The 57,671-nt window shown below is 31.8% G+C and carries 65 protein-coding genes and 1 tRNA gene (2 of these 66 only partly in view); 36 read left to right on the forward strand and 30 right to left on the reverse strand.

Translation table 11 applies throughout. The features are described 5' to 3' along the window. The 3 genes in view from HA151_RS06400 to HA151_RS06410 are tightly spaced (at most 17 nt apart) and all read right to left on the reverse strand, a layout consistent with a single transcriptional unit that may run on beyond the window. Positions 1-576, reverse strand: the 5' portion of a protein-coding gene (locus tag HA151_RS06400; RefSeq protein ID WP_209106658.1) for an HlyD family secretion protein. It extends 405 nt beyond the left edge of the window; 576 of the gene's 981 nt are visible here — the first part of the coding sequence; it begins with the start codon at positions 574-576; the stop codon falls past the left edge of the window. Between the two features lie 17 nt (positions 577-593). Then, the gene (locus HA151_RS06405; RefSeq protein ID WP_209106659.1) at positions 594-3,512 is read right to left on the reverse strand and encodes an ABC transporter transmembrane domain-containing protein; all 2,919 of its coding nucleotides are present in this window, start codon (positions 3,510-3,512) and stop codon (positions 594-596) included. A 9-nt stretch (positions 3,513-3,521) separates the two neighbouring features. Beyond that, positions 3,522-5,414 (reverse strand): TolC family protein, encoded by a 1,893-nt coding sequence (locus tag HA151_RS06410; protein ID WP_209106660.1) that lies wholly within the window; start codon positions 5,412-5,414, stop codon positions 3,522-3,524. 134 nt (positions 5,415-5,548) lie between these two features. Between HA151_RS06410 and HA151_RS06415 the strand changes: the two genes are divergently transcribed. After that, on the forward strand, positions 5,549-6,256 hold the full coding sequence (locus HA151_RS06415) for a hypothetical protein (protein ID WP_209106661.1): 708 nt from the start codon (positions 5,549-5,551) through the stop codon (positions 6,254-6,256). 85 nt (positions 6,257-6,341) lie between these two features. On the opposite strand, the gene ychF is transcribed toward HA151_RS06415, so the two are convergent. Continuing rightward, entirely contained in the window at positions 6,342-7,433 is a 1,092-nt protein-coding gene (gene ychF, locus HA151_RS06420) for a redox-regulated ATPase YchF (protein WP_209106662.1), read from the reverse strand. Between the two features lie 144 nt (positions 7,434-7,577). Here ychF and HA151_RS06425 point away from each other — a divergent pair, with 144 nt between their 5' ends. The 5 genes from HA151_RS06425 to HA151_RS06445 all read left to right on the forward strand — a co-directional run bounded on the left by HA151_RS06425 (position 7,578) and on the right by HA151_RS06445 (position 14,719). Next, entirely contained in the window at positions 7,578-8,639 is a 1,062-nt protein-coding gene (locus HA151_RS06425; protein ID WP_209106663.1) for an efflux RND transporter periplasmic adaptor subunit, read from the forward strand. Then, the gene (gene polA / locus HA151_RS06430; protein ID WP_209107143.1) at positions 8,636-11,566 is read left to right on the forward strand and encodes a DNA polymerase I; all 2,931 of its coding nucleotides are present in this window, start codon (positions 8,636-8,638) and stop codon (positions 11,564-11,566) included. The genes HA151_RS06425 and polA overlap by 4 nt, the downstream gene beginning before the upstream one ends. 24 nt (positions 11,567-11,590) lie before the next feature. Next, positions 11,591-13,060 (forward strand): cysteine--tRNA ligase, encoded by a 1,470-nt coding sequence (cysS, locus tag HA151_RS06435; protein WP_209106664.1) that lies wholly within the window; start codon positions 11,591-11,593, stop codon positions 13,058-13,060. Positions 13,061-13,142: 82 nt separating this feature from the next. After that, positions 13,143-14,372, forward strand: coding sequence for a 1-deoxy-D-xylulose-5-phosphate reductoisomerase (locus HA151_RS06440; protein ID WP_209106665.1), 1,230 nt, complete (start codon positions 13,143-13,145; stop codon positions 14,370-14,372). Between the two features lie 2 nt (positions 14,373-14,374). Further along, complete coding sequence (locus tag HA151_RS06445; protein ID WP_209106666.1) at positions 14,375-14,719, forward strand: (2Fe-2S) ferredoxin domain-containing protein; 345 nt, start codon at positions 14,375-14,377, stop codon at positions 14,717-14,719. Here HA151_RS06445 and HA151_RS06450 read toward each other — a convergent pair. From HA151_RS06450 to HA151_RS06465, 4 genes are read right to left on the reverse strand one after another with little or no spacing between them, the layout of a single operon-like run. Next, a complete protein-coding gene (locus HA151_RS06450; protein ID WP_209106667.1) occupies positions 14,706-15,791 on the reverse strand; it encodes an alpha/beta fold hydrolase in 1,086 nt (361 codons plus the stop codon). The genes HA151_RS06445 and HA151_RS06450 overlap by 14 nt on opposite strands. Beyond that, the gene (locus HA151_RS06455) at positions 15,772-17,211 is read right to left on the reverse strand and encodes an NAD(P)(+) transhydrogenase (Re/Si-specific) subunit beta (protein WP_209106668.1); all 1,440 of its coding nucleotides are present in this window, start codon (positions 17,209-17,211) and stop codon (positions 15,772-15,774) included. Before HA151_RS06455 ends, HA151_RS06450 begins: the two co-directional genes overlap by 20 nt. A gap of 8 nt (positions 17,212-17,219) precedes the next feature. Continuing rightward, positions 17,220-17,513, reverse strand: a complete 294-nt coding sequence (locus HA151_RS06460) for an NAD(P) transhydrogenase subunit alpha (RefSeq protein WP_209106669.1) — start codon at positions 17,511-17,513, stop codon at positions 17,220-17,222. 12 nt (positions 17,514-17,525) lie between these two features. Further along, the gene (locus HA151_RS06465; protein WP_209106670.1) at positions 17,526-18,656 is read right to left on the reverse strand and encodes a Re/Si-specific NAD(P)(+) transhydrogenase subunit alpha; all 1,131 of its coding nucleotides are present in this window, start codon (positions 18,654-18,656) and stop codon (positions 17,526-17,528) included. Between the two features lie 127 nt (positions 18,657-18,783). Between HA151_RS06465 and HA151_RS06470 the strand changes: the two genes are divergently transcribed. The 3 genes from HA151_RS06470 (at position 18,784) to trxB (ending at position 21,197) form a co-directional block, all read left to right on the forward strand. Next, entirely contained in the window at positions 18,784-19,362 is a 579-nt protein-coding gene (locus HA151_RS06470) for an EF-1 guanine nucleotide exchange domain-containing protein (RefSeq protein WP_209106671.1), read from the forward strand. 154 nt (positions 19,363-19,516) lie between these two features. Further along, positions 19,517-19,741, forward strand: a complete 225-nt coding sequence (locus tag HA151_RS06475; protein WP_209106672.1) for a hypothetical protein — start codon at positions 19,517-19,519, stop codon at positions 19,739-19,741. A gap of 79 nt (positions 19,742-19,820) precedes the next feature. Further along, positions 19,821-21,197 carry a thioredoxin-disulfide reductase gene (trxB, locus tag HA151_RS06480; RefSeq protein ID WP_209106673.1) on the forward strand — a complete coding sequence of 459 codons (1,377 nt, stop codon included), beginning with the start codon at positions 19,821-19,823 and terminating at the stop codon, positions 21,195-21,197. A gap of 9 nt (positions 21,198-21,206) precedes the next feature. Here the strand turns inward: trxB and infA are convergent, their stop codons facing one another. The 4 genes from infA to petM all read right to left on the reverse strand — a co-directional run bounded on the left by infA (position 21,207) and on the right by petM (position 22,953). Beyond that, positions 21,207-21,473 carry a translation initiation factor IF-1 gene (gene infA, locus HA151_RS06485; protein ID WP_025928595.1) on the reverse strand — a complete coding sequence of 89 codons (267 nt, stop codon included), beginning with the start codon at positions 21,471-21,473 and terminating at the stop codon, positions 21,207-21,209. A gap of 92 nt (positions 21,474-21,565) precedes the next feature. Then, positions 21,566-21,778: a hypothetical protein gene (locus HA151_RS06490; protein WP_209106674.1), complete on the reverse strand. Its 213-nt coding sequence runs from the start codon at positions 21,776-21,778 to the stop codon at positions 21,566-21,568. 56 nt (positions 21,779-21,834) lie between these two features. After that, positions 21,835-22,797, reverse strand: a complete 963-nt coding sequence (locus HA151_RS06495; RefSeq protein WP_209106675.1) for an NAD(P)H-binding protein — start codon at positions 22,795-22,797, stop codon at positions 21,835-21,837. Between the two features lie 57 nt (positions 22,798-22,854). Further along, positions 22,855-22,953, reverse strand: a complete 99-nt coding sequence (gene petM, locus HA151_RS06500; protein ID WP_011132786.1) for a cytochrome b6-f complex subunit PetM — start codon at positions 22,951-22,953, stop codon at positions 22,855-22,857. Between the two features lie 93 nt (positions 22,954-23,046). On the opposite strand from petM, the gene HA151_RS06505 reads away from it, so the two are divergent. Next, complete coding sequence (locus HA151_RS06505; protein WP_209106676.1) at positions 23,047-23,994, forward strand: alpha/beta fold hydrolase; 948 nt, start codon at positions 23,047-23,049, stop codon at positions 23,992-23,994. A gap of 3 nt (positions 23,995-23,997) precedes the next feature. Further along, positions 23,998-24,522, forward strand: a complete 525-nt coding sequence (ilvN, locus tag HA151_RS06510) for an acetolactate synthase small subunit (RefSeq protein ID WP_209106677.1) — start codon at positions 23,998-24,000, stop codon at positions 24,520-24,522. Here the strand turns inward: ilvN and HA151_RS06515 are convergent. Beyond that, positions 24,519-25,025, reverse strand: a complete 507-nt coding sequence (locus HA151_RS06515; RefSeq protein ID WP_348535622.1) for a peptidylprolyl isomerase — start codon at positions 25,023-25,025, stop codon at positions 24,519-24,521. The genes ilvN and HA151_RS06515 overlap by 4 nt on opposite strands. A gap of 140 nt (positions 25,026-25,165) precedes the next feature. Then, positions 25,166-25,723, reverse strand: a complete 558-nt coding sequence (locus HA151_RS06520) for a photosystem I assembly protein Ycf4 (RefSeq protein ID WP_209106678.1) — start codon at positions 25,721-25,723, stop codon at positions 25,166-25,168. A gap of 182 nt (positions 25,724-25,905) precedes the next feature. Here HA151_RS06520 and psbD point away from each other — a divergent pair, with 182 nt between their 5' ends. Both psbD and psbC read left to right on the forward strand, forming a co-directional pair. Further along, a complete protein-coding gene (gene psbD / locus HA151_RS06525) occupies positions 25,906-26,982 on the forward strand; it encodes a photosystem II D2 protein (photosystem q(a) protein) (RefSeq protein WP_002807316.1) in 1,077 nt (358 codons plus the stop codon). Continuing rightward, complete coding sequence (psbC, locus tag HA151_RS06530) at positions 26,966-28,348, forward strand: photosystem II reaction center protein CP43 (protein ID WP_209106679.1); 1,383 nt, start codon at positions 26,966-26,968, stop codon at positions 28,346-28,348. Before psbD ends, psbC begins: the two co-directional genes overlap by 17 nt. 48 nt (positions 28,349-28,396) lie before the next feature. Here psbC and HA151_RS06535 read toward each other — a convergent pair whose 3' ends face one another. Next, complete coding sequence (locus HA151_RS06535) at positions 28,397-29,017, reverse strand: nucleoside triphosphate pyrophosphatase (protein WP_209106680.1); 621 nt, start codon at positions 29,015-29,017, stop codon at positions 28,397-28,399. A 66-nt stretch (positions 29,018-29,083) separates the two neighbouring features. Between HA151_RS06535 and HA151_RS06540 the strand changes: the two genes are divergently transcribed. Together HA151_RS06540 and HA151_RS06545 are read left to right on the forward strand one after the other, a co-directional pair. Continuing rightward, the gene (locus HA151_RS06540; RefSeq protein WP_209106681.1) at positions 29,084-30,613 is read left to right on the forward strand and encodes a cobyric acid synthase; all 1,530 of its coding nucleotides are present in this window, start codon (positions 29,084-29,086) and stop codon (positions 30,611-30,613) included. Between the two features lie 4 nt (positions 30,614-30,617). Then, positions 30,618-30,860: a 2Fe-2S iron-sulfur cluster-binding protein gene (locus HA151_RS06545; RefSeq protein ID WP_209106682.1), complete on the forward strand. Its 243-nt coding sequence runs from the start codon at positions 30,618-30,620 to the stop codon at positions 30,858-30,860. A 582-nt stretch (positions 30,861-31,442) separates the two neighbouring features. Here HA151_RS06545 and HA151_RS06550 read toward each other — a convergent pair. The 4 genes from HA151_RS06550 to HA151_RS06565 form a co-directional block, all read right to left on the reverse strand. Continuing rightward, positions 31,443-32,168, reverse strand: coding sequence for a hypothetical protein (locus tag HA151_RS06550; protein ID WP_209106683.1), 726 nt, complete (start codon positions 32,166-32,168; stop codon positions 31,443-31,445). A gap of 262 nt (positions 32,169-32,430) precedes the next feature. Next, positions 32,431-32,748 carry a hypothetical protein gene (locus HA151_RS06555; protein WP_209106684.1) on the reverse strand — a complete coding sequence of 106 codons (318 nt, stop codon included), beginning with the start codon at positions 32,746-32,748 and terminating at the stop codon, positions 32,431-32,433. Between the two features lie 25 nt (positions 32,749-32,773). Then, a tRNA-Ser gene (locus HA151_RS06560) sits at positions 32,774-32,858 on the reverse strand. 60 nt (positions 32,859-32,918) lie between these two features. Next, on the reverse strand, positions 32,919-33,938 hold the full coding sequence (locus HA151_RS06565; protein ID WP_209106685.1) for an extracellular solute-binding protein: 1,020 nt from the start codon (positions 33,936-33,938) through the stop codon (positions 32,919-32,921). A gap of 102 nt (positions 33,939-34,040) precedes the next feature. Here HA151_RS06565 and HA151_RS06570 point away from each other — a divergent pair, with 102 nt between their 5' ends. Together HA151_RS06570 and HA151_RS06575 are read left to right on the forward strand one after the other, a co-directional pair. After that, positions 34,041-34,706 (forward strand): Fe2+-dependent dioxygenase, encoded by a 666-nt coding sequence (locus tag HA151_RS06570; protein WP_209106686.1) that lies wholly within the window; start codon positions 34,041-34,043, stop codon positions 34,704-34,706. A 79-nt stretch (positions 34,707-34,785) separates the two neighbouring features. Then, a complete protein-coding gene (locus HA151_RS06575) occupies positions 34,786-35,025 on the forward strand; it encodes a hypothetical protein (RefSeq protein ID WP_209106687.1) in 240 nt (79 codons plus the stop codon). Between the two features lie 77 nt (positions 35,026-35,102). Here the strand turns inward: HA151_RS06575 and HA151_RS06580 are convergent, their stop codons facing one another. The 5 genes from HA151_RS06580 to HA151_RS06600 form a co-directional block, all read right to left on the reverse strand. Then, complete coding sequence (locus HA151_RS06580; protein WP_209106688.1) at positions 35,103-36,389, reverse strand: porin; 1,287 nt, start codon at positions 36,387-36,389, stop codon at positions 35,103-35,105. 161 nt (positions 36,390-36,550) lie between these two features. Next, a complete protein-coding gene (glyQ, locus tag HA151_RS06585) occupies positions 36,551-37,420 on the reverse strand; it encodes a glycine--tRNA ligase subunit alpha (protein ID WP_209106689.1) in 870 nt (289 codons plus the stop codon). A 161-nt stretch (positions 37,421-37,581) separates the two neighbouring features. Beyond that, a complete protein-coding gene (locus tag HA151_RS06590; RefSeq protein WP_209106690.1) occupies positions 37,582-37,968 on the reverse strand; it encodes a DUF1824 family protein in 387 nt (128 codons plus the stop codon). A 22-nt stretch (positions 37,969-37,990) separates the two neighbouring features. Next, complete coding sequence (locus HA151_RS06595; protein ID WP_209106691.1) at positions 37,991-38,323, reverse strand: phenylpyruvate tautomerase MIF-related protein; 333 nt, start codon at positions 38,321-38,323, stop codon at positions 37,991-37,993. A gap of 2 nt (positions 38,324-38,325) precedes the next feature. Continuing rightward, positions 38,326-38,496 carry a hypothetical protein gene (locus HA151_RS06600; protein WP_209106692.1) on the reverse strand — a complete coding sequence of 57 codons (171 nt, stop codon included), beginning with the start codon at positions 38,494-38,496 and terminating at the stop codon, positions 38,326-38,328. 150 nt (positions 38,497-38,646) lie between these two features. On the opposite strand from HA151_RS06600, the gene HA151_RS06605 reads away from it, so the two are divergent. Further along, on the forward strand, positions 38,647-39,285 hold the full coding sequence (locus tag HA151_RS06605; protein ID WP_209106693.1) for a methyltransferase domain-containing protein: 639 nt from the start codon (positions 38,647-38,649) through the stop codon (positions 39,283-39,285). A 101-nt stretch (positions 39,286-39,386) separates the two neighbouring features. Then, entirely contained in the window at positions 39,387-39,632 is a 246-nt protein-coding gene (locus tag HA151_RS06610) for a hypothetical protein (protein ID WP_209106694.1), read from the forward strand. 6 nt (positions 39,633-39,638) lie between these two features. On the opposite strand, the gene HA151_RS06615 is transcribed toward HA151_RS06610, so the two are convergent. The 3 genes from HA151_RS06615 to fldA all read right to left on the reverse strand — a co-directional run bounded on the left by HA151_RS06615 (position 39,639) and on the right by fldA (position 42,094). Continuing rightward, the gene (locus tag HA151_RS06615) at positions 39,639-40,292 is read right to left on the reverse strand and encodes a DUF3386 domain-containing protein (RefSeq protein WP_209106695.1); all 654 of its coding nucleotides are present in this window, start codon (positions 40,290-40,292) and stop codon (positions 39,639-39,641) included. A gap of 76 nt (positions 40,293-40,368) precedes the next feature. Then, on the reverse strand, positions 40,369-41,427 hold the full coding sequence (locus HA151_RS06620; RefSeq protein ID WP_025956826.1) for a chlorophyll a/b binding light-harvesting protein: 1,059 nt from the start codon (positions 41,425-41,427) through the stop codon (positions 40,369-40,371). A gap of 142 nt (positions 41,428-41,569) precedes the next feature. After that, complete coding sequence (gene fldA / locus HA151_RS06625; RefSeq protein WP_209106696.1) at positions 41,570-42,094, reverse strand: flavodoxin FldA; 525 nt, start codon at positions 42,092-42,094, stop codon at positions 41,570-41,572. A 132-nt stretch (positions 42,095-42,226) separates the two neighbouring features. On the opposite strand from fldA, the gene HA151_RS06630 reads away from it, so the two are divergent. From HA151_RS06630 to HA151_RS06650, 5 genes are all read left to right on the forward strand, one after another. Then, positions 42,227-42,961: an AhpC/TSA family protein gene (locus HA151_RS06630; RefSeq protein WP_209106697.1), complete on the forward strand. Its 735-nt coding sequence runs from the start codon at positions 42,227-42,229 to the stop codon at positions 42,959-42,961. Between the two features lie 14 nt (positions 42,962-42,975). After that, positions 42,976-43,242, forward strand: coding sequence for a SemiSWEET family sugar transporter (locus HA151_RS06635; protein WP_209106698.1), 267 nt, complete (start codon positions 42,976-42,978; stop codon positions 43,240-43,242). 77 nt (positions 43,243-43,319) lie between these two features. After that, positions 43,320-43,544, forward strand: coding sequence for a hypothetical protein (locus HA151_RS06640; RefSeq protein WP_209106699.1), 225 nt, complete (start codon positions 43,320-43,322; stop codon positions 43,542-43,544). A 199-nt stretch (positions 43,545-43,743) separates the two neighbouring features. Further along, complete coding sequence (locus HA151_RS06645) at positions 43,744-44,529, forward strand: AEC family transporter (RefSeq protein WP_209106700.1); 786 nt, start codon at positions 43,744-43,746, stop codon at positions 44,527-44,529. Positions 44,530-44,612: 83 nt separating this feature from the next. Beyond that, positions 44,613-44,864 carry a CopG family transcriptional regulator gene (locus tag HA151_RS06650; protein WP_209106701.1) on the forward strand — a complete coding sequence of 84 codons (252 nt, stop codon included), beginning with the start codon at positions 44,613-44,615 and terminating at the stop codon, positions 44,862-44,864. On the opposite strand, the gene HA151_RS06655 is transcribed toward HA151_RS06650, so the two are convergent. From HA151_RS06655 to HA151_RS06665, 3 genes are read right to left on the reverse strand one after another with little or no spacing between them, the layout of a single operon-like run. Then, entirely contained in the window at positions 44,861-46,666 is a 1,806-nt protein-coding gene (locus tag HA151_RS06655; protein ID WP_209106702.1) for an ArnT family glycosyltransferase, read from the reverse strand. The two genes, HA151_RS06650 and HA151_RS06655, sit on opposite strands and share 4 nt — an antisense overlap. Before the next feature lie 18 nt (positions 46,667-46,684). Then, entirely contained in the window at positions 46,685-47,758 is a 1,074-nt protein-coding gene (locus HA151_RS06660; protein ID WP_209106703.1) for a glycosyltransferase family 4 protein, read from the reverse strand. Positions 47,759-47,786: 28 nt separating this feature from the next. Further along, a complete protein-coding gene (locus tag HA151_RS06665) occupies positions 47,787-48,728 on the reverse strand; it encodes a DMT family transporter (RefSeq protein WP_209106704.1) in 942 nt (313 codons plus the stop codon). Positions 48,729-48,780: 52 nt separating this feature from the next. Between HA151_RS06665 and sppA the strand changes: the two genes are divergently transcribed. From sppA to HA151_RS06725, 12 genes are all read left to right on the forward strand, one after another. Further along, the gene (gene sppA / locus HA151_RS06670; RefSeq protein WP_209106705.1) at positions 48,781-49,590 is read left to right on the forward strand and encodes a signal peptide peptidase SppA; all 810 of its coding nucleotides are present in this window, start codon (positions 48,781-48,783) and stop codon (positions 49,588-49,590) included. Positions 49,591-49,607: 17 nt separating this feature from the next. Beyond that, positions 49,608-49,979: a chorismate mutase gene (gene aroH / locus HA151_RS06675; protein WP_209106706.1), complete on the forward strand. Its 372-nt coding sequence runs from the start codon at positions 49,608-49,610 to the stop codon at positions 49,977-49,979. 69 nt (positions 49,980-50,048) lie between these two features. Beyond that, on the forward strand, positions 50,049-50,630 hold the full coding sequence (locus HA151_RS06680; RefSeq protein WP_209106707.1) for a DUF2808 domain-containing protein: 582 nt from the start codon (positions 50,049-50,051) through the stop codon (positions 50,628-50,630). Positions 50,631-50,661: 31 nt separating this feature from the next. Further along, a complete protein-coding gene (rpmH, locus tag HA151_RS06685; protein WP_002808184.1) occupies positions 50,662-50,799 on the forward strand; it encodes a 50S ribosomal protein L34 in 138 nt (45 codons plus the stop codon). A 12-nt stretch (positions 50,800-50,811) separates the two neighbouring features. Continuing rightward, positions 50,812-51,198: a ribonuclease P protein component gene (gene rnpA, locus HA151_RS06690; protein WP_209106708.1), complete on the forward strand. Its 387-nt coding sequence runs from the start codon at positions 50,812-50,814 to the stop codon at positions 51,196-51,198. Next, positions 51,195-51,608 (forward strand): PH domain-containing protein, encoded by a 414-nt coding sequence (locus HA151_RS06695; protein WP_209106709.1) that lies wholly within the window; start codon positions 51,195-51,197, stop codon positions 51,606-51,608. The genes rnpA and HA151_RS06695 overlap by 4 nt, the downstream gene beginning before the upstream one ends. A gap of 72 nt (positions 51,609-51,680) precedes the next feature. Continuing rightward, positions 51,681-52,823 carry a membrane protein insertase YidC gene (yidC, locus tag HA151_RS06700; protein ID WP_209106710.1) on the forward strand — a complete coding sequence of 381 codons (1,143 nt, stop codon included), beginning with the start codon at positions 51,681-51,683 and terminating at the stop codon, positions 52,821-52,823. Positions 52,824-52,838: 15 nt separating this feature from the next. After that, positions 52,839-54,305 carry an AAA family ATPase gene (locus HA151_RS06705; protein ID WP_209106711.1) on the forward strand — a complete coding sequence of 489 codons (1,467 nt, stop codon included), beginning with the start codon at positions 52,839-52,841 and terminating at the stop codon, positions 54,303-54,305. Between the two features lie 118 nt (positions 54,306-54,423). After that, a complete protein-coding gene (serS, locus tag HA151_RS06710) occupies positions 54,424-55,701 on the forward strand; it encodes a serine--tRNA ligase (protein ID WP_209106712.1) in 1,278 nt (425 codons plus the stop codon). A 9-nt stretch (positions 55,702-55,710) separates the two neighbouring features. Further along, a complete protein-coding gene (gene rseP, locus HA151_RS06715; RefSeq protein WP_209106713.1) occupies positions 55,711-56,790 on the forward strand; it encodes an RIP metalloprotease RseP in 1,080 nt (359 codons plus the stop codon). Between the two features lie 61 nt (positions 56,791-56,851). Further along, entirely contained in the window at positions 56,852-57,154 is a 303-nt protein-coding gene (gene rpsN / locus HA151_RS06720; protein WP_209106714.1) for a 30S ribosomal protein S14, read from the forward strand. 173 nt (positions 57,155-57,327) lie between these two features. After that, positions 57,328-57,671, forward strand: the beginning of a protein-coding gene (locus HA151_RS06725; RefSeq protein WP_209106715.1) for a polyribonucleotide nucleotidyltransferase. Its footprint extends 1,822 nt past the window's final position; 344 of the gene's 2,166 nt are visible here — the first part of the coding sequence; its start codon is at positions 57,328-57,330; its stop codon lies off the right edge, out of view.

The following is a 57,671-nucleotide window of genomic DNA, read 5'->3' on the forward strand; positions in this document are numbered from 1 at the left end:
AATACTTTGAGGGATTAAATTAAAAACTTTACCTTTAACTGGCGATAAAATTATAGTCTTTTTTTTATCAAAATTTATCTCTTTAATTTTTGCCTGAATTTGTTTAACCTCAAAATTTACTTGGTTAACTTTTTTTTCCTGTTGTAAATATTGAATCATCTGAATTCCACCTATTTCAGCTAAAGTTGAAACTTCTTTAAGAATATCTTCTTCTAACTTCTTAGAGATTATTAATTCTTCAAGTTTTGCCTTCAAGCTCTCCTCTCTCGCAAACAAAACGTTTGAGTCAAATTCAATAAGTTTATCCCCAGCATTTACACTTTTCCCTTCACTTACATAAATTTTGCTAATAATTCCTGAAATTGGAGATTTAATTGGTCTTTCTGCACCAATTGCTTGCAGTTCTCCTCTAGCAATGACAACCTCATCAATTCTTGAAATGCATGAAAAAACGAGCCCAAAGCCAAAACTACTTGCTATTGACCAAATTAGAGCTTTTGTCCATTTTGGAGGTTGTTTGTAAACTAAATCTTGTCCAGTAGAATTTAAAAAATAATCATCAGAATTAACATTCATATTTTCGGTCATATTATCTAATTTTCTCTTTCATGAAAAAGTGCTTTATAACGGCCCGCTAAAGACATAAGTTCATTATGTGAACCGTTTTCGACTATGGTTCCATTATATAGATAAAAGATTTGATCGGCTTCAATAAAGTTATTTAATCTATGACTAATAAAAATTACCGTTTTTTTATCTGATATATTTAATAAATTTTGTAGAATTTTTTTCTCTGATTTTACATCTAGAGAGCTTGTAGCTTCGTCTAATAGTAATAATTTTGGACTTTGCAAAAACATTCTTGCCATTGCAATTCTCTGACGCTGTCCACCAGATAAATTTGCACCTCTTTCTCCTACTTCAGTACTATAACCAGAAGATAATTTCTGAATAAAGTCATGAGCGTCGGCCAACTTTGCAGCTTTAGATATCTCATCAAAATTAGCTTCTGGCTTTGCTAAAGCTATGTTTTGTTGTACGGTACCTTTAAACAAAATACTATCTTGAGGGACAACTCCAATCTGCGATCTATATGAGTATAAGTTTACTTTTGAGATATCAAAATCATCAATTCTAATAATTCCATTTGTTGGAATTAGAATCTGATTTATAAGCTTGAGTAAAGTACTCTTTCCTGAACCGCTCTCACCAACAACACCAATAAAACTTCCAGATGGAATCTGGAAATTAATATTTTTTAAAATCAATTTGCTTGTATCAGAAAATTTAAAATTTACATTTTCAAATTCAATCTTTCCATTTATTGGAGGCATTGGAGGAAGATCTTTGCCAATGATCTCTATCTCCTGAGGGTTATCAATAATATCTGAAATTCTCTCAAGAGATAAAGCTGTCTCTTGAAAGTTTTGTGACATCGTGGTTAATCTCAAAATTGGACCTGTTACATATCCAGATAAAATTCTAAATGCAATTAATTGCCCAATTGTTAATCTTCCTTGTAAAACAAGAATGGCTCCTGCCCAAATAACTAAAAGCCCTGAAAGTTGAGAAAGAAAATTGCTTGCTGATCCAGAAATAGATTTAGTTAAAGTATTTCTGAATCCCGCCTTCATCTGCTTACCATATAGTTGCCCCCATTTCCATTCGCTAGGAACCTCAATACCTTGGCCTTTAATTGTATCCAAGCTTGAAATAGTCTCAACCATATGACTTTGCAAATTAGCATTAGCTATATTTTTTTCTCTGATTTGACGCCTAATGATTGGGGATATAGATAAAGTTAATAATACAAAAAATGGAATAACAGCTAAAGCTATAAAAGTAAGTTGTATTGAATAAATCATCATTACAGCAATGTAAATTATTGAAAAAACAACATCTAAGATAAGAGTCAGAGCTGTACCTGTAAGGAATTCCCTGATTTTTTCAAGTTCACTTATTCTGCTACTGGTTTCTCCTACTGTTCGTTTTGAAAAATAAGCTGAGGGTAGTCTAAGTAAATGATTAATAATTTTCCCCCCAAGGGATAAATCTATCCTATTTGAAGTGTCAGAGAATAAATATGTCCTTAAAGAAGATAACAAAGCTTGAGCTAAAGCCATTGCGATAAGAAGAGTACCTAAAACATTGAGACTTGAAATATTGCCTTGATTTATTACAGCATCAATTATTTGCTGAATTAAAAGAGGATTAAAAAGTGCTAATAGCTGAACAAAAAAGCTCGCTATAACTACTTGTAATAAAGTAACTTTATGTCGCTTTATTGATGGTAAAAACCAGGAGAATCCAAATCTATTTTTAGGAGAACTTGGAGTCTTTTCTAAATAAAGAAACTTTAAGTCATTTTTAACGATAATATTTTCTAATTTATCAACCTCTATCCAGTATGGCTTGACAGATGGATCCCCAACATAAAATTGATTATTTTTAAATTCCCAAAGAATTATAGGTTTATTCTCATATATAAAAACAGAAGGTAATGGAATTCTTTTTATTAAACTTTTAGAATCTGGCTTCAAGGGGGTAGTTCTTAAACCAAGAAAGTTTATTAAAGCTGCTAATTTGGAAATATTTATTTGTTCATTATCAGAAAAATTATTTTGATCATCAATTATTCTTTTTAAAATGTCTTTCCTAAAAGGTAAATCAAAAAATCTTGATAACATTCTCAAACAAGCTATTGTACTTCTACTAACTCCCACCCCACTGAAATGCGGAAAGCCATCTTGATAGTTTATGGAACCAAACATATCAGAAAGAGCTTCTCTTTTGTCATTTAAATTATTCTTATTTGAGAAACCAACTTTCTCCTCTATATCCTCTCCATATGATATTTGTTTCTTATTTGACAATATGGAAAGTTTTGAAGTTTCAATCATTCTCGCAGGTAAATTTCCAATCACTTCGAACTTATCTCCATTACTTACAACATCACCTTCAATATGATTTTTGATATTATTTGAAGTTATTAGAAATTTCTTTAAATTAGATCTAAGAATATGTTTACCAGGCTTAAATAATTTAATTTTGTTTTCTGGATTTTCATTAAAGTTTTTAAGGTTTTCAATAAAGTCAATATTTTTAATTTTTAATTTATTTTCTAATTTAATCAAAATATTCAAAAACTCATATTTAGTAAAATTATCAAAGAAATTAAATTTAGTTTCATATTGTGCCAAAAAACTTAGAAAATAATCTTTTAAAAGATAATTAGCTTCAATTTTACTCGAAGCTCTTAAAGAAGTACCTTTTATTCCGCAAAGTATTTGTTCTAAACCAACAATATCACCAGTTTTATATATTTTTATAGTTGATAGTTCATTACTTTTATCTTTATAAATTAATCTCAATTCTCCTTTCATAATATGCAAAATCCCCTCTGGAATAGAATCAAAATCGCAAAAAACCTGACCTACTGAAAATTCAATTTTCTCCGATTTTTTCTTAAATAATTCTCGAAGTTCTTCTGGTATTTGATCAAATCTTTTCATAAAAAATTTTTATTTTTTGTAGAGATTAAATTTCTTACCATCCCAACAATAAATTTTATTTTGTTCAATAATAAAATTTTTGCAATTAATACCAGATGTTATTTGCTTGATTTGCTCTTCAGAATATATATTCAAATCTTGATTATCTTTTTTGAATTCAGCTTCATCTTCAGCTTTAACTTCTTCTAATTCTTCTTCAACTTCTGCTTTAACTTCTTCTAATTCTTCTTCAACTTCTGCTTTAGCTTCTTCTAATTCTTCTTCAACTTCTGCTTTAGCTTCTTCTAATTCTTCTTCAACTTCTGCTTTAACTTCTTCTAATTCTTCTTCAACTTCTGCTTTAGCTTCAGACTCTTCTAATTTGTTCTCTTCATAATTAATCGAACTCATTTCAAATTTATTAAACTCTTGAAAGTCAATATCACATGGATCATATTGGATATCTGAAACTATGTCTAAATTAGATACGTCTCTTAATTGATCAATATTATTACTACATGGAGTTATTTCTAAATCTCCAGATAATCTTTTAAGAGAAAAAAGATTATTATTATAAAAAGATACCGCATCTATAAAAGAGTTTCTTGCAAAAAGAAGATCCCTTTGATTATTAATAATTTCTCTTTGATTAGTAACTCCTGCTTTAAATCTTTTATCAGATATATCTAATATTTCTTTTTGTTTGATTACTTGAATATAAGAATTTAAGATATTTTTTTTTGCAGAAACTAATTGAGTGAATGAGTTTTCTAAACGTTCTTTTATCCTATTATTCTCTTTATTATATTTTGCCTTAAATTCCTTTTTTCTACTAATGTTCTTTTGTTTTAATTCTTTGGATCTCCCTGCATCAAATATTCTCCATTCTGAAGTTAAGGCTATAGTATTATTCATATTTTTCCTGTAGTCATTATTCTGTATTGGTGGAGATACTTCTTCTTGTCCTAACTTATAAGAACCAGAGAGAGTATTGATGATGCTAAATTTCGGTTTAATGAGGGCATTAGATTTCTTAATTCGCTTATCAGCTAACCTTATTTCCAAATTAAGTTCCTTAAGTTTTTGATTATAAAGAATTGCATTTTTTTTAGTATTTTCTAATGAGTTATTCCAAAGACCTTTAATACTGATTTGATCATTAGTAATTGCTAAAAAATTATCACTTAGACCAAGCGTATTGGAGAGTTTTCTAATTGATTCAGCTTCATCTCTATAAAAATTATTAAGCAAAACTTTATCTCTCAATAATTGGGTTTCTGCTTCAAAAACTTCTAAACGAGGAGCTAACAAGGCTTTATTTTTTGCGATAGTTGCCTCAAGGCTTTTTTTAGAAGAATTAACCATTATTTTAGATGTATTAATTTTTGCCCTTACAGTTTGAAGTTGATAATATTGACTTTGAGCTCTTAAAGTTAAGTCCTCAATTATTGTTTTTAAAGCATTTTTAGCTTTATCTACATTCAATCTTTTAATGGCAATTTCAGGCTTCCTTTCTGGATCAATTATGTCCCATTTTATTACAGTTGAGAGTGATGCTTCTAGTTGATTAGTTTCAAAATCAGTTGATGAATTAAATTCAGGATTCCTATATTCATCTCCTACTAAATAGGATGGTAATCCATTAGACTGAAGATCAATTGTTGGATATCTTAGTTTTAAAGTTGCCTTCAAGTCATATGTTGCTTGATTTAACCTCTGAAGTGCAGCTGAATATTCTTGATTATTTCTAACTAATATATCTCTTAAATTTTCGAAGCTAATTTCCTCTAATTCCTTAGATTTAGACAAATATGGATTTCCATTTATAGCATTCGGTTTAATTAGTGTAGGTTTTTGTTCTGACCTAACATTAATAAAAAAACAACTTAATATTATTAATTTTATAAAAATAAAAAATTTCATTGAATCAATCTAATTAACATTGCTAATTTGAAAATATATTCATTAATTCAAGTTTTATAAATACTATTAAACAATGAAGATTTAACTTTATCAAGTTTATGTTTTAATTTTAAAAAATCAAAAACTTATATAATATGAATTTCGAATTAAACTTTGACAGTAAAGAGTTAGCAAAACTTGGAATTTTAGAAACTTTTTTTAAAAGAAAATTAAAACACTACCTTACAAAAAAGGTACAAAAATCATTAAACACTGAACAACAATTAAAAATAATCAATGATTGGAAAAAGAAGAATTCAATAAAATCAAATTCAGAGCTTGAGGAATGGTTACATCTTTATGAATTAAATATGGACGAATGGATTAATTTAATAAATTCTGATTATCAGTGGTCTTACTGGTGTATGAATAAATACAAAGATGAATTAAGTCAATACTTTATTAAGAGAAAAGATTATCTAGATCTTTATTACTACACAATAATTAAAGTGAAAAACAAAGATTTAGCAGATGAAATTTATATAAGAATTAAAGAGGAAGAATCAACATTTGAGGAAATAGTAAATAACTTTTCAAATGATAATGAAATTTTTTATGCTGAAAAAATAGGTCCTATTTCTTTAAATAATATAGAGGATCCAATAGCTTCTCTAATCAAAATAGGGGATTTAAACCAACTATTCCAACCAAAATCATTAAATGAATTTTGGTTTATCTTAAGAAAGGATAATGTTTTGAAGGCAGAATTTAATAACCAACAAAAAATTAAATTATCTTTAGAGTTAGGGGAAAAATTTCTTCACAATAGATTTATTGAAAATCAAAAACAAAGGAATATATAAAGTTTCTCAAATTCAAAATTTGGTTGATTAAAATAACCTTTTTTTTTTTTATGAGATGAAATAGAAAAATTCTTCATTAAAAGATTTAAACATTAAATAAAAATTCCATAACATCTCCTTCATTAACTATATATTCTTTACCTTCACTTCTAAGTAACCCTTTTGTTTTTGCATTTGCAATCGAACCTGAATCAATTAAGTTTTGATATGAAATAGTTTGGGCCCTAATAAATCCTTTTTCAAAATCAGTATGAATAACGCCTGCCGCTTGTGGAGCAGTCATCCCATCTTTAATCGTCCAAGCCTTCGTCTCCTTTTCTCCAGTAGTGAAATAAGTTTTTAATCCCAATAATTTATATGTTGATCTAATTAAAGAACTTAATCCTCCCTCCTCAACTCCTAAACCCATAAGGTAGTCTTTTTTATCTTCGATTTCCAACTCTATTAATTCTGATTCAACTTGAGCAGATATTTTTATACATTCTGTATTTTCACTACTTGCAAAACTCTGAACTTTGGATGAGAAATGATTACCTTCAGCTAAATCATTTTCATTTAAATTTGTTGCGTAAATAATAGGTTTTGCAGTAAGGAAGCCTAATTGCTTAATTATTAAATTTTCTTCTTCGCTAAGAGATATTGATCTAACTGAAAGGCCTTTCTCTAGCTCTTCTTCAATTTTTTCTAGTAAGATATCTTCTTTTGCTGCCTCTTTACTAGTTCTAACCTGTTTTTTAATTCTTTCTCTTCTTTTATGGAGTTGAGATAAATCAGCTAAATTCAATTCCAGATTAATTATCTCAATGTCATCCAAGGGATCTACCTTTCCAGAGACATGAATTACATCACTATCTTCAAAGCACCTTACAACATGAACTATTGCATCAACCTCCCTAATATTTGATAAAAATTTATTTCCCAAACCTTCGCCTTTACTAGCTCCCTTTACTAGTCCTGCGATATCTACAAATTCAATTTTTGTAGGGATAATATTTTGGCTAGAACTTAAATTACCTAATTCTTGCAACCTTTGATCTGGAACTGAAACTATGCCCTTATTAGGTTCTATAGTGCAAAAAGGAAAATTAGCCGCTTGGGCCTTAGCATTTTCTACAAGTGCATTAAATAGAGTTGATTTTCCAACATTTGGTAATCCAATAATACCTGCTTTTAACATTTGAAAAAACTTATGAAAAAATTATCAAGAAAACATCTTCTAGTAATATAGTATTTACTTAACCAATCTTGGATAAGTTAATTATAATCGTCTTGATTATTTATCTAGTTCCTAAATATTCTCTACTTCTGCTTTTTAAAAGAAATGTTTGATTTAATAAAAAAAAATATAAATCTAAGAAGTGGAATTATATTGCTTTCCCTAGCTATATTTTTCGTTTTTATAACCAATTCCTTCAAGAAAAATAAGTCAAAAGATATTTCTGATTTTGTAGTTCAAGTGGAAAAAGGAATCCTTTCAGATTCAATAAATACTAGTGGTGAAGTAAAAGCAATAAGGACAAGCAATATTGGGCCTCGGAAGCAAGGTCTAATAAAAGAAATCAAAGTAGATGAGGGCGATCTTGTAAAAAAAGATCAGGTTCTAGCTTCTCTTGATGATGAAGACTTTATCTATAAAATTGAAGAACTTGAATTAAATGTAGCAAAACAAAAATCTGAATTTTTAAGAAGGGAATATTTATATCAAGAAGGTGCGGTAAGTAAAGAAGACTATGAAAGTTATAAAAATAAATACAACATTAGTAGTGCCAAACTTAATGATGCAAAAGCTGAAAAAAGTTTCTATCTAATTAAAGCTCCTTATGGAGGAAAGATAACTGCAAAATATGCGGAGATAGGGTCTTATGTCACACCAAGTACAAACTTAAGTTCAGACTCTAAAACCAAAAACTTTATTTTTGAACTATCTCAGGGTCTTGAAATTGTTGCCAAAGTTCCTGAGAGTGACATTGGCAGAATAAAAATAGGTCAAGAAGCTTCTGTAAGAATTGAGGCTTATCCGTCAAAAAAATATAGTGCCATAGTTAAAAAAATAGCTACAAGAGCTGTAAAAGATAATAATGTAATCTCATTTGAAGTAACTCTAAATTTTAAAGATATTTCTGAAGAAATTAAAATTGGAATGACTGCTGATCTTGAATTTAGAGTTGAGGATAATGAAGAAAAAATCCTTGTACCAACAGTTTCTATTGTCACTGAAAAAGGTGAAAAAGGAATTTTGAAAGTCGATAAAAACAATTCTCCCAAATTTGAAAAAATTGAAATTGGTATTAGTAGTGGAAACAAAACTTCAGTTATTAATGGATTGCAACCAGGAGAGCAAATATTTATTGATATTCCACCTTGGGCAAAGAAGAGAAAATGAGTTTAAAATCTGAAAACTCTAAAAAACCAATTTTACTTTTAGTCGATGGTCATTCACTTGCTTTTAGAAGCTTCTATGCATTTAGCAAAGGGATAGATGGAGGTTTAACAACCAAAGAAGGATTCCCAACAAGTGTGACTTATGGATTTCTAAAAAGCCTTCTTGATAATTGCAAAAATATTAGTCCTGAGGGTGTTTGTATTACTTTTGATACCGAAAAACCTACTTTCAGACATGAATTAGATCCGAATTATAAGGCTAATAGAGATGTAGCACCAGATGTTTTTTTTCAGGATATTGAACAACTAGAAATCATTTTAGGGGAAAGCCTTAATTTACCAATTTTTAAATCTCCTGGTTACGAAGCAGATGATATTCTAGGCACAATTGCAAATGATGCTTCTTCTAAAGGATGGTGCGTGAATATACTTTCTGGGGATCGGGACTTATTTCAATTAGTAGATGATCAAAAAGATATTTATGTACTTTATATGGGTGGTGGTCCATATGCAAAAAGCGGTAATCCAACTCTTATGAATGAAAATGGAGTAAAAGAAAAATTAGGTGTTGCGCCAGAAAGAGTAGTTGATCTTAAAGCTCTAACTGGTGATAGTTCTGATAATATTCCTGGTATTAAGGGGGTAGGTCCAAAAACTGCAATTAATCTACTAAAAGAAAACGATACACTTGATGGGATTTATAAGGCTTTGGACAAGATTCAGCAGAACAATGATAAAAAATATAAAGGATTCATCAAAGGTTCGGTTATAGAAAAGCTCAGAAACGATAAGCATAATGCTTTTCTTTCAAGGGATTTAGCAAAAATAAATACTGAAGTGCCTTTGATATTAAGTGATGGTTATGAATTGAAAAATATAAATCAAGAACTTCTTTCTGAGTCACTGCAAAAACTTGAATTATCAACTCTACTTCGGCAAATTGATATTTTCAATTCAACTTTTAGTAAAGGTGGTTTTGACAAAAATAAAGTGGCTAAAAAGGAGGTGAAAGATCCAGATGCCTCTAGTAAAAGTGAATTAGAAAATAGTGAAAATGAAATCCCTTTAATCAAAGTAACTGTTGTAAATGATTTTGAATTAATTGATAAATTAATTCAAAGATTAGAAAAGACCAATGAGATAGTTTCTTTAGATACAGAGACAAATAGTTTAAATCCAATCGATGCGGAACTTGTTGGGATAGGACTATGTCTAGGAGAAGAAACTGATGATTTATTTTATATACCTCTTGGTCATCAAACAAACAAAGAGACCCCCAAACAATTATCGATTGAAGATGTTTTCTCAAAACTAAGAACTTGGATAGAAGATCCCAAAAAAGAAAAGGCACTCCAAAATTCTAAATTTGACAGGCAAATATTTTTTAATCACGGACTTGATCTTAAAGGCGTAACCTTTGACACCTTGTTAGCAGACTATCTTCTTAATAATCAGGAGAAGCATGGTTTAAGTGAAATTAGTTTTAGATTATTTGGATTTAAGCCTCCTTCATTTAAGGAAACAGTTGGAAAAAACAAAGACTTTTCATTTGTTGATATTGATGAAGCTAGTATTTACTGTGGTTATGATGTATTTCTAACTTTTAAGGTTGTCAAAATTTTTAAAGAAAGGTTTTCAACAGAAAAAAATGAATTAATCAAATTGTTCGAAGAAATCGAGCTGCCCTTAGAGCCGGTATTGTCTCAAATGGAGATGAATGGAATAACCATCGATATCCCTTATTTAGAAGAACTCTCAAAAGAATTAAAAAGTACCTTAGAAGATATTGAAAGTAAAGTTTATGAATTAGCAGAGGAGACTTTTAATCTTTCTTCACCAAAACAACTTGGTGAGATCTTGTTTGAAAAATTAAATTTGGATAAGAAAAAATCACGAAAAACAAAAACAGGATGGAGTACAGATGCAGTAGTTCTTGAAAGATTAGTCGACGAACATGAAATAATCCAACATTTAATAAAACACAGAACTCTTAGCAAATTACTTAGTACATATATTGATGCTCTTCCAAATCTTATAAACGAAAAGACAGGAAGAGTTCATACAAACTTTAATCAAGCTGCTACAGCGACTGGGAGACTAAGTAGTAGCAATCCTAATCTTCAAAATATCCCGGTAAGGACTGAATTTAGTAGGAGAATAAGAAAAGCATTCTTGCCTGAAAAAAATTGGAAACTTTTATCAGCTGATTATTCTCAAATCGAATTAAGAATACTTGCTCATTTAGCGGATGAAGAAATACTAATTAATGCGTTTCATAAAAATGATGACATTCATTCTTTGACTGCAAGATTAATTTTTGAGAAAGAAGAAATTTCATCCGACGAAAGGAGAGTTGGGAAAACAATAAATTTTGGAGTTATCTATGGTATGGGTATAAAAAAGTTTGCCCGTTCAACGGGAGTGAGTACTCCAGAGGCAAAAGAATTCCTTATAAAATACAAGGAAAGATATTCAAAAATTTTCAAATTTCTTGAACTCCAAGAAAGGCTTGCCTTATCAAAAGGTTATGTAAAAACAATTTTTGGTCGAAAAAGAGAATTTAAGTTTGATAAAAATGGACTTGGAAGATTAATAGGGAAAGATCCTTACGAAATTGACCTGCAATCTGCAAGAAGGGCTGGCATGGAAGCACAGTCATTAAGAGCCGCAGCTAATGCACCAATTCAGGGTTCAAGTGCAGACATTATTAAAATTGCAATGGTTCAACTAAATAAGAAATTCATAGAAATGAATGTTCCCGCAAAAATGCTTTTACAAGTACATGATGAATTATTGTTTGAAGTTGAACCAGATTCTTTAGAAATTACGACGAAATTAGTAAAGAAGACTATGGAAGATTGTGTAAAACTAAATGTGCCTCTTTTAGTTGATATTGGTATTGGAGACAATTGGATGGAGACAAAATAAACCTTATGAAATACTTAATTTAAGATGATCAAACTTTTTAATACTTTAAGCAGTAGAGTTGAGGTTTTTAAGCCTATTGATGATGTAGTAAAAATTTATTGTTGTGGCGTAACTGTTTATGATTTATGTCATCTTGGTCATGCCAGAAGTTATATAGCTTGGGATGTATTGAGAAGATTTTTAATTTACAGTGATTACAAAGTGAAGTACGTCCAAAATTTTACAGATATTGATGACAAAATCTTAAAAAGAGCTAAAGAAGAAAGCAGTTCAATGAAGGAAGTATCTGAAAAAAATATTATTGAATTTCATAAAGATATGGATTCTTTAGGAATAATGCGTCCTGATAGTATGCCAAGAGCAACGAATCATATATGCAATATCTGCTCCTTCATAAGAATCCTGGAGGTCAAAGGTTATGCATATTCTAGGGATGGAGATGTTTATTATTCTGTTTTTAAAAATAAAAATTATGGAAAGCTAAGTAATCAAAAAATACAAGAACAAAATATCAATCAGCAAGGAAGAATGGCTAATGATGAAAATAGTAAAAAACTTAATCCGCAAGATTTTGCACTATGGAAAAAAGCCAAAGATGATGAACCGTTTTTTGATTCTCCATGGGGTAAAGGTAGGCCAGGATGGCATATTGAATGTTCGGCGATGGTTAAAGATGAATTAGGAGATACTATTGATATACATTTAGGTGGTTCTGATTTAATTTTTCCACATCATGAGAATGAAATCGCCCAATCAGAGGCAGCCAATGGCAAAAAGCTAGCGAACTATTGGTTACACAATGGGATGGTCAATGTAAATGGACAAAAGATGAGTAAATCACTTAAAAATTTTAAAACTATTAGAGAGCTAATTAAGTCAGGTATAAGCCCTATGACTTTGCGATATTTTGTTATGACTGTGAATTATAGAAAACCACTTGATTTTACAGAAGAAGCTTTAAGGAGTGCTTCAGAAGCTTGGAAAAACATTAATGCAGCCCTTTCCTTTATGGACCTTACAAAAGGTGCTTTTAGATCTATTGATAAAAACGAATCTATCGAAGAAGAATATAAAGAGAAAATAAGGTTTGAATTATCTCAAAAAAAGCTTAAATTTTCTGAAGCTCTGGGAAACGACCTTAATACCGCAGGTGCTATTGCAATTATTTACGATTTAGCAAAACCATTAAAAAACTTTTTAAACCAATTTCAAAGGATCGAAGGTTTTAAAATAGACCTAAACGAAAAGTTCTTTCTACTTGAGAATTTTAAAACTCTTGAAAAGTTAACTGAGGTACTTGGTCTTAAAAAAGAGGTTTTAGTAAAAGAAAGTGAAATAACAGAAGAAGAAATATCATCATTTATTAATGAAAGATTGAAAGCAAAAAAAGAAAGGAATTATGCAAAGGCCGATGAAATTAGGAATTTGTTAAAAGAAAAAGGTATTGAACTTATTGATCAATCAAAGGAAATAACAACGTGGATAAAGGTCTAAATTTTAAGAAAAAAACCAATTTGAAATTTTTGTTTTTTAAATACACCTTTAAATGGGAAGATATTAGAAATATCAGAGAAAATTGAAATACATTACTGTGCTCGGTTCTACTGGTTCAATAGGGACTCAAACCCTAGAAATAACTAGTGAGCAGCCTGATAAGTTTAAAGCCGTAGCTCTTTCGGCAGGAAGAAATATTAATTTATTAACTAAACAAGTGAAAACACATAAACCAGAAGTAGTTGCAATTGAGGACGAAAACCTTATAGAAGATTTAAAAGATAATATTAAAAACTTAAATTTGGATAGTGCTCCCTTGGTTTTAGGTGGAAAGGAGGGCATTAACGCAGTTGCAGCATGGGATAAAGCAGATACTGTAGTTACCGGGATAGTAGGCTGTGCAGGCTTAATCCCAACAATGTCAGCAATTAATGCGGGGAAAAATATTGCACTTGCTAATAAAGAAACTTTAATTGCGGCAGGGCCAATTGTTATTCCTGCATTAAAGAAAAATAATAGTAGGCTTTTACCTGCTGATTCAGAACACTCTGCTATCTTTCAATGTTTACAAGGATTACCTAATTATGAAAATGCAGATTTTTCAACAGGAGAGATCCCTAAGGGTTTAAAAGCTATACATTTAACAGCTTCTGGGGGTGCTTTCAGAGATTGGGCCGTTGAGGATTTAAAAAATGTCACAGTGGAAGATGCGACTTCACATCCTAATTGGGATATGGGAAAAAAAATAACTGTAGACTCTGCAACTCTTATGAATAAAGGATTAGAAGTTATAGAAGCTCATTATTTATTTGGGACCTCTTACGAAAATATAGAAATAGTTATCCACCCTCAAAGTATTATTCATTCAATGATTGAGATGGAAGATTCTTCAGTATTAGCTCAATTAGGTTGGCCAGATATGAAGCTACCTATTTTATATGCGATGAGTTGGCCTGAAAGATTTAAAACAAATTGGAAAAGATTAAACCTAAGTGAAATTGGAAAATTAACTTTTAAAGAGCCAGACAAGTTTAAATATCCATGCATGGGACTTGCCTATGCTGCAGGAAAATCTTCAGGGACTATGCCTGCAGTCTTAAATGCTGCTAATGAAATTGCTGTTGAACAATTCCTTAAAGAAAAAATTTCTTTTCAAGAAATTCCAACATTTATAAGTAAAGCTTGTGAATCACATATGGAGAATTTGAATTTGAGTCCCGAATTGGAGGATATTCTTGAAGTAGACAATTGGGCCAGACTTTTTGTTAAGCAAGAAATTAAAAAAGGGAAAAAATACGTAAGTATTGGATAAAAGTGAATATTACAAAGCATCTTCTACTATGCGCAACACCCACAAAACAGAAATGCTTTAAAGGCAATGAAGGTCAAAAAACATGGGAATGTCTCAAAAAGACTTTAAAAAAATTTGAGAATGATCCCTCAACAAAAAACGTTCATATAATGAGATCAAAAGCTGACTGTTTAAGGATATGTAAAAACGGCCCAATTCTTCTTGTCTGGCCTGATGGTATTTGGTACGAGAAAGTTTCTCCAGAAAAAATTTCAGAAATTTTTACTTCACATATTATTAACGACAAACCAATAGAAAAATGGATTTTTAAAAAAACACCATTTTTAAATAGTCCTAAATACTTATAAACCAGTTCTTTACGACTTCGTCTGACCAGCAGCCATTAATCGAGTGAAAACCATTATGACCTCCTTTTTCAGTTATAAGAATAGTAAATTTATCAATAAGTTCTTTTCTTAAATTCAAAGTATCCTTATATGGAACCCAAGGATCATCCTTGGCATGAATAAAAAGAATTTTAGGTAATTTTTTTATTGAGTTTTGGACTCTAAATATTGGAGAAGCTTTAATATAATAATCTTCTAAAGAATTAAATCCCCAACTAGGAGCTGTAAATTTCTGATCGAATTCCCTTATACTTTTTAAACCTCTAATTTTTTTTCTTAATTTCTCGTTATTTAGAAGTTTTCCTTCATCATTAAATCCGTCCCATAACTGATTTTTTAAGCGGTGAAGTAACCATTTTTGGTAGATAGAATTTCTAGATTTTTCAATACAGAGACTGCATGATGATAAATCTAAAGGGCTACTCACGCAGGCAAGGCCATCTAAAAGTTTTTCTCCTTTGTCTTCATCGTAATCTAGGCAGGCATTTAAAAGAATTGTTCCCCCTAAAGATAATCCAACTCCGTAGATTGGAAGATTATTCATCTTAATGAGATCTTTAAATTCTAAATTAATGAATTTTTTAAAATAATTAATTGCTGAAATAACATCACTGGAGCATCTAGCACAATAATTTCCTTTAGCCAAATATCTCGCAGATCCAGATCCTCTTAGATTTAATTTAAGAACTCCAAAACCATTATTTGCTAATTTCCTAGAGATTCTTCTTAAACCAAACCGTTTAGTTGAGCCCCCTAAACCATGCGTAACGATTATAAAACCCCTAAGTGAGTCTAAGTTTTCAGGTAATTCTAAAAAACCTAAAAGATAATCACATTCAAATTTTTTAGAAAGAATTTTATTAATCGGAAAGAATATTTTTTTATTTTTTTTTGATTTACTAAAATCAATAACAAAAGTATCTCTCAAAGTTTGTAAGTCGCCACCCATCCAAGGTAAAACTTCTCGAAATGGCTTATTTTTTAAGTAATCTGAAAAACTAAAAGATATACTATTATTTCTCTCCAACCCCAAGATCCTTTAATTCTCCAATCAAATCATTCAGTACCTTTTTTGCATCACCAAAGACCATTGAGGTATTTGGTAAATCAAATAAATCATTTTTTATTCCCGAGTAACCTGCACTCATACCACGTTTAATTACAAATACCGTTCTTGCTTCCTGCACATCAAGAACTGGCATGCCATATAAAGGAGAAGAGCTATCATTTTTAGCTTGAGGATTAACCACATCATTTGCTCCTAAAACTAAAACAACATCCGTTGCTGGAAAATCAGGATTTACAACGTCCATCTCTTTAAGTTGTTCGTAAGGAACATCTGCTTCTGCTAAAAGGACATTCATATGTCCAGGCATCCTACCTGCTACAGGATGAATTGCGTAAACAACTTCAATACCGTTTTGCTCTAGTTTTTTTGTCACTTCCCTTAAAGTATGTTGAGCTTGAGCTACAGCTAGACCATAACCAGGAACAATAATTACCTTGTTGGCTGCCTCTAAAGTCAATGCACATTCTTCAACACTGCAAGAAGTTATATTTGTATATTCTCCTGAACCAGAAGAGGCTGTACTTTGTGCAGATAAAGATCCTCCAAAAAGAACTGAGACCAATGATCTATTCATACCCTTGCACATTACTTGAGTAAGTATTAGACCTGCAGCTCCAACCATTGCGCCTGCTACTATCAAAAGCTGACTATCTACAACAAAACCTGCTGCTGCTGCTGCAATCCCTGAATAGCTATTTAATAAAGATATAACGACTGGCATATCAGCTCCACCAATTGGTAAAGTAACTCCAATACCTAATAAAGAAGAAACAATAACTAAAAGCCAAATAGAACTTGTATTGCCGTTTATCAAATCAAAAAAGGCTATCAACGAAGCGACTGCAAAAACAATATTTACAAAATGTCTAACTTTGCTCTGAGTCCATCCTGGAGTTGACAACCAACCCTGTAACTTTGCCATCGCCACAATTGAACCTGTGAAAGTTATGGCACCAACAAATATAGAAACAGATATTGAAACTTCGTTAATCAGTGACTTAAAAAAATCAAAATTTTCTTGGCCACCAGATATAGGAAAAATAGCTACTCCTAAGGCCACCAAAAGTGATGACATTCCTCCACAACCATTGAACAATGCCACTGTTTCAGGCATGGAGGTCATAGGTACTTTTTTTGCAAGAATTGCTCCGAATAAACTACCTAAGATTGATCCAATTATTATCCAAATCCAAGACTGAATAGCAATTCCAGAAGTGCCTAAGTAATAAGAAAGTAATCCTACTACTGATAGCGACATTGCAAATGCAGCTAATCTATTAGCATCCCTTGCTGATTTTACTTTTGACAATCCTTTTATTCCCAAAGCCAGTAAAAGTACTGCTAGAAGGTCAATAACGAATTTAATGATTACAGGTAGATTCATGTTAAAAATTACTTCTTATTTGATTGTTTACGACTAAACATCGCGAGCATTCGATCAGTCACAAAGAAACCGCCTACAACATTGAAAAGAGCAAATCCAAGAGAAACTGAACCAATTATTAAAAGTGGTACGTTACCTTCTGCTTTTACAATTAAAGTCAAGGCTGCAAGCATCGTTATTCCTGAAATTGCATTTGCTCCACTCATTAGAGGTGTATGAAGAGTAGGAGGAACTTTTCCAATTAACTCGAGACCTAATAAACTACCTAGTAAAAGAACCCAAAGAAGACTTATAAAAGACATAATTTTAAAACCTCAATTTTCAAAAACTTTATTTTGAAGAACAACTCCTTGATCGCTTAATAAACATCCAGAAATTAGTTCATCCTCTTTATCTAATTTAATTACACCATCTTTTATAAATGGTGTAATCAAAGATGTTAAGTTCTTAGCATAAAGTGAACTTGCATCATAAGGAACTGAAGAGGGTAATTCGCCCGCTCCTATAAGTTTTACCCCATCTTTGATAATAGTTTCATTTGATTTTGTTCCTTCGCAGTTCCCTCCCTGAGAAACTGCTAAATCAATAACTACTGCTCCAGGCCTCATTTTTTCAATCATGGGTGAGTCTATTAAAACAGGGGCCTTTTTACCTAGAACTTGCGCAGTACATATAGCAACATCAGCTTCAGATAAATATTTAGTTAAAGTCGCCTTCTGTTTTGAGAGGAATTCGGGTGTTACAGCTTTTGCATAACCTCCTGCCTCTGCTGGCTTTTCCTCAACTTCAGGAAGTTCTATAAATCTTGCTCCGAGGGACTCTACTTGTTCTTTAACAGCAGGTCTAATATCAGATACAAATACTATTGCTCCAAGTCTTTTCGCCGTCGCAACTGCCTGTAATCCTGCAACACCTCCACCAAGAACCACTACTTTTGCGGGTTGGACTGTCCCTGCTGCAGTCATAAGCATTGGGAAATATCTATCTAACTCACTTGCAGCCAAAAGAACTGCTTTATATCCAGCAATATTGGCCTGTGAAGAAAGAACATCAGAAGATTGAGCTCTACTAATCCTCGGAAGCAACTCTAGTGATAAAGCTGAAATCTTATTACTATTTATAATCCTAAGAAGCTCCTTGTTACCATATGGGTTAAGAAGACCAAGAAGAACAGCGCCTTTCTTCAACTTAATTAAATTATCCTCTGATGGAGTTTGAACACAAAATATTAAGTCAGCTTCACCCCAAATTTTTTGATCTACGTTGTTTATTATTGTTCCGCCCGATTCTTCATATGATAAGTCACTAAATCCTGATAATTTTCCTGCTGAACTTTCAATATAAACATCACATCCAAGGCTTTTTAATTTCTTTACCGCTTCTGGTGTAGCTGAAACTCTCCTTTCACCAGAGCTTGTTTCGGAAGGAATAAGTATCTTTGTCAATTTATTTATTTTTTTAACATACTAAATATAAATTGAAGAAAGTCAAAAGTCTTGGATTTTTGTTAAAAATATATTTTCTTTTCTATAAAAAATAGCTATCTAGAATATATAAGTACTAATTAATCAAATGAGTATAAAAGCGATCGAATGTCCTGATGGAGTGTGCCACAGTCATCATGGTGGTCATGCTGTTCCAAGGCAAACTATGCAGAAAAATCTAGAAAAGCATGGTAAAGACTGGTGCGAGAAATTAGCAGAGAGAATTTATGAAATGTCAGTAGATACTTATTCACAGACAGTCATGCCCAGTCTACACTCGGCAGGTTGGCAGAGAAGACATTTAGATTGGGAATTTAAGCTGGCAGAAAATGATTCTGAACCAGATGAAGCTCTTGTTGAAGGAATTATTAATGCCACAGAAAGCTTTCTAAGGAGTAGTGAGGTTCATCGATTATTTATTCAAGAATTAGTTCAGGGTACATTCGAGGAAGCAAATGATAAAAAAATAATTTCTAAAGCTATAAAATCTATCATTGAAGAAGAAATTGTTAGTTCACTAAGAGAAAAGAAAGAAACTCTTTTAAAGAAAATTTCCGCAAAATTAATAACAGAAGAAAAAGTTAGCGAGGAACTTGCATTAAATTCAGCTAAAGAGGGTTTTGAGGAAGTTGAAAGGCTACTTGCAAATCACAGCGAAGCAGTATAACTCTATTTCTTTGTATTTTCTTTATAATTCCCCCAAAAATTAGCTCAAATATAAATTAAAGATTAAATTATTGTTTGGAAGTACAAAGTTGTAACTTATTAGACAATACACAGGCTCTTTGATGTGTTTATCTATATACAACTTAAATCTTTCAATGGACAATTTCATTAGAAAAAGGATCGACATAGCGACCTGTTGGGCAACCAATAGAATTTTAGCAATGGACACTTTAGAAAGGTATGAAGACAGTTATGCGATTGCAGAAGAATTTAGAGAGTGGATATTACATATTGGAGAAAAGAACGAAAATTTAAAAGATTCTGTTCTTAATTTCCCAACCGAATTAAAAAAGTTATTAGACCAAAAAGTCAACGATTAAATAATAAATCTACCGAGTGAAATCCGCCCTACATTATTTGGGTTTGTTTATTAGTATTAGTAGTGATATTAAAAAATAAATGGAAAATAAAGAAAATACCTCAAACGTAGAAAACGTTGTAATTATAGGTTCTGGCCCTGCTGGTTATACAGCGGCAATATATGCAGCAAGAGCAAATCTTCAACCTTTGCTCGTAACAGGATTTAATTCTGGTGGAATTCCTGGTGGGCAATTAATGACTACAACATTTGTTGAAAATTATCCAGGCTTCCCAGATGGTGTACTAGGTCCTGAGTTAATGGATCTAATGAAGGCTCAAGCAGAAAGATGGGGAACTAATTTATACGAAAGTGATGTTGTCTCAATAAATACTGATTCACATCCTTTTGAATTAAAGACTTTAGAAGGAACTATAAAATCTAACTCAATTATTATTGCAACTGGAGCAAGTGCAAATAGATTAGGCGTGATAAATGAAGATAAATTTTGGAGTAAAGGAATAAGTGCTTGTGCAATATGTGATGGAGCGACGCCGCAATTTAGAGATGAAGAATTAGCTGTTATTGGAGGAGGAGACTCTGCATGTGAAGAAGCAGCATATCTCACAAAGTATGGAAGCAAAGTACATTTGATTGTTAGGTCAGAAAAATTAAGGGCCAGCGCAGCAATGGTAGACAGAGTAAAAGCTAATCCAAAGATAGAAATTCATTGGAACACAAAAGTTGATAAAGCGGAAGGTTCTGAATGGCTTGAGAGAATAGAAACTATTCACTCTCAAGAAGGTAAAGGGGAAATCAATATTAAAGGTCTTTTTTACGCGATAGGGCACACACCAAATACGAAGTTCTTAGGCAACAAAATTGATTTAGATAATAAAGGATATATTGCTTGTAAATCAGGAAGACCAGAAACATCTATTGAAGGCATCTTCGCAGCAGGCGATGTTGTTGATTCTGAGTGGAGACAAGGAGTTACCGCTGCAGGAACTGGATGCATGGCAGCATTAGCTACCGAAAGGTGGTTAGCAGAGAAAAACTTGGCAAAAACTATAGTCAGAGAAACACCAGAACCAGAAAAAAAACTTAATTCATCAGATTTTAATGAAGAAGAAGTTAATGAAGATACTTTCGATTCAAATTCTGAATGGCAAAAAGGTAGTTATGCACTAAGGAAACTTTATCACGAGAGTAAAAAACCTATCTTAGTAATTTTTAGTTCCCCAAGCTGCGGCCCGTGTCATGTTTTAAAACCTCAGTTAAAAAGGGTAATCAAAGAACTTGATGGTGCAGTTCTTGGAGTTGAAATAGATATTGATAAAGATCAAGATATTGCAAAACAAGCTGGTATCAACGGCACACCAACAGTTCAACTTTTTAAAGAAAAATTATTAAAAAAACAATGGCAAGGTGTCAAACAAAGAAGTGAGTTTAAAGAAGCGATAAAAAATATTATCTAAATTAACTGTTTACTTATTATTCCTCTTAGGATTGTTTTTATTGGTTGTAGGTTTAGCACCACCTGCATTTCTTTCTCTATAAGTTATCCTCCCTCTAGAAAGATCATAAGGACTTATTTCAACTAAGACTTTGTCCCCAGCTAATAATTTAATTCTGAATTTAGTCAATTTACCTGCAGCTCTACATAAACATTGATGTCCTTCAGGTTGCTCTAAGGTAACCAAATAAAAACCATTTCCCTGCTCTTTTTCTATTACACCCGAAGTTTCAATCATTAATTAATCTTTTACTAAGTACATATTATCAGAAAAAGATTGGCCAAAATTGATTTAAAAAAAATTACATACGTAAAAATATGCAATTCAATTCAAATTGAAAATTTAATTTCATTAATTATTTGAAGTTGTCCATAGTAAAAATTTGCTTTCGCAATTTTTTCAGAATCTTCTAATTGATCAAAAAAAACAAACCCAAGGCTTTCCCATAATGAAGATCCGCAAACATTATTCAATTCATTTTTTGCTTCTTTTGCAAAATTATCTAGTTTTCGTTCAAGGTTTTTAAACTTAGAAACAGACATAGGTTGATAATATTTAATATAGTACAAATATACTATCTAATTCTAAAATTGCAATATTAAAAAGGTAATCTCTTTTTTTCTTCAATATTAAGATCTGCTTCCATTTCCCTTAATCTTTTAAGTATTTGTTGATAGTACTCCTTAATATAACTCTCTAGTGAGGTCATATCCTCTTTTTTAAGTTCCAATATTTCGTAAGTTTTGCTCATGTCAGCATCTAATGATTCTCCACTACTAGTTACTTCAGCGAAAGCTAATCTTTCAGCAACATTTAAAGAGTCTTGGAAAAAAGAAACTACTGTTTGAGTGACCTTAATCAGGAAGGGTGAAACCCTAAAAATTTTAGCTTTCTTTTCGCTAAATTTTTCACATAGAGATATTACTTCGTTTGAATCCCATGCTTTAGGACCAACTAATGGCAATGATGTTCTATGAGTTTTTGAATTATTAACTGATGAGACAATAACTTTTGCCATGTCTTGAGTATTCATGTATGCAATTTTAGTTGGAGTGCCACTCATCCAAACTGCTTGACTATCTAAAATTGGTATGGCAAATTGACCTATTATTCCTTGCATAAAAGCTGCACATTTGAAGATTGTATAGTCTAAATCGGACTTCTCAAGAAGTTTTTCAGTACAGTATTTAATATCCATTAATGGAACATTTCTGAATTTTTCTGTTAAAAGTATTGAAAGGAATATAACTCTTTTTACATTTAAAGATTCACATGCATTGAATAAGTTGACTTTCCCATCCCAATCAATTTGGTAAATACTCTTAGGATCATCTGGTTTACTGGTAGCAGCGTCAATAACAACTTCAATATCTTGCAATGCATATTCAATATCAGAAGAATTCAATAAATTACCTTTTGTCAGCTCACATCCCCATTCTTGAAGGAAAGAAGCTTTTCTTGGGTTTCTAACAAAGCATCTTACCTCGTGTCCATCTTCTACTGCTTGCTTTGCTATTTGTCTACCTAGTGTTCCTGTAGCTCCTACTAAAAGAATCTTCATATTTAAGATTTACTTAACCTGTAGAACATAACTCAATTTATTATGTATTCGTGAGAATCAATCCCCCTGAAACTTTAATAAAAGTGCACCACCAACCAATCCTATAGGTATGAGTATCCAAAAAACTGCTGCAATACTAAAAATTTCTTTAGCCATAATAAAATTCAATCATTATTATAATTTACATTCAATATACATTTTTTTGTTGAAAAAGTAGATAATGCAAATATCTTGAAAATTTTTGAACATATGGAAAATAATCAAAAAAAAGAAAATATTAACTTTACTAATTACTGGATTTGGAATGGTTTTAAAATTTGTTGGAATGCTGTAGGCGAAGAAAATGAAATTCCAATTATATTTCTCCATGGATTTGGTGCTAGTAGAAAACATTGGAGAAACAATTTAGGATATTTTGCGAAAAAGAATTATGCCGCATATTCATTAGATTTACTAGGATTTGGGGATTCAGATCAACCTGGTATAAGACAAATTGGAAAACTAAATAATGAGATTTGGTGTAATCAAGTTAGAGATTTTATTGCGCAGGTCATCAGACCAAAGAGTACTAAAAAAGTAATCCTAATTGGCAATTCTCTTGGATCATTAGTGGCTTTAACATGTGCTGTTTCATTAGAAGACCAGATTGCAACAGTTATTGCATCACCTTTACCAGATCAAATTCAAGAAAATAAAAAAACTAAAATAATAGATAAACCATTATTAAAAAATTTCAATGATAAATTCATAACTATATTTTTTATATTTTTCCCTCTAGAGATTATTTTATTTTTAATAACCAAACTAAGGGTTATTAGACTGGGTCTTAATTCTGCCTATTTTAAAAAAGACAACATTGATCGTGAACTAATAGATTTAGTAACGAAGCCAGTTTTAAGGAGGACTTCAGCAAGATCATTAAGAGCAATGTGTATTGGAATGTCTTCGAGAGATGAAAAGTTAAAAGCCTCCTACCTTTTAGGAAAACTTAGTGCTTCAAAAAAAGTTCCTTTTTTATTAATTTGGGGCGACAAGGATAATTTCATACCTTTGTTTCTTGGTAAAAAGATTGCAAATTTCTACAGATGGGTAAAATTAAAAATAGTATCCAACTCAGGGCATTGTATACATGATGAAGATCCTTCAGTATTCAATAAAATCTCATACGAATGGATTAGAGATTTAAAAACCTTTTAAAATATGAAACATACATTATCAGTTCTCGTTGAAGACGAATCTGGAGCTTTAAGTAGAATCTCAGGACTTTTTGCGAGAAGGGGCTTTAACATAGATAGCCTCGCTGTTGGTCCAGCAGAAACTAAAGGAATTTCAAGACTAACTATGGTAGTAGAAGGTGACGATGAAACTCTTCAACAGATGACTAAGCAACTCAATAAATTATTTAATGTTCTTGGAGTTGTGGATCTTACAAATATGGCAGCTGTTGAGAGGGAATTGATGTTACTAAAAGTTTCATCAAAGGAAGATACAAGAAGTAATATCTTAGATTTAGTTCAAATATTCCGTGCAAAAGTTGTTGATGTATCAGATATAGCCCTAACCCTAGAAGTGGTTGGGGATCCTGGGAAGTTAGTTGCTTTAGAGAAATTACTCGAACCTTATGGAATTCTTGAAATAGCGAGAACTGGCAAGGTGGCTCTTAAGCGCTCTTCAGGAGTTAATACAGAAATGTTAAAAATAAATAAATATTCTCTAGAAATTTAATTATGTATTTTTACTCCAATTATTAGATCTTCTTTCTTAATTTTTTCAAGTACATCAAAACCTTTTATAATTTTCCCAAAAATTGAATATCTACCGTCTAGTTCTGGTATTTTATCCGTTACAAAAAAAAATTCAGTAGATGAGGACTTATTCTTTCCACTTTTAACCATAGCAATTGAACCTTTCTCAAAGGTATAAATTAAGTTTTCTAATTCAAAAGGATTTTTTATTTGATAATTATATCTTGGTTTTTTTTCTTCTTTGAATTTAATCTCTAATGGTATTGATAAACTTCTCTTGTTCAAGGTTAGATTTCTTTCAGGATAAAATTTATTTTTCGGATTAATACCACCCATAATAAAACTTACTTGGGGGTAGTTGATGACTTTGTAAAATTTTTGATTTAAGTAAAATTTTTTTTCTATATTTTCCAGAAAGTTTGATACTGTTATTGGGTTATCTTTACCATATAACTTAACCTCAAGTTCACCTTTTGAAGTCACAAAAGATATCACTTTGTTATCTGCAATACACCTTAATTTAAGTTTTTGGCAGTAATAATTTGAATCAATCTTATTTTTAAAACTACATGCTGATATTAAAAATAAAACATTAATTAAAGATAATGCTTTTAATGGAAATTTTATTTTAAACCCTCCAAATTAACATTCAAAAATTTAGCTAGACGAGCTCCTTCTTCTTCAACTTGAAGTAGTGGTTTAAGTTCACCTGCTCCACTAAGGGGGAGAGGTTTTTTTCTACCTTTTAGTACTAATGCAATTCTCCTTCTAGGATTAAATCCCTCACTTATGTCCAACTTAACTGATTTAATTTCATCGAAATTTAATTTAACTTCAATGTCTTTAAATAAACCTTTTCTTTTTATTTCTACAGATTTTGATGATTTATCAAAAGAATTACTTCCTGAACCAAAGTTTATGTAAACCAAATACCATAAGTAAAAATTCAATAAATTTGCAATTACTCCGTATGCTCCCATTATTATTCCTTGAGGTATAAACAATAAACTTGAAGGATTTCCTAAAGGTAAAAGATCCCTTCCTGTATAGCTAGATACAGAAGCCAAAAGGAATCCAATACCTCCTATAGTCAACATTCCTCCAATAATATAATTTGAAATTTTTCTTGATCCACCAATTTTTTGTTCGATTTTATCGAATGACGTGAGGTCTGAATTCATTTTTATCTTTTTTTAGAGCCTAATTCAGATAATTTAACAAACTAAGGGAGTATTCTTACCTAATTTTTAATAAAAAAGTCAGGAAAGCTTTACAAGGCATTTCAGATATACAAATATTTCCCCACATTACTCTCAATCTTTGTTACAGTCACTGCGTATCCCGAAGCTAAAAACGATTTCTCATGACGATCGCAGTTGGTAGCGCCCCACAAAGAGGATGGTTTGATGTCCTCGATGATTGGTTGAAGCGCGACCGCTTTGTATTTATTGGTTGGTCCGGACTACTTCTACTTCCTTGTGCATATCTTGCTATAGGTGGTTGGTTCGTCGGAACAACATTTGTTACCTCTTGGTACACACATGGAGTTGCAAGCTCATACCTTGAAGGTTGTAACTTTTTAACAGCAGCTGTAAGCACCCCTGGCGATGCCATGGGACACAGTCTTCTATTTTTATGGGGTCCTGAAGCCCAAGGTAGTTTCGTAAGATGGCTACAACTTGGTGGACTTTGGAACTTCGTTGCATTACATGGAGTATTTGGCCTAATTGGTTTTATGCTTCGTCAGTTTGAAATTGCTGGCCTTGTTGGAATTAGACCATACAACGCATTAGCATTCTCAGCAGTAATTGCAGTATTCACAAGTATTTTCCTTATTTATCCTTTAGGACAGCATAGTTGGTTTTTCGCACCTTCATTTGGTGTTGCAGCAATCTTCCGTTACATTCTGTTCATTCAAGGTTTTCACAATATCACTCTAAATCCGTTTCACATGATGGGTGTTGCTGGAATTCTTGGTGGTGCTCTACTTTGCGCTATCCATGGAGCTACAGTACAAAATACTTTGTATGAAGACACAAGTATTTATACAGATGGTAAGGTTCAAAGTTCAACATTTAGAGCTTTTGACCCAACTCAAGAAGAAGAAACTTATTCAATGATTACAGCAAATAGATTCTGGAGTCAAATCTTCGGTATTGCTTTCTCAAACAAGCGTTTCTTACATTTCTTGATGTTATTTGTACCTGTTATGGGTATGTGGACATCTTCAATTGGTATTGTTGGCTTAGCACTAAACTTAAGAGCTTATGATTTCGTAAGCCAAGAAATCCGTGCAGCAGAAGATCCAGAATTTGAAACTTTCTATACAAAAAATATACTTTTGAACGAAGGTATGCGAGCATGGATGTCTTCTGTGGATCAACCACACGAAAACTTTGTATTCCCTGAGGAGGTTCTTCCACGTGGAAACGCCCTTTAATAATTTATTAAGAGCTCCAAACCAAAGTATTGAGGAAACTGGCTATGCCTGGTATGTAGGTAACGCTAGATTAATCAATCTATCTGGACGTTTATTAGGAGCTCACATTGCTCACTCTGGACTAATTGTCTTTTGGGCGGGAGCAATGATGCTCTTTGAGGTTAATCATTTTACTTTTGATAAACCAATGTGGGAGCAAGGTCTTATCTGTATGCCACACGTTGCGATGTTTGGCTATGGCATTGGCCCTGGTGGTGAAGTTATAGATATCATGCCTTTCTTCCAGGCAGGCGTGGTTCATTTGATAGCTTCTGCTGTTCTTGGTTTTGGAGGTATTTACCATTCATTAGCAGGTCCAGAAAAACTTGAAGAGGATTTCCCATTTTTCTCAACTGATTGGAGAGATAAGAATCAAATGACAAATATCCTAGGATATCATTTGATTGTTTTAGGTGTAGGTGCATTAGCATGGTCAATAAACTGGTGTTTTATCGGCGGTGCATATGACACATGGGCGCCTGGTGGTGGTGAAGTTAGACTTGTTAATCCAACCCTAGATCCAAGAGTTATTCTTGGTTACCTATTCAGGTCTCCATGGGGAGGAGCCGGTTCAATAATTGGAGTTAACTCCATTGAAGACATTGTTGGTGGACATGTTTACGTGGGTGTAACTGCAATTATTGGAGGAATATTCCACATCTTTACCAAACCATTCGGATGGGCCAGAAGAGCATTTATTTGGAATGGTGAAGGACTATTAAGTTATGCGCTTGGTGGAATTTGTGTTGCAAGTTTTATTGCATCAACATTCATCTGGTTTAATAACACTGCTTACCCATCAGAATTTTATGGCCCAACAAATGCTGAAGCTTCGCAAGCACAAAGCTTTACTTTCCTTGTGAGAGACCAAAGAATTGGAGCTAACGTAGGTTCAACAATGGGACCAACTGGTTTAGGTAAGTATCTCATGAGATCTCCTACAGGTGAAATTATATTTGGTGGTGAAACAATGAGATTTTGGGATTTCAGAGGTCCATGGTTAGAGCCTTTAAGAGGTCCTAACGGATTAAGCCTTGAGAAAATTCAAAATGATATTCAGCCTTGGCAGGTAAGAAGAGCTGCTGAATATATGACTCATGCTCCTAACGCTTCTATCAACTCTGTTGGTGGAATTATTACAGAGCCTAATGCTGTTAACTTTGTTAATTTAAGACAATGGTTAGCTGCAGCTCAATTCTTCCTAGGATGGTTTACATTCATCGGTCACCTTTGGCATGCTGGACGTGCTAGAGCAGCCGCTGCTGGTTTCGAAAAAGGAATCGACAGAAAGAGTGAGCCAGCTCTAGAAATGCCAGATTTAGATTAATCTCTAATCCATAAAAAAAGCCCTATCAAAAGATAGGGTTTTTTTTTATCAATTTTCTAATTTATATAAATTTTTTCTGAGCCAAGGCAAACTTAACCCCATTACGTTACTGAAACATCCCTCTATTTTTTCTATATATTTTCCACCAATACCTTCAAGAGCAAATCCTCCGGCGCAATATAAAGGTTCATTTGTATCTATATAGCTATTTATTTCCCGATCTTCCAACTTAGAAAAATAAACTTTTGAACTTACCGTTTTTTTTATTATTTCAGTGATTTTTAAAAGATTTGAAGTTGAATCGAAGTTCCCAACTATAAGAGTATGACCTGTATGTAAATATCCAAATTCTCCAGACATTCTTTTCCATCTAAGTAATGCTTCTTCTTTATTAGATGGTTTTCCATAAGCTTCTCCTTTAAATTCAAAAATTGAATCGCATCCCAGGATTTCCAAAGAACCATATTTAAATTCTTCAGGCAATAATATTTTTTGAATATTTTCAGATAAAGTATAAGCCTTTTGAAAAGATAATTCTAAAGCCAACTTGTATATATTTCTTTCTTTAATTGAAGACTCATCAAAATTACTTGATATTTGAAAGAACTCAATTTGACAATTTTCAAGTAATTTCTTTCTAGATTGTGAAGCAGAGGCTAGAATTAACACAAATTTTTTATCAAATTATAATTCAATTTACTAATTAATAAATTTCAAAATTAATATAAATTACGAATGAATCTAGAAGCCAAATTAAACACAATAAAGAAACCAATAATGATTTTAGGAACATCCAGTGGAGCAGGTAAATCATTAACAGTTACGGCTATTTGCAGAATTCTTAAAAATTTGGGTGAAGATCCAATACCTTTTAAAGGACAAAATATGAGTAACAATGCTTGGGTTGATTGGAATGGGGGAGAGATGGCATATTCACAGGCCCTACAAGCTTTTGCTTGTGGTATAAATCCTTCTTCAGAGATGAATCCCATTTTATTAAAACCACAAGGCAACTCAATAAGCGAAGTGATTCATCTTGGCAAAAGTGTAGGAACAACAACCGCACAAAATTACTACAAAGACTGGTTTATTCCAGGATGGGAAGTAATTAAAAAAAGTTTAGCTTCAATTTATAAACAAACTCCAAATTGTCGATTAATTATTGAAGGAGCAGGTAGTCCAGTAGAAATGAATTTAATTCATAGAGATCTTACTAATTTAAGAATTGCTAAGTATTTAAAAGCGAATTGCATTTTAGTTACCGATATTGAAAGAGGGGGCGTTTTTGCTCAGATTATAGGAACACTAGAATTAATGGAACCTGAAGAAAGAAAACTCATTAAGGGAATAATTATAAATAGATTCAGAGGAGACCTTTCATTATTTGAAAAAGGGAAAAAATGGATTGAAGATAAGACTCAAATACCCGTTATTGGAATTATTCCATGGTTAAATGATTCTTTTCCGCCCGAAGACTCCCTAGATTTATTAGAAAAAAAATCACGTACCTCAAATCCAGAGATTAAAGTTGGGATCATAAAATTACCATCTATAAGCAACTTTTCAGATTTTGATCCTTTAGAAAATGAAAAATCAATATTAATCGAATGGGTACGAGAATCACAAAACTTAAAAAAATATGACTTTATTATTCTTCCAGGAAGTAAACAAACTATTAAAGATCAAATATTTCTTGAAAAGACTGGATTATCCCAGGATATAAGGAATTATTCAAAAAAAAGGGGGAATATTATTGGAATTTGCGGAGGTTTACAAATGTTAGGAACAACACTTGAAGATCCTTTTTTTAAAGAGGGTTCCAAAAGCTATTCTGAACAAAAAATTGAAGGGATTGGATTACTACCACTAAAAACCACTTTCTTTGAAAAAAAACTAACACGTCAAATTAAATCGGAATCTGTATGGCCATGCCGATCAAAAATTAATGGATTTGAAATTCATAATGGGCAAACTGAATTTGAAAACATGCAAAGTTCACTAAAGATAAACTCTATTTTCAAAGACTTACACCTTGGTTGGTACAAAGAGAACAAAGAAGGGGGTACTGTTGCGGGTACATACATCCATGGGATATTTGAAAATGATAAATGGAGAGATCAATACATAAATTTAATAAGAAGAAACAGAAATCTACCAATATTAAATGAAAAATCAATATCTTATAAAATCAAAAGGGATTCGATTATTAATAAACTTGCGAATGAGTTTCATAAACATTTAAATATCGGTTTTTTATTAAGTTAAAAAAATGAAAATTAAAATCAAATGGCCAAATAATCTTGAGACCTATGCTTTAGAAGGGGACGATTGGTTCTCTACAGCAAAAAAAGCAGGTTTAGAAATTCCTTCAGGCTGTTTGACTGGAAGTTGCGGCGCCTGTGAAATTGATGTAAATGGTAAGACGATAAGGGCTTGCATAAGTGATGTTAAAAGTAATAGAAAATGTGAGTTAAGTGTTTCTTTAACTACGGACCCCTTTTGGGAAACATAAATTTTCTAGAATTACAAATAAGATATTAATCATTGGATTTCTCTAAAGCAGCTTAAGCTTTCCCAATTATTAGAAAAAGCAAAAGATAATAAAAATATGAACCCAAAAATGAATTTATTAAAATTGCTCTTATTTTACTTTTGGAAAAGGCAATAAAATAACTACCTAAGAAAAAAGGTAAAATAGGGAAAGTTCTTATTAATAAAATATAGAGAGGTTTAAAAGAAACTTTTTCAAAAAATTTATATAGGTTATTATTTCTAGGATATTTAAAAAATAATTTGTTACTAGTAAGCTTAAAATTAATTTTCCTTAAAATCAAAATTTGAACTATTCCTAAAAATGTTAATAAAGGGGAAAAAAATAAAACATAATATAAACCAAAAAACTTTATTAATATAATGTCAAAAATAATTGCTAATGGTAAACCAAGAGATATAGAGATCAAATTCATCAATATCAAATATGTATATTGAAAATTACTTAATAAAGATTCAAAATCATAATTATATCTAAGTATTAATGCCACAATATAAACCCCTAAATATATGAAAAGGACCTTAATAATGATTGATTTAAAATTCAGATCTTTTCTATGCATATGAGATCAAATATTCCAAATTTATTATCAAAAAACATTCTTTCTAGTTTTCTAATTTTTTTTATAAAATTTTCACCAACTTTTGAATTATAACTATGTCCTCCACTCAACAAATAAGATAAAGGCATAATACTTTTCTTTTTGAGAAGAGAAAATTTAGGAAATAATTTTTTAAATTTTTTATGATCTCTTTGAAAAATTATCCATGAGAGTGCTTGATTTGAATCTAATAGTGGGTCATTTGATTCAAATTCCCAAGTTTTTTGTTTTGTATCAAATTTTTCATGTCCAACCAATTTATAAATCAATCTACTCCAAATATTATTGCTAGGTTCAATCATAATTATTCTTCCTCCTGAAACAAGAGATTTTTCTGCCGACCTTAAAAATAATTCAGGATTACTTATGTGATGAAAAACATTAACTAAAATCAAGTTTGATATTTTATTTTCAAATTTCAATCCTACCTCCATCGCATCTATTTTTAAGTCAGTGTTTGTATTTAAGAAAACATCTGATTTTTTTATGTTTTTAATTACTTTCTCTATAAAACTTGCACCGCACCCTAATTCAAGGTTCATGCCCTCTGAATTAGAAAGTTTTTGCGATATGAGTTGATACCACTCTTTGTAAAGAGCACCTAACGCTATATTTAGTTTCTCAAATCCAATTCTATTTTGAGTAAGCGCTTCACCTTTATTATTCATTTCAGTTTTTTTTAAATATTATCATAAGAAAAAATAGAAAAACTTATCTAAATATCAGTATTCAAAATGTTTTAAATTATCATTCACTTATGAAAACTTAAACACTAAAAATTTGGAGAGCTTAAACATTGAATTGAAGAGAAATTTTCAATTATAGCGTCGACAATGAATCATAAATCAACTCATAATTGAGAATCTCGTAACACATTCCAAAACACAAATCACCTAGGTAAAAACTATTTCTACAAAACATTTTGAAGAATTAATTAGTTAATTTACTCTTAGCAAATAAGCGCGATTGATCAACACCTTTTTTAACAAGTAATGGCGATCCAATTAATGCGCCAAGTGAAGCTAGATTTTCAACTGTCTCATCTTCGACATTTGGATTAACTATGGCAGATACAAATCCGATGCTGAATCCAATAACAAATGCTCCGCAAGTTTGATAAAGGAAAGGAGTAATTGTTCGTCTTGTAATCGCATAATAGATCCAGACGAATGGTATCCAATGAGCAAAAGCATACCCCCATCCTGTATCTTTTTGGCGATTAGACCAACCTTCTATCTTTGAAGTCATTTATCATTTGGGTAGATTTTTAATGCGGAGAGGGTGGGATTCGAACCCACGAATAGTTAACTATTAAACGATTTCGAGTCGTTCGCTTTCGACCACTCAGCCACCTCTCCATAATTCAAAAACTATGTGTAAATATATATAGGCAATCCTTACTTTAACTAATAGTTAGTTTAATCCCAACCAGCGTCTTTCATCATTTTAATTGCAAGTGAATTTTTTTCTCCAAGTTCTTCCATAGCAATGTTATCAGGTGTAAATTCTCCAAAGTTTTTTACTATTTGATTTTGATTAACTTCCTTCAAAGGATGTTCAAAAGTTGGAGCAGCTAAACCTGTACTTCCTGCTGGAGAGGCTAAGTATTCAAGCAACTTAATTGCTTCATTTTTATTTGTTGCATATTTCGCAATTCCACCCGCACTAATATTTATATGCGCAGGGTTAGGAGTAAGTACCTTTGTTTTTTTTGCATATAAAGCATCCCTTCTTCCATTTACCCCTGCTAACATTCTGGCAACATAGTAATGATTTACAATTCCCACACCACACTTTCTTTTAGAAACTGCTCTAACAATCGAAATATCTCCTGGGAAAAAAGGTTGTGAAACATTTGAAATCATCCCACTAAGCCAATTTTTTGTAGCTTCTTCACCCTTGTTAATTATTTGATTAGAGACTAACGATTGATTATAAGGACTTTTTCTATTCCTTAAACATACTTTTCCTTTTAGAGAAGGGTGTGCCAAATCAGTGTAATCATTAATTTTACTTACATCAACTACCTTTGGATTAGCAACCATAACTCTAACTCTTCTCGTTAAAGCGTACCATTTCTTATCGGGGTCTTTTAATCCATTTGGGACATTGTTTTCTAGGATAGGTGAATCAATGCTCTGAAGTAATCCTGCTTTTGCTGCATTAGTAATTCTAGCTGCATCAACTAACAAAATTAAATCAGCTTGGGAATTTTTGCCTTCCCTTTTCAACCTCTCTATCAAAGATATTCCAGCTGCTTCAATTAGTCGAACTTTAATACCAGTTTCTTCTGCAAAATTTTTATAAACACTCCTATCTGTATTGTAATGTCTACCTGAATAAACTTTAACTTCCTTTTGTGTTGAATTAACAGGTATATTGTTCAATAAAATAGAGCATGTTAATGCTGAATAGATGAACTTTTTAAGTTTTTGCAATTTTTCAAATTAGTATATATGGTTACTTTATACTTAATAATGCAGCAGGAATTTTAAAAGACATTTTCTATACCCCAATATGTATCATTTTTTATATTACATATGAATTATTTAAGTCACCAATTATTGAATACTGAAGAAATAAATTTGATAAGAAGAGAATTGGATAAATACAGTCAAGATTGGGAAGATGGGAAAAAGACTGCAGGAACTCATGCATCTAAAGTAAAGAATAATATGCAACTAAAGAGAGAATCGGAAATATCAAAAAAATTCACTAAATTCATAATCAATAAATTGAATGGAGATCAACTAATTAAAAGTTTTTCACTTACAAAAAAAATACATGGAACGATTTTTACAAAATCTAAAAAGGGAATGTACTATGGTCGACATGTAGATAATACTTTTATGTCTTCAGGTAGAGCTGATTTATCTTTTACAGTCTTTCTAAGTGATATCGATACATATGAAGGGGGAGAACTAATTATTGAAGATATTAATTCACAAAATAATTTCAAACTTAGTGCTGGTCAAATATTAATATACCCAAGCACTTATCTTCATTCAGTACAAGAGGTAACCAAAGGAGAAAGACTTGTACTAATTGGATGGATTGAAAGTTATGTTAAGAGTATTGAAGAAAGAGAATATTTGTTTGACCTCGATGCTGGTGCGAGAGGAATTTTAGCAAAAAATGGTAGATCAGATGAATTAGATCTTATTTTTAAATCTTATTCAAACCTTCTAAGAGTATTAGGAGACTAGGGAAGAATCATTTTATACATAAGATAGAAAAAATTTTTTTTTAAACCTAGAATAAAGAGTATTGTTTCTGAAATTTTCAATGCAAAAAAAAAGCTCAATAGCAATATTTTTAGCTGCTACAAGCGTCCTTACTATCTCATCTATTAAAAATACGGACCTAAAAGCTTCGGAGAATGATTTAGGTGGTTTAAAAGAATGGAACACTGATATGCCATTAGAGGCCGATTTTAAATTAGATGCTAGAGCTCAAGAATTGGCTGATGAAGCAAAAGAATCAAGTGTTTGCGTCCCCATTGGTGAAGGAGAAAATTGTTGGTAAATTACTAATTTAAAAGTAAAAAAAACACCCTATAAAGGGTGTTTTTTTTGTTAGCAATTTGTTAGTGAAACAATCAGTTAAAATTTGAATGTCGCAGTTGTGAGAACACCGAAGATGTCGTCTTGATCATCAGCCATTACGTCAGTTCCACCAAAAATTGCAGGTCTGATTTCCATTGAATCATTTGGTTTGAAGGCATAATATGCTTCCCAAATGAAGGGGTCAACTTCATTACCTTCAGCTCCTTCCAAAAATTCGGTAGCTTTAAGAGGTTGTGTGAATGCTAAACCGATTCTGTCATCAGGCTGGATTATATCTTTCCAAGTAAGTCCGATCATATAACTACTTGCCTGTTCGACGTTATTTGGTGCAACCACGTCTTCATAAGACTTACTGTCATAACCGACTGAGATTTCAGGTACTGAAGTTCCTGATTCTTCCGGCATCCAATAGGCTCTTAAAGAGTAACCTGTTCCGTCTGAAGCTACTTGTCTAGCTAATGTAGTAGCGTTATATGAGTGAGAAGTCCAGTTTTGAAAATCTGTTAGAAATGCTGAAACGTGCCATCTTTCAGCCGTATAAGCAATTTGTGTATCCCACTTTCTGACACTACTATCACCCAATAAACCACCTGCAGCGGCATCAGCATTCTTATCAACTAAATTGGTTGCAAATCCAAATCCAGAATCAGTCTCATACTTTAAACCAAAACCTACGTCGGTACTTGCTCCAAAGTTACTATTTCCGCCAAGTTTAAAGGATTTAAGTGCACCTGGTTTATAGATAGAAGGAGTGATATACATGTAGTAATTTTCAATCCTTGGGCCAGCGAAAGCTGTAATTTTATCACCTATAGGGAATGTATACCACATTTTATCAACCCTAAATTCATCTCCTGTGTCTTTGGTTTCTATATGGTAAGTAGATCTTTCATCCCATACATCACCATTGTCACCAGCTTTAAGACGTATATAAAGATTATCGTCACCTGTAAAACTTGTATTCAGGTTCATTGTGTATGTGTAACCAGTCTGTACAGTTTCAGACTCACCTATTTCATCAGCACCATCAACAGCTCCAATAAACATAACTGCTTTCCCGTCTAGGGTAGTAGTATCTGAAAAGCTGCCAGCCTCAAATTGATTTTGTTTTACCTCTAGGCCATTAATAAGTCCTTTAAGGCTTGTATTATCTTCACTAATTTTTGTAGTGAATGTTTTACTGTCAAGTCTTGAAGATTTTTTTTGGCTACGAGTGTAGCTATTCATTTCTTCAATATTGACAAATTCGGAAGCCTGAGCAGTAATTGGAGCTAACAAGCTCAAAGACGCCCCTGCTACCAACATTTGTTGGAAGAGTTTCATTTTACCTCACACTAAAATTACCCATCATTATGTGGGATACTTATACTGTATCTAAAGTGACAATTTAAAAAGATACTAAAAGTATCAAAGGGGTGTAACTATTTATACTTATAAAAGTATTTAAAAAAAATCCAATGCCTAAGAAAATCTTGAAAATAAATTTAATTTTTTGTTAAGGGATATCCTAAAAATTCTCTTTCCTCAATCCAAGATAATGCAACATCTCTTGCTAATTTTCGAATCTTCTCAATATATTGGGCACGATCTGTAACTGAAATAACTCCCCTCGCATCAAGCAAATTAAATACATGGCTACACTTCAGAACATAATCAAGGGCAGGGTAAGTTAATTTCTTTTCAATTAACATCCGTGACTCATCTTGGTAAATTTCAAATAATTTCCTGAGATTAACAGGACTTGATTCATTAAAATTATAAGAACATTGATTTTTTTCAAATTGGAGCCAAATATCACTGTATCTCAAACGATTGTTCCAATTTAAGTCCCAAATGCTTTCTTTATTCTGCAAGAACATAGCAATACGCTCTAATCCATATGTGATTTCAATTGGGATTGGACTACAATCTAAACCTCCACATTGTTGGAAATAAGTGAATTGGGTAACCTCCATTCCATCCAACCAAACTTCCCAACCTACGCCCCAAGCTCCAAGAGTTGGCGACTCCCAATTATCTTCAACAAATCTTATATCATGATTTATGGGATCTATTCCAAGAGATTCCAAGGATTTAAGATATTTTTCTTGAATCCCGTCAGGGGATGGTTTAATTATTACTTGATATTGAAAATAATGTTGAGCACGATTTGGATTATCACCAAATCTTCCGTCAGTGGGTCTTCTACATGGCTCAGCATATGCAACAGACCAAGGTTCCGGTCCAATAGCTCTCAGAAAAGTATGGGGATTCATTGTCCCAGCGCCTTTCTCTGTATCGTAAGGCTGCATAATTAAACAATCTTCTTCAGACCAAAAATTATTTAGATTTTTAATTATATTCTGAAAAAACATCAACTTTTAAAGAATGGAATAATTTTGATCAATGCCATTAAATATAATAACAAAGCTTAAAAAATAGAGAATATTTTCGACTCTAATTTCTGAAACTATTATCGGATAAAAAGGTGTAATAAAAATAAACCATAAATAAAAACATAATTTTGAAATTGATTTTATTTAAAGAAATCTAATGGCAATGGCCCAAAAGTATTAGATTCATCAGCATCTGAATCATACTGACATGTTATTAAAATTCCTTCACCAATACCATTTTCAGATCTAATAAAAACATTACCAGTTTTTTGATTACCTTTTAAAAAAACACTTCCTTCAGCATGAAGGGAGTCTAAATTTACAAATTTAATTGAGGAATATTTTTCAGTAATTAATTGCAATGCTTTAATAGCTTTATTATCACAAGATGCCATTATTCCGATTGTTATCCAATCAGCATTAAAAATATTTACTTCTAGTTCCTCTAATATTTTTTTTGATTGAATATTGTTTAATTGAGGAGCAGTTCTAAGAACGTTTAAATCGACTAACTTATTTATTTCCATTAAATTTTAAACTCAAGAATTCTTAACCAAAGGTTCTTCCATTCCAAGCCCACATTGAAGCAGGAAGATCAACAAAAGAAATATAAATCTTATCTATTGGAATTCCCATTTTCTCAAATACAAAATTAGATATTGGCTTTGCCATTTCCGAAGGATTTAAAGAACCTATTGACTTAATCTCTAAAAAACAACAAGGGCTCTCATCTTCGAAAAAGATTTCGGAATTATCATCTAATTTAGCCATAACAAATTTTTTTGATTTATTTGTTAAAGATGCAACTAATATTGAGATTTCATTCAGTAATTTTTTCTTATCCTCTATTTTTGCTGAAGTAGAAATGTTAATGTAAGGCATATTTATGCAGCTAAATTATCTTTTTGAAAATCATTTTGTAAATTAAAGGTTTTATTGCTTAAAACTTTTTTTGATGAAAGATATGTCATATCGTATTCACTTATTCCATTTTTATAAGGATTGAAAAGAGCATTTCTAGATCTACTTTTTTTGGGCCTTTTAAATTTAATCATTTTTAATTAAATTCTTAATTAATAATTTAACTTTTTTTTAATAGATGTCTAGTTTTTTTAAAAATCTTTAATTAATTCAAAAATTCATTCCTAAAACACAATATGAATATCTATTTATTAAATTTAAAGCACCTCATATTATTTTTAGTTTTGGAAGTTTTAAATAGTTATCAAAGAAAAAAACTTGATGAGAGCAATGATGAAGAATTTTATTCTGACCCAAAATTTGTCTATCACTTAGATGCAAACTTCAGACATTATCTTTCAAATGTTTATAAAAAAGAAATCTCAGATTATTCTACTGTCCTCGATTTAATGTCCAGCTGGGATAGTTATTTGCCTGAAGAGAAAAAATTTAAAAAGGTTATTGGGCATGGATTAAATAAACAAGAACTTGAGAAAAACAAAATTTTTGATACCTTTTGGATACAAAATTTCAATAAGAATCAAGAAATTCCCCTTGATAGTGAAAGTGTTGATTATTGTTTAATGGTTGCAGCTTGGCAATATTTGCAATTTCCAGAAAATTTAACTAGAGAAATAGTAAGAATTTTGACTAATGAGGGCAAATTTATAATAGCTTTTTCAAATAGGGCATTTTGGCATAAAGCACCTAATATTTGGACTACCTCTACTGAGGAAGAGAGAGTCAAATATGTAAGAAAAGTATTAATTACAAACGGATTTAATGAACCAAAAATTATTAAAAAATTCAATAAAACCTCATATAACCTGTTCAATTTTTTAAATAAAGATCCGTTTTTTTGCTTAATTGCGACTAAAGAGTAAATAATACATGGATTTACTAAATTTTAGACAAAATTATATGCCAAGGATCTATAGCCATACTTTTAATTTTTTACTAATATTGGATAGTTTAAATTAACAATATGGGCTCTAAAAGAGAAAAATATCCTGAAAAATGTCCTTGGGATCTAGGACCTAATCAGCATTTAGCAAAAGAAGAAAACTGGACTTTAAGATTAGGAGAGTCAAATGTATGTTTTAGCAAAAATAAACTAGACAATAATTATTTTCATGTAATTAGTAATGAAAATGAAGAACAAATTTTAGCTTTTAGAGCAAGACTCCTTTATCAAAAACTACTTGATAAAGGATTTAGATTGGTCGAATAAAAAAACTTATTTCAATAAACTTAAATCCTCGAAAATAAATTTTTGCGTTTCTTCTTCATTATTTTGATTTAAGTATTTTATTATCCTCGACTTTAAGATCCAATAATCTTCTTGACCTATATTTATAAATTCATCCTCATATTCTAATTTTTGTGATTTTGCCTTGAGTGTATCTGGATCAATCGATTGACTACTATATTTTTTACTAAGTGAACCCATTCCAGTATTGATGAATTCTGCAACAAATATTTCAATTATTGTTCCATGAATTTTTCTACGTACCATATTAATACATTCATTTTTAACTCTATATTTATCACCTTGATTCTTACCTGAAACAATCATTTCAATCCCACTTTCAGAATTTTTAAGTAAATTAAAATTATTTTCTGAGTGCACTGATTCAAATTCTCTCTTTACTCTGTGTATACACACTTCAAATAATTGAGAGGCAATACTTTTAACAACTTTCTCATCCTCTATTTGTTGAATATTTGGTTTAAAGTCTTTACCTAATACGAAGTCACCTTTATGAATAATATTATTAGTTAAGAAAATACATTTACCTTGGTAACCATGAAAATCATTCTTCCAGGTATAACGATTTTCATAAGCCTTTTTGAAAATCTCCTTGCAATTAATTTCCTTTAGATTATCCATTAATTTTTTGGATGCATAAAATAATTCTACAAAAAAAAACCCTCCTCATAGAGGAGAGGTTTTTTATTAAATTAAACTAGTTTTGAGTAATTTTTGTATTTTCAATATTGTCAAAAGCTTGACCAATTTTCTTAAAGTCAAATCCCATTGCTCTTAGTGCGTGCCAAAGATGACCTTGTAAGAAAAAGAAACCCAAATAAAAATGAGTATTAGCAAGCCAAGCTCTTGAGCTATACGCACCTGAACCTAAATCTACTGTATCAGTAAAATAAGGGGCGAATTCAAATTGAAGCTTTAAAGGTTCTCCATATAGATCAACTGGATATATGGTTGTATTTGAAGCACACCAAAAAGCAGCAACAAAAGCCATGTAAGAAACACCAACTACTGAATATGAAAGAATTGCCTCAGCACCAAGTAATCCTTTCCCTTTAAATTCTGTGTATTCTCCAAATTGTTTAGTACAAATATGGAAAACACCTCCTATTATTTCAAGGAAAGCTAGGAAAGCATGTCCTCCCATAACGTCTTCCAGACTATCTATTTTTAAAAAATCAAATTGATGATTCCAGATAGCAGCAATATCTAAATTGTAAATAACTTGTCTTGTAGATCCTATTGCTGGATCGTAAATTCCATGAATACGAGCCCATTCAACGAACATAATTGCTCCTAGCCCAAGAAAAATTAGATGATGACCAAGAATAAAAGTTAATTTATCTGGATCATCCCATTCGAAATCAAATTTTTGTGGCTTACTATTTTCTGGGTAGTCTCCAAGATCACCTGCAAATTTGTTGGAGTGTAATAACCCCCCAGCACCCAATACTGCTGAGAAAATTAGATGTAATGTGCAAATTACAACAATTCCATATGGTTCTGTGATAACACCATTTTCAACGCCCCCAATTCCAATACCCGCTAGGTGAGGCAAAACAATTGCTTTCTGTGCACCCATTGGAATACTGGCGTCGTAACGTGCCAATTCGAATAATCCAAAAGCTCCTGCCCAGAACATCATTAGCCCTGCATGGGCAGCATGAGCTGCTATGAATTTACCTGAACGGCCGACAACACCAGAATTCCCTGCGTACCAGTCATAGGTGACATCAGATTTTCCGTAAGTTTGTAACACTTGATTTAAGTAAACAGCAAATTGAGCATATTGCTAATTCAGTATGGTTTTTAAAAGTTCTTTACAGATTTAATTACTTATGTAAAAAAAACATATTTTGAAAGAACAAATGTTACAACTTAGGAAAGTGATATCTTCGAGCTTATGCCAATGAGGGGATTTCGCCCTTTAGCTGAGAAGCCCATGCTTCAAGACGGGAATCAGTCAAATCAGATTCACTATCCTCATCAAGAGGTAATCCACAAAAGCTTTCTCCAATAACGCTTTTAGACTCATCAAATGTATAAGTAGATTTATCTACATAACCGACCATCTCGGCACCTGCTTTAGTGAAGTAGCTATGAAGTTCTTCCATTGCATCACAATAATTTTCTGTATAGGTAGAAGAATCTCCTAAGCCAAAAATTGCAACTTTTTTTCCGGATAAACTTAGGTCACCGATATCCTCTAAAATTGAATCCCACGCAGTTCCTGATCTTTCTTCATCTGCTCCAGTATTCCAAGTAGGTATCCCACAGATGATGCCATCAAGACCTTCAAATTCCGATAGATCATCTACATCAGATACATCCTTAGGTGCTTCTGCTGAAGAGATAAAGTTGTGAAGGCGATCAGCTACGTCTTCAGTTTTTCCAGTTGTAGTTGCGTAATAAATTCCTACAGTCATAACTTCAAAATGTTTACCTTAAGATAATAAAATCTAAAAACATTAAATTAATTTCTTTAAAAACTTTTCCATGTAAAATTTTATACTAATTGAAGTAAGAAAAATTTTTTAAGAAAAAATCATTTAACTATCGTGACTGACAATTTTCAAAATGATATTAATAATCTTGTTGAAGAACTTAACTTTCAAGGGAGCAAAAAATTTAAATTAATTGTTTTGTTTGGTTTATTGGGAGATTTCGATAGTTTTGAATATGCAATAAATTTAAAAAATTATATTGATAATCATAAAGATAATACGCTAGATATTTTTGCCATTGCTATTGGCAACCATAATGGGAAACGAAAATTCTGCAAATATACTGGCTTCTGTGAAGAAAATTTAATAGTTGTTTCTGATAATCAAATCCATAATAATCTTAAAGTTTCAAAAGGTTTAGATATTGGTTTAGGAGGTTGGATAAATATGCTTTTGATGTTGACAGGCATAAATTCTTTTAAAACAATTAAAGAAGTTATTAGAGGTTACACAGGCGATCAAAAAGCAAAGCAAATCTATTCAGAATTTGATGAAATTGACATTTTAAAATTTCTAAAATTTTCAGGTAATTCTTTTAAACAGGTTTTCGGGTCTGGTTATTTGAGACCATTTGAATTGGCAACATTTAGATTAAGTAATATGAATGAAATAATCCTAAATTGGAGTGATTACATTCTTCATGAAAAATATCTTCCTCAAAGAGGAGCTTCCTTTTTATTAAATGATAAAAATCAAGTCATTTATAAATTTTTTTCAAATAATGTTCTTGGATATTCACCAAATATGAGAGATCCCCTAGGATTTTTATCTGATCAAATTAAAGAATAGTTTTTAAAACTTTTATGAATGTAGATATATTTGGATATTTTGCGGCGATCTTAACAACAGCTGCATTTTTACCTCAATTGGTAAAGACTATAAAAACAAAAAAAGCAGATGATGTTTCTTTGACGACTTTGATAATGTTTATTGTTGGAGTCTTTTCTTGGATAATTTACGGTTTTAAAATTTCATCTACACCAATATTGATTGCTAATTTGATTACCTTAATTTTAAACCTCCTAATATTGATATCGAAAGTATATTTTTCAAAGACTTTGAATAATTAATAATCATTTTAAAAGTATTATCTTTATAAAAATATTACTTAAAAGTTATTTATGATAGAAATAGATTCTTTTTGATCTTGAAAACTTCAAAATGCTGGGTTTGGTTTAAAGGTAGCCTTAATAATAATGGCTTTTGGAAGGAAGGTTTTACTTGTACTTTTGACGAAAAACCTGGTGTTTTGATAGAAAGTCCTGCTTATGTAACTTGTAGAGTTCCTAATTGGAGAGTTTTAACTAAAGAACCAGAAGATTTATATAAATCTCCTCTAATTCCTGAAGAAGCAATATGGAAAATAATTTAATTTTAAAGCGCATTAAAATTATTACTGTGCTTCGACAAGTTAATATTGCTTTATAAAACATTTAATTAATACCATCTACTCTCTATTTATTAATATTATCCCTTTATTAATTTTTGGATTTCTGCTTGGAAAAAAAAATCCAAAGATTTCAAAATATATTGCAAGACCTCTAATAAGATTTGGCATTCCATTAAGTGTTATGGGCCTTTTGTTAAAGGAGGGTATAGATATAAATCTTCTAAAAAGCGCATTTTTAGCATTCTCCCTAATTGGATTTTTAATAATCTTAATAAATATATCCCCAATTTTTAAAAATAGGCTTTCAAATTACACATTGCAGTTAGCAGGTCTAATAGGTAATACATCATTTCTTGGAATACCAATTGCAATCGCTCTTCTACCTTCGACAACTATTAACTTCACTATCGGATTTGACTTAGGGACAACACTATTTGCTTGGATATTTGGACCTTTTTTTCTTCAAGAAAAACCAGAAAAAAATAACATCCCAAATATCCAAGGCCTATTAAACGCATTAATAAATAGTCCTGCGTCAAGAGGTATCATTGGAGTTCTTGTAGCATATCTCATACATGTAGATGAGATATTAGGCAATTACCTTTGGATACCTGCAAGGATAGTTATCGCTTTAGCAATAATAATAGTGGGAACAAGGCTGGGAATAATTACAAATCAAAAGAGTAAAATTTTTGATCTTAATGAAGAAATTAAATATTCAATTTTTTTAAAGTTGTTTATTCTTCCTTTTATTGTTTTTTTGATAAGTAAATTATTGAATTTTGACTTCTATCAGTCATCAGCAGTAATACTTCAAGCAGGAACCCCAACTGCAATATCAACAATATTAATGGCAGAGGCTTATAACGTGAAGCAAGAAATAGCGTCGAAAATTCTTTTTACTACAACTTTAATTTCAATAGTTACAATTCCTCTTTTAAAAATTCTTATGAATGCATTAAGCTAGGAAGCTTAAGAAGATGGAGCATGAATAATGAATTATGTAAAGAAAATGTCCTGATAAATACATAATGTCTTAATATTTAGGTTATGAAGTCAGCGAACCCTGAAAATGAATATATCCCTTTAGATCTTAGGATTTCTGTGAGAAGGGATACTCTAAGGCTAATCTCAGAGATGGCTGAAGATATGGGAATAAGTATTAATGAAGTTTTCAGTTTTTTGGCCGAAGATTCTGTAATAGATCTTGAATTACTCGAAGATTTGAATGAAATTGAAATCCCCACTCAGTGCAGCCTTGATGATCTTAAAAACGCACTTCTTAAAAGGAAGCTTTGTTAAAATTTTTCAACTTTTCTATTTTTCCAGTCAGATTTATAACCGCTATTAACTAAAAATTCCGAATACTTATTCAAATCACTTTTCTGAATTCGCCATAAATTATAAATCCCATATTCACCCAATTTTTGATGATTTATATTTGACCAATGAAGTTTGTTTGATGAGTAATCATCTATTACGACTAATAAAGATTTGAATTCATAATCAGGTTTATCCTCATAATTTTTTCTTCTATCATTAAATAATCTCTCTGATAGATTAATTAATCCCTCTTCGGTATTTGGTTCATAAAAAACTATTTGTCTCGAATAATAATGTAAAGAAGGTTTTCTTATCCCTATCATTGCCAAAGTTTCCTCCCCTTCACGAATATCTAAAATTAATTTTGAGATATTTCTCAAAGGTAATTGCCTAGAAGTATCTGCTAATTTTCTTATCGGCGACATAATAAAAGGTTGTCCAAATAATAGTAAAATTTGAAGATAAAGAAATATATTTTTGGATTTAAAAGATAATAAAATTATTGCAAGAAGTGTAAATAAAGAGAAAAACAATTTCGCTTTAAAAACTATCCCAGAACTTATTAATTCAGATCCAAGATTAGGCATTTCAGGATCATTTATTGAACTTAACCAAATATTTGAGAAAAAGAATGCTATCGTGATTCCAAAAAAAATTAAAATATTAAAAATCCATAAATTTAAATAATTTTTATTTGATTTTTTTAAGTTTATAAAGCTATTACTTATTAAGATTGACGCTGCTGGAATTGCTGGCAACCAATAGCTTGGAAGTTTTGTTGCAGAAATACTAAAGAAAATTAAAACTGTAGACAACCAACAAAGAGAATATGTATGAAGGGTTTCACTGACATTGCAAATGTCTTTCGAACTTTTCAAGAAATCCCTAAAAGCTTTAAATATCCCGTGATACAAAAAAGGAGTAAATGGTAATGAAGCAAATATCATTATGTACAGAAAAAACCAGAATGGTTCTGCATGATTATTTACAACTGATGTATATCTTTGGAAATTATGATAGCCAAAAAAATTATCCCAAAAAGGCTTCCCCTCTTTTATGAGTTCTAAGATGTACCATGGAATACTTATTAGAATTGTTATTAGAAAACCTTTCTTAGGGTTTATCTTGAAGAACAACGTTTTCCAATCCTTCTGAGTTATTAAGAAAGAGGTAATAGTTAATAATGCCAAAACAAATGCAACAGGTCCTTTAGTTAAAATTGCAAACCCTAAAAATACCCACGCAGAAATGCATTGATCATTATTTGGAGATGCCATTCTTCTCCAAAATAAGAGTAGGCTAATCCCTAATGTTCCAGTTAATAGAGCATCACTAACGGCAGTTCTACTCCAGATAATTATGAATGGAGACAGTGCAAATCCTAATGATGCAACTATAGGAGTATGAAATTGCCTATTACCCTTTTGTGGCCAACAAAACAAAGTGTCTCCAATCATTAACATTAAAAATAATGAGGCCAAAGCTGAAGGGAGTCTTGCTGAGAGCGTCCCGAAACTATCCCAAATATCGTTTTTCGGTAATGAGTAAAAAAAACCCATTAACCAATATATGAGTGGAGGTTTATCAAAACGGAATATTCCATTAACTTTTGGGGTTAACCAATCACCAGATTCACTCATTGCCCTTCCAGCAGCGGCAAATAAAGGGGGAGTTTCATCAACCAGTCCTGTACTCCCTAAACCTAAGAAAAATATTATGATCCCACAAACCAAAACTATTAGTAAGGTTATGAGCCTTTTTTTTGAGTTATTAAGAATCATTTAATAATATCTATTTTCTTAATATTCGTTCATTACCTCATTAAGCCAGTTTACAACCTTGTTTGCAAATATATTCGTGGACGCATTTTTTTCTACCCATTCTCTACATTTCTTGCGCTCTATTTTTTCAATAATCTCTACATAAGAAAGCATATTTTTTTTATCATCAGGGTCAACTAAATACCCTGTTTGCCCATGCTGAATAATTTCACTAGGGCCTCCCCTTTTATAAGCTATGACTGGCACCCCACAAGCCAAGGCTTCAACCACTACGTTTCCATATGCTTCATTCCACTTCGGAGTATTTAACAACACTCTGCATTTGCCGAGTTCTTTTTGTAATTCATTAGTTGATAAAAAACCCATCCAATCTATAGTGCCTTGAGGATAAGAATTTTCTATCTTTGAGGCATATGTCTCATCTTCTTTAACTCCCCAAACTTTAAGCTTTTCGCCAAGTTTATTAGCAACATAAACAGCATCCTCTAAACCTTTCTCAGGAGCTACTCTCCCAACCCACGCCAAAGGTCCTTTCACTGAATCTTGAAAAGTATAATTATCCAATTCAAATCCATTCCCAATAATTATTGGTTTCTTTATAAATGGATAATCATTAGCTTGTATTTTTGAATGAAAAGCAAAATTAACTGGGCGTTTAGCATATACTTTTGAGATTAAATTACTTATTACCGAACTTTCGTCGCCCATACTAATTATGTGTGCAATTGGCATCTCTACATTAAGTGTCATCCAGATAGGCAGCCAATCATAAGACATGTTCAATAATACATCTGCTTTTTTTACGATTTCTAGCCCTTTTTCCAGCAATCCTGCGAGAAGTGAATTATCTGGGATGCTTATAGGAGAATTATAATCTTGATGCTGCCAACTAATTTGATCTTCACCTTCTACAAAATGTAATTTTGCTTTTTCATTAATTAAATTTAATTTAGAATTTTTAGGAGCAATGACCTCTACCGAATGACCTAAAGAAAGCAATCCTGATACTAAAGAATTTAATGTTAATTCGACTCCTCCACCTTTTCCACTTCCTATGAAACCTATTGGAGTACTTATTAAAACTATTCGCATTATTTAACTTTTCACACCAAGACCCTAATTAAATATTAGTATCTGTAAGTTTATTTTCCCATAAATTCCTTCTTTGGCTAACAAAAAATACCGAGATAAGCACAAAAACTACACCTATCCATTGAACAATAGTCAATCTTTCATCTAACCAAATACCTCCACTTAGAAGAGCGAATACAGGAGTTAAAAAAGCAAGAGTACTAAATCCAGTTATTTCTTTATTATTAGCAAAATAGAAAAACAATCCATAAGCTATTGCGCCTCCGAAAATACTTGCAAATGACATTAATCCCCAATCAAAAATTGACCAATCTGGAATTAATTGAAAATTTGATTGTAAGCAATGCTTAACAATTAGGGGCATACTCCCAAAAACCATATGCCATCCTGTAACTGCAACTGGATCACTTTTAGTACAGGTAAATCTAATTAAAATGGTTCCTAGCGCCATAGCAAGCGAAGCGGCAAGCATCCAGAGCTCTCCAAAGTTAAAACTCACATTAGTCATTGCCTCATTAGACATTAACCACCAATTTTCTAGAAATTCTTGCGGAACACCTAAAAATACTATTCCTCCCAACCCAAAAAGTAAGCCTAACCACCCTATTGGGTTAATTAAATTTCCAAAAATTGCCCTTGCTAAAATAGCTACCAAAAGGGGTTGAGAATCAATCAATACAGAGCCAAGACCTGCTCCAGTTTTTTCAATTCCATAGGTTAAGAATAACTGAAAAAAAGTAGCGTCCACAATTGTAAAAACAAAAAACCACTTCCAATCGCACTTATAAATTTTTAGATCTCTTTTAAACAAATATGTTGTAATTAGAACAAGAATTCCTGCAGGAAGTAATCTTAAAGAAGCCACAAACTCTGGACCAGCACTAGATACTAAGGGAGTCATAGCCGCCATTGAAGTTCCCCAAAGTGCAAAAGGGAGTATCATTAAAAACCAATTTAGGATTGAATTCATTAGGTCTGCTGATAATCTTTTTAAAGTAGTTTTATGTATTTACCTTAAAAGAATGATTTGGCCTTTTAGACGAAAGTCAAAAAAAAGAATGGCTCGTATCTTAATTGATGAGCCTATTACAAGTTCAACAAGAGTTTCTATCCTTAAAGCACTTAAACAAATTGAGGATAGAGAATTTCCCGCTTTAATCGTGAGAATTGATTCACCTGGAGGTACTGTTGGTGATAGCCAAGAAATATACTCTGCTATTAAAAGACTTAAAGATAAAGGATGTAAAGTCATTGCTAGTTTTGGTAACATCTCAGCATCTGGAGGAGTTTACATTGGTGTTGCATCTGACAAAATAGTTGCGAATCCAGGCACAATTACAGGGTCAATAGGTGTGATTATAAGAGGGAACAATCTTTCTGAATTATTAGATAAAGTTGGTATAAAGTTTGAGACTGTTAAAAGCGGCATTTTTAAAGATATACTTTCTCCAGATAAACCTTTAAGTGATGAGGGTAGAAAATTGCTTCAAAGCCTTATAGATGAAAGCTACAAACAATTTACTGAAGCTGTTGCTGAAGGAAGGAATTTATCTGTTGAAGATGTAAGAAAATTTGCAGATGGAAGAATTTTTACTGGAACACAAGCAAAAAAATTGGGTCTCGTTGATGAGGTTGGAGATGAATTTGTTGCGAGGGAACTTGCTGCAAAAATGGTTAATATCGATCCAAAAATACAGCCTTTAACTTTTGGGAAGAAAAAAAAGAAAATACTCGGACTAATTCCTGGTAGTAGAATGTTTGAAAAAGTTATTAATAATTTATTTTTTGAGATTGAGACATCTAATAAAATCCTTTGGTTATATAAGCCTTAATAAAATATCTAAGAAAAATGAAGAATGATTATAAAATTTCATTTATAAGGGGGGCTACTACAGCATCTGGGAATACTGTTCAGGAAATAGAGGATGCTGTGGTGGAGTTAATAAATGAATTAATTTCCCGTAACAATCTCATTAAGACAAACCTCTTATCTATTACTTTCACATCTACAAAAGATTTGGACGCATGTTTCCCTGCTTCAATTGCAAGGAGATGTAATGGACTTGATTCAGTAGCATTCTTAGACTGTCAACAAATGTATGTATCAGATGATGTCAATTTTTGTATTAGAATAATGGCTCAAGTTTTATTACCGCCAAATAATCCTATAAATCAGCCCTATTTAAGAGGTGCTTCAAGATTACGGCCAGATAGATGTTAATCTAAGTAAAGAAAATTTCCAGCTCAAATTTGGATAGAATTATTTAACCCTTAAAAATTTATTTAATCAATGTCAAAAAGAACTAAGAGATTTACTTTGAATTTTAAAATTTTAAAATTTTTTCTTATTCCTACAATCTTATTTTCAACTCCATTCCTTAGTAATATTCAAGAATCTAAAGCAGGATTAGAATTTCAATGGGACCAAGACTCTGGATTTAGACGATTAAAGTGGTTTCAAAAAGAAGAAAAGAGAAGATTCAGAAATACAATTTATTTTTTCTTAAGGCCAAACGATAGAAAGGCTGATCTTCTTAAAATTAATCTTGCTATCCCGAAAACTTTTAAAGTACCGCTTAACGAAGAAAAAATAAGTCTTTGTAAGGTTAGGATAGGCGGTTTTGAAGAAAGGACTAAGTGTCTAGAAGATACTCCAGCTGATATTGAAATTACAACAGATGAATCTTCCTTAAGAAAGATAAATATTTACCCTTATAGCCCAATACTCGCAAATAAAGAAAGCTATGCCATTGTTTTTAAAAAGATAACTAATCCAAAAAGATCAGGACTGTATCAATTTCATTCATATGGACAACCTAAAGGTGGATCAATTTCAAGATATTTAGGAAGCTGGACCATATTGATCGATTAAATGATAAATTAATTATGGATATTTCAAGAAAATGACTAAGAGAACTTTTGGCGGAACTTCAAGAAAAAGAAAACGTGTATCAGGTTTTAGAGTAAGAATGCGTTCTCATACTGGTAGAAGAGTTATAAAAAGCAGAAGACAAAAAGGAAGAGAGAGAATAGCTGTATAGCTCTGATTTATAATGGCCTTACCTAATAAGATGCGCTTAAAAGGTCACAGGACTTTTTCATATATTCATAAAAATTCCATTAAATATTATGGGAAATTAATGACTCTTAAAGTAGCGAGATCAAATCCAGAGATACTGCTATCACATAAACTTAAAAATACTTCCAACAATTTAAAGATAGCAATTTCTGTAAGTAAAAAAGTTTCAAAGAAAGCTGTAGAAAGAAATAAAATTAGAAGAATTCTGCAAGAGTGGTTATTAACAAACATTAAAAAAATTAATAACCACAAACCTTATTGGTTACTTGTTAACCTTAAATTTGGAGATTTCTGCAATGATAAAAATGCTCTTTTGGAGGAATTTCAAAACTTAATGTTCAAATCCCGTCTAATTAAATGATCAACATAAAAGAAGAATCCTTTTACGAAGGTGGTCCCGCCAGAAGTGACCTCATTATAAATTTATTAGCAGGAATAACTATTCTTGGTTTGCCTTTTACCTTTGCCGCAATAGTTAGAGCCTTGTGGTTAAGATATAAAATCACAAACAAGAGAATTACAATAGAAGGTGGATGGTTTGGTAAAAACAAAACTCAAGTTTCATTGACAAACATTGATGAAATCAGATCTATTCCAAGAGGGTTCGGATCATATGGTGATATGGTTCTTATTCTTAATGACGGTTCGAAAGTTGAAATGAAATCATTACCCCTATTTAGAGAAAAACAAAAATTTATTGAAGATAATATTGTTAAAAGATCACAAACTTCGAATCTCAGCGAAGTAGAAGGATTTGCTACTAAGTTCTAATTTAATTAATTACAAAATACTTTTTTTCCTGTAAAATAAAATGTCTGATAAAATTTCACTCTTTTTAATATCGTGATAGGGTTCATTTCTGAAAAACTACTTATCCCTATTCTAGATTTTTTCTATGGTTTGGTGCCTAGTTATGGTTTGGCAATAGTTGCATTAACTGTCGTAATTAGAATTGCTCTCTTCCCTTTGAGTGCTGGTTCAATTAGAAGCGCTAGAAGAATGAAGATTGCCCAACCAGTAATGCAAAAAAGGCAAGCAGAAATAAAATCTAAGTTTTCAGGCGATCCAAAGAAACAACAAGAAGAATTAGGAAAACTAATGAACGAGTTTGGAAGCCCTCTTGCAGGTTGCCTCCCATTAATTGTTCAAATGCCTGTACTATTTGCATTGTTTGCGACCCTAAGAGGCTCACCATTCGCTGATGTTCCTTACAATATAAATCTTAAGGTTATTCCCCAAGATCAGATTGCTGCAATTGATCCTAAACCTTATAAATCTCCAAGACATTCTATATTTATTACAGAAAAATCACATTTCCCTGTTGTTGCCACAATTCCTAGTGGAACAAAACTTGGGACAGAAGAGTCAATAACAATAAATTTACAAACAACGAATGGTAATAGCTACTCAGAAATTTTGTCTAAATATGATAATGGCTCTAAATTTCTCCCTACTTGGACAGTTTCAAAAGGCTCCGAAAATATTAAAGTTTCCCAAGATGGAAAAGTAACTGCAATCAAACCAGGTGATGCAACAATTGAAGCAAAAATTCCAGGTTTGGCAGCTAAAAGTGGTTTTTTATTCATTAAGGCACTTGGTCAAGTTGGCTTTTATGTAGATGGTTCTATTAACTGGGATATAGCAGCACTTGTTGGTGCATTTGGATTAACATTGCTTCTTTCTCAAGTTTTGTCTAGTCAGGGAATGCCTGCCAATCCGCAACAATCAACAGCCAACAAAATCACTCCAGTTATGATCACTGGCATGTTTCTGTTTTTCCCACTTCCAGCAGGAGTATTACTATATATGGTTGTTGCCAACATATTTCAGGCTTTTCAAACCTTCCTTCTTAACAAAGAAGCCCTCCCTGAAAATCTTCAAAAAATTTTGGATCAACAATTATTAGTAAAAAATGAAGCTATAGCAACAACTGCTTCAACCATTACAGATAAAAGATTGCCTTTTGAACCAAATAGCAAAAAATAGTTTTGAACTTACACAATGAATCCTTGGTGTAGAAAATTAGAATTACTAATAAAATCAAGAGCTTCACTAATTTGGATAAGGACTAAAGAAGAAGAAAGGTTAGAAAAATTAGTTAATTTATCATGCGAAAGATTAAATATTAAAAGGTTCGTTTGCTGGGATTGTGTCTCCGGTATTAAGGGTTTAATAAATGAAGAAGGTAAATTCTCTAACAATCCGTTAGGAGTACTTAATTGGCTAAAGGAACAAAGTTCTGAAGCTTCAACGGTTTTATTAGTTAAAGATTTTCATAAATTTTATGATGATCCATCTATTAGTAGAACTATTAAAGAACTATCTTCATCGCTAAAGGAAACGAATCATAATCTAGTTATAAGTTCACATTTATTCCCATCATCAGATGAGCTGGATGAATTAATGACAATTTTAAATTTACCTTTACCTGATCAAAAAGAATTAAAAAATCTAATAAAAAAAATTGCTATCAATACCAATTCAAATCTTGAAGAACAAGATTTAAATGAACTTTCTATAGCTTCAAGTGGACTAACAGAAATAAAAGTTAAGCAAGTAACAGCAAAGGCCCTCGCGCAAAGAGGGAAAATAAGTAAAGAAGATATTAAAGATATACTTGAAGAAAAAAAACAAGTTATCGCCAGAAGTGAAATTTTAGAATTTTTCGAAGCCAAATCAAGTCAAGATGATATTGGTGGTTTAAATGTTTTAAAAGTTTGGCTTAATCAAAGATACAGAGCTTTTTCTAAGGAAGCTAGAGACTATGGATTACCTATTCCCAAAGGAGTTCTACTGGTTGGAGCTCAAGGAACTGGAAAGTCTCTTACTGCAAAGTCCATTTCCAAAAGTTGGTCGATGCCACTCCTTAGATTAGATGTGGGGAGACTATTTTCTAGTCTTGTTGGTTCAAGCGAGGCAAGAACAAGAGAAACAATATTGAGAGCAGAGGCCATGTCCCCATGCATCCTTTGGATCGATGAAATTGATAAGGGCTTTGGTGGCGATGCAAGAAGCGATGGAGGGACAAGTCAAAGGGTTTTAGCAAGTTTGCTAACTTGGATGGCTGAAAAAGAATCTGCAGTATTTGTTATTGCCACCGCTAATGCAATAGACAAGCTCCCCGCGGAATTATTAAGAAAAGGTAGGTTTGATGAAATATTTTTTCTTGATTTACCAAATTCAGACGAAAGATTGAGCATCCTGGATTTACATTTAAAAAAGAGAAGACCAAGTTACAGTTTCCCTCTAAGTACAATTATTGATAGAACAGATGGTTTCTCAGGAGCAGAACTAGAACAAGCAGTAATAGAGGGAATGCACATTTCATTCTCTGAAAATAGAGAGCTTATGGAAAAAGATTTAATAAAGGCAGTGTCCGAATTAGTTCCGTTATCCAGAACTGCTAGAGAACAAATCGATTCATTAAAAGAATGGTCATCCTCAGGGAGAGCACGCTCTGCATCTTAATTAAATTTATGGAAATTCTTTAATAAGTTAGGAATCATTAATTTAGTTAATTTTTCTCCAAAAATACCTAATAATGATTTTAGATTAACTATCTTAATTAAGGTATAAAAAAAAAAGAGTGTTAGATCAAAAATTAATAAGAGAAAATCCAAAATCTGTTGCAGAGAATTTATCTTTAAGGGGAAAATTTTATGATGTATCCCACATACATGAATTAACTGTTAGAAAAAAGGAAATTGATATAGAAGTATCAAGCCTTCAATCTGAAAGTAAAAAATTAAGTAAATTAATTGGTCAAGAAATTATCAAATCTCAAAACAATAATTCTCCAGAAATAGATAATTTAAAGAAAAAGGGAAACGAATATAGAATAAAAATTTCTGAATATGAAGAAAAACAAAGAGTTTTAGATAAAGAAATAAATAACGGGATTTCTGACCTGCCAAATTTCCCAAGCAAAGATGCCCCTATTGGGAAAGACGAAAGTGATAATGTCCAAGTAAAAACTTGGGGCGATCCTTTGAAAGAATCTAATCTTAAATCTCATTGGGAAATAGGTGAAAGTCTTAATCTTTTTGACTCAATAAAATCAACTAAAATATCAAAAAGTCGTTTCATTACACTCATCGGCAATGGTGCCAGATTAGAAAGGGCATTAATAAATTTCATGCTCGACATGCATACTAAAAATGGTTATTTAGAGTTAATGCCACCAGCTTTAGTAAATTCAGACAGTCTGACAGGATCTGGTCAACTACCTAAATTTTCAAATGAAAGTTTCAAGTGTTCTAATGACGATCTCTGGCTTTCTCCAACAGCCGAAGTTCCATTAACAGCTTTTCATAGAAATGAGATTATTGATCTAAAGCAGTTACCTATTAAATATGTGGCGTATAGCCCATGTTTTAGAAGAGAAGCTGGAAGTTATGGAAAGGATACCAGGGGTTTAATAAGACTTCATCAATTTAATAAAGTTGAGCTATATTGGTTTTGCGATCCAAGTAAATCTTTAGAAGCTCATCAACAGATTACTACTGATGCAGAAAGCATTCTAAAAAAGCTCAACTTACCTTATAGAGTAGTAGATATTTGTACGGGAGACTTAGGTTTTTCTTCTAGCAGAACTTTTGACCTTGAGGTTTGGCTACCTAGTAGTAAATGTTATAGAGAAATTTCAAGTTGTAGCAATTGCTTTGACTTTCAAGCACGGAGATCATCAATAAGAACAAAAATTGATAAAAAAAATACATTTATACACACATTAAACGGTAGTGGTCTTGCAATTGGAAGGACGATGGCTGCAATTCTTGAGAATGGCCAACAAATTGACGGTAGCGTTAAGATTCCAGATGCTCTTGTTCCATATTTTGGATCAAATTTCTTAAAAACTACTTAGTATAAATAAATGAATGTTTTAACCTCAATAACAGTACTGGGATTTCTCATTTTTTTTCATGAGATGGGACATTTTCTCGCAGCAATTCTTCAGGGGATATATGTTGATGGATTTTCAATTGGTTTTGGTCCATCAATAATTCAAAAAAAATATAAAGGCATCACTTATTCATTTAGAGCATTTCCTTTAGGGGGATTCGTTTCCTTCCCCGATGAAGAAATAAATAATATTGATCCTGAAGATCCAAATCTTTTAAAAAACAGGCCAATTATCCAAAGAGTTATTGTAATATCTGCTGGTGTATTTGCTAACTTAATTCTTGCATATACTATTTTAATTATAAATGTAACTACTGTTGGGATTCCCTTTGATCCAGAACCAGGTATCCTAGTTCTGGCTACTCAACCTAATAAAGCGGCTTCTATTGCTGGATTAAAGTCTGGAGATAAAATCTTAAAAGTTAAAAGTAGTACTTTAGGAGTTGGTGATCAAGCTGTTTCCGATTTAGTAAAAGAGATTCAAAATTCATCCGAAACCCAAATTTCAATAACCATAGAAAGAGAAGGAATTTTCAAAGATTTAACTTTGGTGCCAAAAAATGTTGATGGGAAAGGTACTATTGGAGCCCAATTACAGCCAAATATCAAGTCAGAAACTAAAAAGACCAAGAATATATTAGAACTTTTTGAATACACTAATAATGAATTTTCATCACTTTTGGTAAAAACAATTCAAGGTTATAAAGGATTAATAACAAATTTTTCCTCAACAGCTCAACAATTAAGTGGTCCAGTCAAAATTGTCGAAATTGGTGCCCAACTATCGCAACAAGGAGGAAAAGGGATATTATTATTCGCAGCTTTAATTTCGATCAATTTAGCAGTCCTCAATTCTTTACCTTTACCACTTTTAGATGGAGGACAACTTGTTTTCACTTTAATTGAAGGGTTTAGAGGGAAACCTGTGCCAGTTAAGTTACAGATGGTTGTTACTCAATCCAGTTTTTTTCTATTAATTGGACTAAGTGTATTATTGATAATTCGCGATACAAGTCAACTTTTAATTGTGCAAAGATTATTAAGCCAATAGAAATTTTTAAAATTGTTAGTCAAGCTGTTAATATATAAAATAGTTTTTAAATTTTTCATTAATGGCAAAAAAGTCCATGATTGCGAGAGAAGTCAAACGCAAAAAACTTGTTATTAAATATGCTGCAAAAAGGAAATCATTGTTAGATGAATTCAACTCCGCAAAAGACCCCATGGAAAGATTAGAAATTCATAGAAAAATTCAAGCTCTGCCAAGAAACTCAGCGCCAAACAGGGTAAGGAACAGATGTTGGGCAACTGGTAAACCAAGAGGAGTTTACAGAGATTTTGGTCTTTGCAGAAATCAGTTAAGGCAAAGAGCACATAATGGTGAACTTCCAGGTGTTGTAAAATCAAGTTGGTAGCATTTCTGAATTAAATTCTTAGTGAAATTCTATTTTTTCATTAAATTAAATTTTAAAGAAATTGATATCATTTTAAGATATTTTTAAAAATTTTATAGCTTATTTAAATAATTTACTCAATATGTCCCTATAAAATGTAAGAATAAATTATGTATAGATTTATAATTTAAAAAGTGGAAGGACAGAATAAGTCGATCACGTTTGACGGACGAGAGATACGACTAACTACAGGACTATATGCTCCTCAAGCAAATGGTTCAGTAATGATTGAGTGTGGTGACACCTCTTTACTTGTTACAGCAACAAAAACTACAAAAAAAGATGCTTCAGACTTTCTCCCTCTAATATGTGACTATGAGGAGAAACTATATGCTGCAGGAAGAATTCCAGGTGGTTTTATGAGGAGAGAGGGTCGCCCTCCAGAAAGAGCGACTTTAATTTCAAGATTAATTGACAGGCCTATGAGGCCACTTTTCCCTTCATGGATGAGAGACGAGATACAGATAGTAGCATCTTG

It is taken from the genome of Prochlorococcus marinus XMU1419, assembly GCF_017695955.1.
In the GTDB taxonomy this organism is placed as follows: domain Bacteria; phylum Cyanobacteriota; class Cyanobacteriia; order PCC-6307; family Cyanobiaceae; genus Prochlorococcus_A; species Prochlorococcus_A marinus_AD.

Coding starts and splice junctions, on each gene's coding strand:
- fldA (WP_209106696.1), bottom strand. CDS start 42,094: ATGACTGTAGGAATTTATTACGCAACTACAACTGGAAAAACTGAAGAC.
- HA151_RS06680 (WP_209106707.1), top strand. CDS start 50,049: ATGTCAAAAAGAACTAAGAGATTTACTTTGAATTTTAAAATTTTAAAA.
- HA151_RS06425 (WP_209106663.1), top strand. CDS start 7,578: ATGTTTGATTTAATAAAAAAAAATATAAATCTAAGAAGTGGAATTATA.
- rpsN (WP_209106714.1), top strand. CDS start 56,852: ATGGCAAAAAAGTCCATGATTGCGAGAGAAGTCAAACGCAAAAAACTT.
- HA151_RS06645 (WP_209106700.1), top strand. CDS start 43,744: ATGGGCCTTTTGTTAAAGGAGGGTATAGATATAAATCTTCTAAAAAGC.
- HA151_RS06600 (WP_209106692.1), bottom strand. CDS start 38,496: ATGATTAAATTTAAAAGGCCCAAAAAAAGTAGATCTAGAAATGCTCTT.
- HA151_RS06570 (WP_209106686.1), top strand. CDS start 34,041: ATGAATTATTTAAGTCACCAATTATTGAATACTGAAGAAATAAATTTG.
- HA151_RS06545 (WP_209106682.1), top strand. CDS start 30,618: ATGAAAATTAAAATCAAATGGCCAAATAATCTTGAGACCTATGCTTTA.
- HA151_RS06550 (WP_209106683.1), bottom strand. CDS start 32,168: ATGAATAATAAAGGTGAAGCGCTTACTCAAAATAGAATTGGATTTGAG.
- HA151_RS06610 (WP_209106694.1), top strand. CDS start 39,387: ATGGGCTCTAAAAGAGAAAAATATCCTGAAAAATGTCCTTGGGATCTA.
- HA151_RS06415 (WP_209106661.1), top strand. CDS start 5,549: ATGAATTTCGAATTAAACTTTGACAGTAAAGAGTTAGCAAAACTTGGA.
- glyQ (WP_209106689.1), bottom strand. CDS start 37,420: ATGTTTTTTCAGAATATAATTAAAAATCTAAATAATTTTTGGTCTGAA.
- HA151_RS06575 (WP_209106687.1), top strand. CDS start 34,786: ATGCAAAAAAAAAGCTCAATAGCAATATTTTTAGCTGCTACAAGCGTC.
- infA (WP_025928595.1), bottom strand. CDS start 21,473: ATGATTGAAACTTCGGGTGTAATAGAAAAAGAGCAGGGAAATGGTTTT.
- HA151_RS06660 (WP_209106703.1), bottom strand. CDS start 47,758: ATGCGAATAGTTTTAATAAGTACTCCAATAGGTTTCATAGGAAGTGGA.
- HA151_RS06505 (WP_209106676.1), top strand. CDS start 23,047: ATGGAAAATAATCAAAAAAAAGAAAATATTAACTTTACTAATTACTGG.
- HA151_RS06665 (WP_209106704.1), bottom strand. CDS start 48,728: ATGAATTCAATCCTAAATTGGTTTTTAATGATACTCCCTTTTGCACTT.
- trxB (WP_209106673.1), top strand. CDS start 19,821: ATGGAAAATAAAGAAAATACCTCAAACGTAGAAAACGTTGTAATTATA.
- rpmH (WP_002808184.1), top strand. CDS start 50,662: ATGACTAAGAGAACTTTTGGCGGAACTTCAAGAAAAAGAAAACGTGTA.
- petM (WP_011132786.1), bottom strand. CDS start 22,953: ATGGCTAAAGAAATTTTTAGTATTGCAGCAGTTTTTTGGATACTCATA.
- HA151_RS06490 (WP_209106674.1), bottom strand. CDS start 21,778: ATGTCTGTTTCTAAGTTTAAAAACCTTGAACGAAAACTAGATAATTTT.
- HA151_RS06635 (WP_209106698.1), top strand. CDS start 42,976: ATGAATGTAGATATATTTGGATATTTTGCGGCGATCTTAACAACAGCT.
- rseP (WP_209106713.1), top strand. CDS start 55,711: ATGAATGTTTTAACCTCAATAACAGTACTGGGATTTCTCATTTTTTTT.
- HA151_RS06410 (WP_209106660.1), bottom strand. CDS start 5,414: ATGAAATTTTTTATTTTTATAAAATTAATAATATTAAGTTGTTTTTTT.
- aroH (WP_209106706.1), top strand. CDS start 49,608: ATGAAGAATGATTATAAAATTTCATTTATAAGGGGGGCTACTACAGCA.
- HA151_RS06590 (WP_209106690.1), bottom strand. CDS start 37,968: ATGGAAATAAATAAGTTAGTCGATTTAAACGTTCTTAGAACTGCTCCT.
- polA (WP_209107143.1), top strand. CDS start 8,636: ATGAGTTTAAAATCTGAAAACTCTAAAAAACCAATTTTACTTTTAGTC.
- HA151_RS06580 (WP_209106688.1), bottom strand. CDS start 36,389: ATGAAACTCTTCCAACAAATGTTGGTAGCAGGGGCGTCTTTGAGCTTG.
- sppA (WP_209106705.1), top strand. CDS start 48,781: ATGATTTGGCCTTTTAGACGAAAGTCAAAAAAAAGAATGGCTCGTATC.
- HA151_RS06695 (WP_209106709.1), top strand. CDS start 51,195: ATGATCAACATAAAAGAAGAATCCTTTTACGAAGGTGGTCCCGCCAGA.
- HA151_RS06520 (WP_209106678.1), bottom strand. CDS start 25,723: ATGAATTCAGACCTCACGTCATTCGATAAAATCGAACAAAAAATTGGT.
- HA151_RS06475 (WP_209106672.1), top strand. CDS start 19,517: ATGGACAATTTCATTAGAAAAAGGATCGACATAGCGACCTGTTGGGCA.
- rnpA (WP_209106708.1), top strand. CDS start 50,812: ATGGCCTTACCTAATAAGATGCGCTTAAAAGGTCACAGGACTTTTTCA.
- HA151_RS06470 (WP_209106671.1), top strand. CDS start 18,784: ATGAGTATAAAAGCGATCGAATGTCCTGATGGAGTGTGCCACAGTCAT.
- HA151_RS06495 (WP_209106675.1), bottom strand. CDS start 22,797: ATGAAGATTCTTTTAGTAGGAGCTACAGGAACACTAGGTAGACAAATA.
- HA151_RS06595 (WP_209106691.1), bottom strand. CDS start 38,323: ATGCCTTACATTAACATTTCTACTTCAGCAAAAATAGAGGATAAGAAA.
- HA151_RS06405 (WP_209106659.1), bottom strand. CDS start 3,512: ATGAAAAGATTTGATCAAATACCAGAAGAACTTCGAGAATTATTTAAG.
- ilvN (WP_209106677.1), top strand. CDS start 23,998: ATGAAACATACATTATCAGTTCTCGTTGAAGACGAATCTGGAGCTTTA.
- HA151_RS06615 (WP_209106695.1), bottom strand. CDS start 40,292: ATGGATAATCTAAAGGAAATTAATTGCAAGGAGATTTTCAAAAAGGCT.
- psbD (WP_002807316.1), top strand. CDS start 25,906: ATGACGATCGCAGTTGGTAGCGCCCCACAAAGAGGATGGTTTGATGTC.
- HA151_RS06650 (WP_209106701.1), top strand. CDS start 44,613: ATGAAGTCAGCGAACCCTGAAAATGAATATATCCCTTTAGATCTTAGG.
- HA151_RS06555 (WP_209106684.1), bottom strand. CDS start 32,748: ATGACTTCAAAGATAGAAGGTTGGTCTAATCGCCAAAAAGATACAGGA.
- HA151_RS06705 (WP_209106711.1), top strand. CDS start 52,839: ATGAATCCTTGGTGTAGAAAATTAGAATTACTAATAAAATCAAGAGCT.
- HA151_RS06455 (WP_209106668.1), bottom strand. CDS start 17,211: ATGAATCTACCTGTAATCATTAAATTCGTTATTGACCTTCTAGCAGTA.
- ychF (WP_209106662.1), bottom strand. CDS start 7,433: ATGTTAAAAGCAGGTATTATTGGATTACCAAATGTTGGAAAATCAACT.
- HA151_RS06460 (WP_209106669.1), bottom strand. CDS start 17,513: ATGTCTTTTATAAGTCTTCTTTGGGTTCTTTTACTAGGTAGTTTATTA.
- HA151_RS06655 (WP_209106702.1), bottom strand. CDS start 46,666: ATGATTCTTAATAACTCAAAAAAAAGGCTCATAACCTTACTAATAGTT.
- HA151_RS06540 (WP_209106681.1), top strand. CDS start 29,084: ATGAATCTAGAAGCCAAATTAAACACAATAAAGAAACCAATAATGATT.
- cysS (WP_209106664.1), top strand. CDS start 11,591: ATGATCAAACTTTTTAATACTTTAAGCAGTAGAGTTGAGGTTTTTAAG.